Raw genomic sequence first — 57,671 nt, 5'->3', positions numbered from 1 at the left:
AAACCAACTTTGGGGCAATTTTTTTAGCATTAATTAATGGTAAACCTATACAATTAAACTTAAAACAATATCTCAACTATTTTCTCGAATTTCGTGAAGAAACAATTAGAAAAAGAACTAATTATTATCTTAAAAACACACTTGAAAAACTAGAAATATTAGAAGGTTTATCTAAAGCGACGAAAGATATAAAAAAAGTTATCGAAACCATAGAAGAATCTGAAAATTCTGCAGAAGCCAAATCAAAATTAATTGAAAAGTTTTACTTGAGTGAGAAACAAGCAAGTTCAGTTTTGGATATGCCTCTAAAAAAATTAACAAATCTCGAAAAAAATCAGATAGATGATGATTTAGAAAAATTACAAGAGAAAAAAGATTATTTTCAAAAATTGTTAAATGAAAGAGAATTATTACTTAAATTACTTATAGAAGAATTATTAATACTAAAGAAAAAATATGACGTTAAAAGAAAAACAAAACTACTCAAGAATATAGATCAAAATGAAGAACTAGAAACAATTAATAATCAGATATTAGAAGACTTCGTAAATAAAAAAACTAAATTATATATTGATAATAGGCTTTACCTAAAAAAAATGATTTTAAATAATTATAAGAAATCATTTGAAGAAGTAAATAAAATTATAGATAATAAAAACATTCAAAAATTTATATTCAAAATAGAAAAAAATATAAAATTAATTGGAATTACTCTAACAGGAAAAGTATTTCATATTGATTGGGAGTCAAATATTAATAATGACTTTAAATTAGATAATAAAATCATTGGGAATATTAATCAAAATGAAATATTAAATTTTCATTCAATGAAAAAAGGAATTAAAAATTATTTATGTATCTTGAATTCTGATGGAAGATTTAAAAAAGTTTTATTTGATGAGAATATGTTTAAAAGTAATAGATCTTTTGCAATAACTAAGTTGAAAAATAATATTCAAATAATTGATTCATTTATTTCTAGTGAAGAAAACAATTTGATAATATTAACGTCAATTGGAAGACTATTTAAATTCAATTTATCAAATAAAAATTTAAACCCCACAACAAAACAATCTCAAGGATTAATGCTTGCAAAACCTTTACCAACTGAAAGGATTGTTTCTTGTTGTCAATATAAAAATGGAGACAATATTTATTTAATTTCAAAGCAAGGAAAAATATTTTGTATTAATAGTAATGAAATTTATTATGCAAATGAATACAATTTGGGGTATTTAAATGAAAGAACTCAACTTAAAAATGATTACTTTCTAAAAGTTTCACCAAGTAATCATTACCTGGATATTGAAACTAATAAAAATAAATCCGCAAGGTTAGATTTTGATAAATTAAATTTCACATCTAACAAAACAAATTTTTTAATTAACTTTTTAAATTTAGAAAAAGGAGAATATCTCGAAAATTGTTTTCGACTAGAAAACTTAATGCACTAGGATTTATATACATTTTCAACCCAATTTAAGTACTCTCGATTTACTGTTCCAGTTACATATTTCCCGGTAAAGCAACTCATTTCCAAATCTTTTATAGAAGTTCCTCCTATTATTGATTTACATAAATTTTCAACACTTTGATAAACGAGGTTATCAATTTCAAGTTGATCAGCAATTTCGCGAATTGTTCTATCATGAGCTATTAACTCATCTCTATTAGGCATATTAATTCCATAAACATGAGGAAAACGAACAGGAGGCGCCGCTGATGTAAAAAAAACTTTATTTGCTCCTGCATCTTTAGCCATCTGTACAATTTCTTTTGAAGTAGTACCTCTTACTATAGAGTCATCAACAATTAATACATTTTTATTTTTAAACTCTGTACTCATAGCATTTAATTTTTGTCTTACAGATTTCTTACGTTTCTGTTGACCTGGCATTATGAATGTTCTACCTACATATCTATTTTTAAAAAAACCTTCTCTATATTCTATCCCTAATTGTCTAGCAACTTGCATAGCCGCAGGTCGAGAAGAGTCTGGAATAGGCATTACAACATCTACATCACCCGATTTAATTGTTTCTTTTATTGTTTCAGACAAATAATCTCCCATTTTTAAACGAGCTTTATAAACCGATATTCCATTCATAATTGAATCTGGCCTAGCTAAATAAACATATTCAAAAGCACAGGGACATAATATTGGATTTTCAGAACATTGTTTAGAAAAAAACTCACCATTAAGATTTATAAAAATAGCTTCTCCAGGTTCTACATCTCTCACTACCTGATAATCATTATTCTCAAGAACTAAAGATTCGCTGGCAACCATCCACTCTTCCTTCTTTGTTTTTGATGAAAGTCTTTTTCCTATAACTAATGGTCTAATACCAAAAGGATCTCTGAATGCTAATAAACCATGCCCTGAAATTAGTGCAATAGATGCATATGAACCCTGAATTCTTTTATGTAAGGATTTGACAGCATCAAAAATAATATCAGGTTCTAATTCTTGATTATGAATTTGATCTTGCAATTCTGTCGCAAATACATTTAATAACATTTCAGTATCACTTGAAGAATTTGTATGCCGCTTATCAATATTAAATAGTTGTTTTTCTAAATCTCTAGTATTGGTCAAATTACCATTATGAATCAACACAATTCCATAGGGCGCGTTTACATAAAAAGGCTGGGCTTCCTCCACACTTTCTGCGGATCCTTTTGTTGCATATCTAACATGTCCTAAACCAATTTTACCAATTAGATTCCTCATATCTCTTGTTCTGTAAGCAGTATTAACCTGACCTTTAGCTTTATGAATATGAAAAATAGTGTTTTCCATTGTAGCTATACCTGTTGAGTCTTGACCTCTATGCTGAAGAAGCAAAAGACTATCGTAAATTTGTTGATTTACATCATCTGAAGAAACGATTCCAACTATTCCACACATAACTTAATTTCTTAAAAATTTTAATTGTTGAAGAATATTTTTCATATTTAAAAGTGACATGAGATACCATTATTAAATTTTTCGGTTAATTCCTCAACCCTAATATTGCAAATATTTCTATTTTGATTTTTTATATTAAGAGTCTGATTTGAAACATAGCCTATTTTTTTTATATATATACTTGATTGCGAATTTATTTGAATTTTTTTTAAATAATTAAGCCATTCTTTTTCTTTCGTTTTATCTACTGAAAAAATAATTCTTGAACCTCCTTCTGAAAATAGTAAATTATCATCTCTGTTTTGATCATCTTCCTGTAATTCAATTTTTGCACCCTTCGCTGACAAAATGCAGCACTCTGCTAAAGCAATAGCTAAGCCTCCATCACTTATGTCATGAGATGAAACTACAAAACTATTTAAAATCCCATTTCTTAAAAAACTCTGGCAAAACTTTTCATCCAACAAATGTATTTTTGGAGGTCGACCTGTAACTTCACCATGAAAATATTCCAAATAAGAACTAGCTGCAATTGTTTTTTCTGATTTGTGAGAACCAATTATCCAGATTTGATCATCAATATTTTTCCATTCACTACTTATGGCTTTTTCAACATTATCAATTTTTCCAACCATTCCAATAACAGGGGTAGGATTGATTGGATTAATTTTATTTTCTTTATTTTTTGATTCATTGTATAAAGAAACATTTCCTCCTGTGACAGGAGTTTCTAAAACTTTGCAGGCTTCAGAAATTCCATTGCATGATGATGAAAGTTGCCAATAGCCAATTTGATTTTCTGGAGAAGAAAAATTTAAATTATTTGTAATTGCTACTGGTTTCGCCCCAACACAACTAACATTTCTTGCTGATTCTGCAACTGCAGCGATCGCTCCTCTAAAAGGATCAAGAGCAACCCATCTACTATTACAGTCGACTGAAGCAGCAACACCAGCAAATACCTTACTTTTATTTTTTTGATTTTGCTCTCTTAATCTTATGACAGCTGCATCTGATACTCCAGGTTTAAAAACTGTATTTGCTTGAACTTGAGAATCATATTGTTTATAAATCCATTTTTTAGACGCAATTGATGGATTAGAAAGAAGTTTTAAAATAATTTGTGAATAAGTAAAACTTTTATTTTCCTTCAATGAAAATATTTTTTGCTCATTACTTTCTGGTAAATTATTTTCTTTCCACTCCCATTTCTTAAGCAAATAATCAGGTGGATTATTAATCACATTATGAACGTTTACAGGAGTATCATCAGACAAAGCAGAAGTAGGAATTTGAGCGACAATTTTACCTTGATGAGAAATAATTACCTCATTAGTTTCTATTACTTCTCCAATTACATTTGCATATAATCCCCATTTTTTAAACTTTTCAATAAGGTTATTAACTTTTTCTTCTTTTACAACCAATAACATTCTCTCTTGTGATTCAGATAATAAATACTGGTATGAAGACATATTATCTTCTCTAGAAGGAACTAAATCTAAATCAATAGATATACCTAAATTTCCATTTGCTGCCATTTCTGCACTACTGCAAGTTAAACCTGCTGCACCCATATCTTGAGCTGCAATTACATCTCCTGTTTTAAAAGAATCTAAACAGGCCTCTATGAGACTTTTCTCAATAAATGGATCACCAACTTGTACTGCAGGTCTATCATCTAATGAGCTACTAGTTAATTCTGAGCTTGCAAAACTAGCACCTCCAACACCATCCCTTCCAGTAGTATTGCCTACATATAGTACTGGAGATCCAATATTTTTAGCTCCAGAACAAACGATTTCATTAGTCTCTAAAAGTCCTAACGCCATAACATTAACTAATGGATTTCCAGAATAACTATCATCAAATTCGATTTCACCTCCCACGGTAGGGACACCTACACAATTTCCATAATGTGATATTCCCGATACAACTCCTCTAAGTAAATCAATATTAGACTGTTTATCAAGATTTCCAAATCTCAAAGAATTCAATACTGCTATTGGCCTTGCTCCCATTGTAAAAATATCTCTTAATATTCCTCCTACCCCTGTCGCAGCCCCTTGAAAAGGTTCTATAGCAGAAGGATGATTATGACTTTCTATTTTAAAAACAAGTTTTTGATTATTGCCAAAATCAACAACACCAGCATTTTCTCCCGGGCCAACTAAGATGTTTTTTCCTTTAGTCGGAAATTTAGATAATAAAGGTTTTGAATTCCTATAACAACAATGTTCTGACCACATTACACCAAACATCCCTAGTTCAGTTCTATTTGGTTTCCGCATTAACCTATTACAAATTTCTTCGTAATCATTAATTGTTAGATTTTCAATTTTAAGTGCTTCATTAAGATCATATAGATCATTTTTTTCTAAATTTATCATTCTTTAAATCCAAGGTTCATCTTCTTTTTTATCACTAAAAGATCTTGATGTTCTATCGTAATTATAAAAACTTTTTTGTTTATAATCTAAGTTTTGGTTTATATCTTCATCTTCTTCAAGCCATTCCTCTAATCTATTAGAAGCTATATTTTTCATATCATCGAATCTATCAAAAATTTTTTTTCCTTTTTGCAAAAATTCATTTTTAATACTTGATTTAATTAATGATAAATCATCTATAGAATTGCTTTCACAAAATACTAAGCCCGGTTGTTGATCATTAATATTTTCAATATTTAGTTTCCACCTACTTGAACCTGGAATTTTAGGATTAGATCTAGAAACTATATAATATTTAATTTTACCCGTTTTTATTTCAAAGAGAAAATCTGCAATTACTCCTATTTTTGAACCATTTGTATTTATCAAATTAGCTTCTATTAAAGTCGGAAACCTATTTAAAGTTGCTAAATCAGAAATTGCTGGATCACCATTGACATAAATTTCATTATCTATTATTTGACTAATTTGATTTAATCTCCAAACATTTCGTTTTAAATCAAAGTTTGAAGGACGAGAATACCATCCTAAAATTCGATGCACTGGAGGATGCATCCAAACATTTTCACCATTTCCGTAATTAAGAGCTAAATTACCCTTAACATTGCAATTAAGTAAATCACTTAATAAAATTTCTTTCGGTAGCTTCAAGTTAAGAACGAACCTGAACAGGCATGACTAAATAAGTAAATGAATTAAGATTATCTTCTGGTACAAAAACAGCTGGAGTAGTTGCAAGATTACACTTTAGAAGTACATTTTCAGAAGCAATGACTTTTAAACCCTCTAAAAGATATCTAACGTTAAATGCAATATCGAAATTCTCTCCAGAGTAAGAAACAGGTATTAATTCGTTTGCGTTTCCAATATCTTGTGCATCTGCACTTATTGAAGCTAAATCAGTATTATCTAATTTAATCTTAACAACACTACTCTGTTGATCAGCTAAAACTGCAATTCTTTCTAATGCATCAATTAATTTTTTAGTATTAAAATTAAAAATCTTAGAAAAAGTATCAGGAAGTAATTGTGAATAATTTGGATATTTACCTTCAAGGGTTCTTGTCGTGATTATTTGATTAGAAGAAATAAAAACTACCTGGCCTTTGTCATAGAAAAGCTTTATTGAATTTTCTGAGCTATTAAGAGATACTAGCTTTTCAATTTCTCTTAATGATCTTGTTGGAATAGTTACTGATAAATCATCTTCATTTGAAGTTAAACTATTATTATTTTCAAGATGTTCTTCATTACCAATTAACGCCACTGCCAATCTATGACCATCAGTAGAAGCAGACTCTAAATAATTTTTTTTAAAGGTAAAGTTGACACCTGTAAGTAATTGTTTTGAATCATCATTACTACTAGCAAAAATAGTAGTTTTTAAAGCTTTTAAAAAAGAACTAGGATCAATATTTAGAGAAGTACCGCTCTCTACAAATGGTAAATTTGGATAATCATCAGAAGGTATACCTATAAGGTTAAAAGAACCTCTATCACTTTTTATTAAAATATTATCTGAATTTTCTTCTACATTTATAGAAACAGGAGTTTCATAAGGCAATTTATTAACTATTTCAGATAATAGTTTTGAAGGTATAGTAATAGCTCCACTATTCTCAACAGTTCCATCGAATGAAGTTTGAATTCCTAAGTTAAGATCAAATCCTGTCAAACTAATTTTATTTGTTCCTTGGTCAGCTGTTAAAAGTATATTTGCAAGAATTGGATGAGTTGGTCGTGAAGCAACTGCTCTGCTAACTAATTGAATAGCGTTATTTAACTCATTTTGATTACAAATAATCTCCATTGGAATTTGGAACTTTTACACACAATATACTTTTTTCGTAAATTAAATTCAATAAGTCATTTTTTTTTATTCTAAATATAAATAAATATAAAAGATAAAAAATGTAGTAGTAGTAGTTATTGTTGAATTTGTGGAATTTATAAGTTAAAGCTTCTACTTACTGGGCTTTTGAATTTTTATATAAGTGGAAAAAAAATTATTTTTGTTAAATAAATTTAAAATTTTTAAAAAAAGAAAAAATTATCCAACAATTTAAATTTTTTTTTATATTTTTTTCAACAAATAATTATTATTTTTAGGTGATTTCCACAGACACTATTTTTTTTGGATTTTAATATCCTAATATTTCAGTAATATTTTTTAACGAAGGTTCAATATTTTTCCTAAAAATAGCATCGTTATTTTTAATAGCACAATCAGGATCTTTTAAACCATTTCCAGTAAGAACGCAAACTATTGTGGAGTCCTTCTGTATTCTATTTTTATTTTTAATCAATCCTGCTACTGAAGCTGCACTTGCAGGTTCGCAAAATATACCTTCTTTAGCCAGTATTTTATAAGCGTTGATTATTTCTTCGTCAGTAACGGACTGAAAGTCTCCTTTGCTTTCTTTTCTCACTATTTTTGCTTTTTCTCTATTAACAGGATTTCCAATTCTTATTGCTGTTGCAATTGTATTTGGATCTTCAACTATTATATTTTTCACCAATGGAGCAGAGCCTTCAGATTGAAAACCCATCATAATTGGTAATTTTAAATTCTTTTTTATTTTTGAATATTCGTTAAATCCCATCCAATAAGCAGTTATATTTCCCGCATTTCCCATTGGTATACAGAGCCAATCAGGTGAAAAACCTAGATCATCAATAATTTCAAAAGCTGCTGTTTTTTGGCCTTGTATTCGAAATGGGTTAACAGAGTTAACAAGTTCTACAGGATATTTTGAAGATAAATCTCTAACAATTTCAAGAGCCTTATCAAAGTTTCCATTAATAGATATTATTTCAGCTCCATACATCAAAGCTTGTGCAAGTTTTCCTTGTGCAACAAATCCCTCTGGAATTAAAACATAAGGTTTTAATCCTCCTCGAGAAGCGTATGCAGCAGCAGCAGCAGAAGTGTTTCCAGTGCTTGCACAAATTACTGCTTCACTGCCCTCTTCTTTTGCTTTGCTAATAGCCATTGTCATACCACGATCTTTAAAAGATCCTGTTGGATTAAGACCGTCATATTTTAAAAAAACCTTTGTTCCATTGCCAATTAAATTACTAAGCGAGTCACTCAAAATTAGCGGCGTATTTCCTTCATTAAGTGAAATAATGGGAGTTTTTTTAGTAACTGGAAGATATTGTTTGTAAGCTTCAATTAAACCTGGCCATCTTTTCTTTTTATAATTAATTCTTAATTTATTTTTGATTTTATTTAATAACACCATAACTTTTAATTTGTTTTAATTTTGTCTAGAGGAGAATTTGTAAAAAAGTCAAATAATTCTGAAATTGATTCTACTTTATTCATAACTTTGCTCAAAGCGTTCACATCTAAAATAACAGTTTTAGTTGGATATCCTTCAAAAAAATTTATAAGATTTATTTTCCCATTTCCCAACTTAATTCCCTGAACAATACTTGCTCTGAGCGCTAACATTCCTGTTTTTTCATCACTTGCTCTAGGCGGATGAATAATAGAGGAAAGTCTTCTTAAAAAAATATTACCTATTTCTGAATATACTAATTTGCTTGCAATTGTGATAGGGATTTCAAAATCTTTTTTTAATACTGATCTAATTTCATCATTAGGAGATCCAGTTGCTTTTAAAATTGTTTTTATATTTTTTGTTGAATTACCTTCTTCAGCAAATTTTTTTAAAGAATTTACTGTAATTGTTCTAGAAAATAAGCTGTATACAATTTTTATTTCTTCAGCAGCTTTAGCTTTTGATACATTAAAAATAAATTGAGAACTTATTAAAATAAAAATAATTTTAATTATTAATAATTTACTAAACTTCATTTAGATACTTGAGCCAGCTGCAATTTTTACAAGTCTTACCATCCCTTTTTCAGTAATTTTTTTTGCAATTTTTATACTCATTTCTTTTGTATAAGGCTCATTTATCAGGCGAGGAACTCTTTTTATAAAAATATCATTAGAGTAACCGGGTACTCTCCGTAAAATCTCTAAAAAGTTTCTTAATGGCTCTATGTACATTATCAGATCATTAAAGTTGTTATTTTCGTTAGTCATATTTAATTTAATTGAGTTTGGAAGGTAGTTATTTAAATTTTTCAATATTTTTAAACCAAGTTCATCTATTTGATTTGTTAAGCTTTCAACTATTTCATTTCTAAGGAATCCTCCTTTTGGTGAAAAGAGAAGATTTATTACTTCATCTAAAAGTTTTTCTAAATCAAGGTTTGTTTGCTTTGCAGCGTTAGAAAGTAGATCTTCTAAACGGTCCCATTTAAATTTTTTATTATCGAAAAGCATTTCTTTTAAACTTTCTCTTAATTGCGGATCTGGATCTTCCATCAATCTTCTAGCAAAATATGGATACGCTGCACCTAATATTTTGAAATTTGGGTCTACGCTTAAAGCAATTCCTTCTAATGTTAATAATGACCTAATTATAAGTGCATAATATGGTGGTAATTTGAAAGGAAATTTATACATAACACCAGACATATCGTCAGTGACGCTTTTGAAATCCATTTTTGAAACACCTTGTTCAACAGCATTAATAAAAACATCTTGAAATGCAGGAACTATAGGTTCTAAATTAACTTCTTCTGATAAAAACCCTAGTTTTACAAAGTCTTGAGATAACTTGTCAAAGTTTTTATTTACCAAATGAACAACTGCTTGGATTAAACCAGATCTAGAGTCCCTTGAAACTTCGCTCATCATTCCAAAGTCTAAATAACATAATCGCCCATCTTTTAAAGCTAATAAGTTACCCGGATGTGGGTCAGCGTGGAAAAAACCATGTTCTAAGAGTTGTTCTAAACTGCATTGGACACCAATATCAATCATTTTGTCAGGATCTATTCCTAATTTTTGTACATCTTCTAAATTAGTTAATTTTGCCCCATCAATCCATTCCATGGTTAAGACCCTTCTTGATGTAATTTGTTTATAAATTTTCGGCACAGCAATCATTTTATTATGTTTATGCATATTTCTAAATTTCTCAGCATTCTCAGCTTCATTTAAATAATCCATTTCTTCAAACACTCTTTTGCCTAATTCATCAATTAATGCAACCAGATCGCTTCTTATAAGACCAATATTGTTTTTAAGCCAATAAGCAATATTTCTAACTATGTAGAGATCTAAAGTAATTTGTTCTCTTAAACCGGGACGTTGAACTTTAACTGCAACAACTTCGTTATTTTTTAGTTTGGCTTTATGCACTTGTCCGAGAGAAGCGGCAGAAATTGGTTTTTTATCAATATGTAAAAAAATTTCATCTATTTTGGATCCTAAATCTTCCTCAATTAATTCCATAGCTTTATCTCCGTCAAAGCCTGGTAGTTGATCTTGTAATTCAGATAGCTCTTCCAGTAGAACTCCTGGAATAATATCTGGTCTTGTTGATAAAGCTTGTCCTGCCTTAACAAATGCTGGTCCAAGTTCTACTAATAAATTTGTTAATTCTTTTGCTCTAAATCTTGCAATAGCTTTATTCTTTAATCTACCAGTTAATTTATCCCACCCGACAGAAAATATATAAATAAAAATCGGTAATAATGTTTGCCAAAGCCTTTTTAAAAGTCTTTGTGGATTTTTTTTGTAAATTTTAGAAATTGTATCTGGATCGTACTCTAAAAGCCCAGAAACCTCTATAAAATCAGTAAAATCTTCTTTCATAACTTTATATATTTAAAACCTTTATTTTTTTGAAAAAGAAGTTAATTTCTTTATATGGAAGATTTATTATGCTCATACAATTAAAAATAGTAAATATTGCCTTAATAGAAATTATAGAAATTAATTTCGAAAAAGGTTTGAACATAATTACAGGTGATTCTGGTTCAGGAAAATCACTGATATTAGATTCCTTAAATGTTTTATTTGGTGGAACCAATATACCTTTAAAGCACTTAATCCGTCCAGGAAAAGATCATTGTACAGTTGAGGCAATATTTTCCACTTCTTTCCAAATTAATAACTGGTTAATTTGTAATGGGTTTAAAAGTAGTTTTTCAGTACTAAATATTAAGAGAATATCTTACAAAAAAAATAATAAAGTTTTATCTAAATATAGCCTTAACAATTCATCAATTAACAAAAAATTATTAGAAGAACTTGGACGGTTATTGATAGATTTTGCAGGACAATCAGATACTTTTATATTTGATACTCAAGAGAAAAGAAGATTAATTATTGATGATTTATGCTCGCAAGAAGTGAAAGATACTAGTGTGAATATTAAAAATATATGGGGAAAAATTCAGGTTTTAAAATGTTTAATGAATGAAAAAATAGAATCCTTTAAGAAGAATGAAGAAAATCACTTAATAACTAAAGAAATATTGAAAACTCTAGAGGAGGCTAATTTAGAGTCCAGTCAGGAAATCTTAGAATTAGAGTTACTAGAAAATAAACTTGTCAATAATCTCGAAATAAATAATTCAATTAAATCATCTTTAAATAACTTAAATAATTTCAGTCATGATGAACCATCAGTTGCGTCTTTGATAAATCAATCAATAAAAAATTTAAATAGAACAGCAGATTTTGATTTAAAAATTCAAAAATTTAGAGAAAATTTATTAGATATACAAATTCACGTTGAAGATTTAATTTTCGCTTTAAACTCATATATACAAGACATAGAGAATAATGAATCTAACCTTTCAGAAATACAAAAAAGATTATTTTTTTTAAAAAACTTGGAGAGAACTTTTTCATTGGATTTACCTAAATTAATTAAAAAGCGAGATCAATTAAGGACATATTTTCAAAAAATCGATAAAGATAAAGAGATTTCTAATATTGAAAATCAAATTAAAAACTTACAAAGTAATTTAAATTCTTTATTTCTCACTCAATCCACTGAAAGAAAAAAAATTGCTAAACAGTTACAAAATTCAGTAATTTCAATTTTAAGAGATTTAGGATTAGAAAATGCAAATTTTTTAATTCAAGTTTTAGAATGTAAGCCTTCTGGCGATGGAATTGATAATATAAATTTTTTGTTTTCAGCTAATCCTGATCAGAAGCTTGCTCCATTATCTAATGTTATTTCAGGTGGAGAAATGTCAAGATTCTTATTAGCCATTAAATCTAGTATTTCTACAAAGCCAAATACTTTCTTTTTAGATGAAATTGATAACGGTTTAAGTGGTAAATCTTTATTTTCTTTGGTTGAGCTAATAAAAAAAATTTCTCATGATCAACAAGTTTTATGTATTACACACCAGCCTTTCTTGGCTGCTGGAGGATTAGCTCATTTTAAAGTTAATAAAAACGTTATTGATGGGATAACTTATACTTCAATATCCAAACTAACAACAAAAAAACAAAGAAAACATGAATTAGTAGAACTTATTGGTGGAGGTTCTTCTGAATTAAATGAATATGCGTCTAAACTTCTTGATAAATTTGCTGCATAAAATAGAAAAAATTACACTATAATAGTCTTTTTAAATCAAAATTAGATTTAAACATGGCTATAAAAATTGATAATAATTTTGCAGAGGATAATTCAATTATTATTAGGGGAGCTCGTCAACATAATTTAAAAAATATTGACCTTTCTCTACCTAGGAATAAATTTATTGTTTTTACAGGAGTTAGTGGAAGTGGTAAAAGTTCTTTAGCCTTTGATACGATTTTTGCTGAAGGTCAAAGAAGATATGTAGAAAGTTTATCAGCATATGCTAGGCAATTTTTAGGTCAAGTAGATAAACCAGATGTTGACAATATTGAGGGCTTATCACCTGCTATTTCAATTGATCAAAAATCAACAAGTCATAATCCTCGATCAACAGTTGGAACAGTAACAGAGATACAAGATTATTTAAGATTGTTGTTTGGTCGTGCTGGTGAACCGCATTGTCATCATTGTGGAATTCCAATTGCGCCACAAACAATTGATGAAATGGTTGATCAAATTCTTTTATTGCCAGAGGGAACAAGGTACCAATTGTTGGCTCCTGTAGTAAGAGGAAAGAAAGGAACTCATACAAAATTAATAAATGGACTAGCTGCTGAGGGTTTCGCTAGAGTAAGAATTAACGGGGAGGTAAGAGAACTTGCAGATAGTATTGAATTAGATAAAAATCAAATTCATAATATTGAAGTTGTAGTTGATAGACTAATTGCAAGAGAAGGAATACAAGAAAGATTAAATGATTCTCTTCAAACTTGCCTCAAGAGAGGTGATGGTCTAGCAATAGTAGAAGTTGTTCCAAAAAAAGGAGAAAATTTACCACCTAATCTAGAGAGAGAAAAACTTTATTCAGAAAATTATGCATGTCCTGTACATGGTTCTATTGTTGAGGAGCTTTCTCCTAGGCTATTTTCCTTTAATAGCCCATATGGTGCGTGTCCAGACTGTCATGGGATAGGTTATTTAAAAAAATTTACTGCTGATAGAGTTATACCTGATCAATCATTACCTGTTTATGCTGCAATAGCGCCTTGGAGTGAAAAAGATAATACTTATTACTTCTCTTTACTTTATTCTGTAGGACAAGCTTATGGTTTTGAATTAAAAACTCCTTGGAAGGATTTAAGTGAATTGCAAAAAAAAGTTCTACTTTTGGGATCAGATAAACCAATATTAATTCAAGCTGACAGCCGTTTTAAAACTTCTAGTGGTTTTGAAAGACCTTTTGAGGGAATTTTACCAATATTAGAAAGGCAATTGAATGAAGCTAATGGAGAGTTGGCAAAACAAAAATTAGAAAAGTACCTAGAATTAGTTCCTTGTAAGACATGTTCTGGTAAAAGATTAAGGCCTGAGGCTTTGGCAGTTAAACTTGGCCCATATAATATTACTGATTTAACATCCATAAGCGTTTCTGAAACTTTAACGCACATAGAGCGCATGATGGGATTAGGCAAGATTAAGAAGGAAAATATATCTTTATCAGAAAAACAAAAACAGATAGGTGAATTGGTTTTAAAAGAAATTCGTTTACGTTTAAAGTTTTTAATTAATGTTGGTTTAGATTATTTAACTTTAGATAGACCAGCCATGACTTTGTCTGGCGGAGAAGCTCAGCGTATTAGATTGGCTACGCAAATAGGCGCAGGCCTTACTGGTGTTCTGTATGTATTAGATGAACCAAGTATTGGGTTGCATCAAAGAGATAATGACAGATTATTAGAAACATTAAAAAGCTTAAGAGACCTTGGTAATACTTTAGTTGTTGTTGAACATGACGAAGATACTATGAAATCTGCAGATTATTTAGTAGATATTGGTCCAGGTGCAGGCGTTTATGGCGGGGAAATTATTGCTAAGGGATCATATCAAGATGTCTTGAAATCAGAGAGGTCCCTTACTGGGGCCTATCTTAGTGGTAGGAAGTCGATTCCTACTCCAAAAGAACGTAGATCTTCTGTAAAAAAAAGTTTAATTTTAAATAGTTGTTCAAAAAATAATTTAAAGAATATTTCTGTAGAATTTCCATTGGGTAGACTAGTTTCTGTAACTGGTGTTAGTGGCAGTGGCAAAAGTACTTTGATAAATGAATTACTTCATCCTGCCTTGTGTCATTCTCTGGGATTAAAAGTCCCTTTTCCGCAGGGGGTTGAAGAGTTAAAGGGTATAAAGGCGATTGATAAAGTTATCGTTATTGATCAATCTCCAATAGGGAGAACACCAAGATCAAATCCTGCCACTTACACAGGTGCCTTTGATCCTATAAGGCAAATATTTACCGCCACAGTGGAAGCCAAAGCAAGGGGTTATCAGGCTGGCCAGTTTAGTTTTAATGTAAAAGGAGGAAGATGCGAAGCATGTAAAGGCCAAGGAGTTAATGTCATAGAAATGAATTTTTTGCCAGATGTGTATGTTCAATGTGAAGTATGCAAAGGAGCTCGCTTTAATAGGGAAACTCTTCAAGTTAAATATAAAGGTTTTAATATATCTGACGTCTTAGAGATGACTGTTGAACAAGCTGCAGAAACTTTTTCTGCTATACCTCAAGCTGCTGATAGGTTAACTACATTAGTAGATGTTGGATTAGGATATGTCAAATTAGGCCAACCTGCTCCTACATTATCTGGGGGAGAGGCTCAAAGAGTTAAATTAGCTACAGAATTATCTAAAAGAGCTACTGGAAAAACTCTTTATTTGATTGATGAACCAACTACAGGTTTAAGTTTTTATGATGTTCATAAATTAATGGATGTGATACAACGTTTGGTAGATAAAGGGAATTCTGTAATTGTTATAGAACATAACTTAGATGTAATTAGGTGTTCTGACTGGATTATTGATTTAGGACCTGATGGGGGAGATAAAGGTGGCGAAATTATCGCAGAAGGTATTCCTGAAGATGTAGCGAAACATCCCACAAGCTATACAGCAAAATATCTTAAAAAAGTACTTAAATAAAAAAAAATTGTTGTATTTCTTTTTATTTTTAATTATTTGATTAAAATTAAATTCTTCTTTTGAGGGGTATTATTTAAGTCTATATCTGGTCTTTATAGAACTTTTGCATTAAAAAAAATTTAAAATCGTAATGCTTTCTTAATATTTCCTTTGAAAATTCAGCTTATTTGTATTAAAGGCTGTTGACCGGAGGATTTACCGAATGAGGTTTAAATTTTTACATTTACATCTACATGGTCTTATACGGTCTAAAAATCTTGAATTAGGCAGGGATCCAGATACAGGAGGGCAAACACAATATGTTTTAGAGTTAGTTAAAAGTTTGGCTAATACTTCAGAAGTTGATCAAGTAGATTTAGTTACTCGTTTAATCAAAGACCCTAAAGTAGACAATGAATATTCACAAGAAGAAGAATTTGTAGAACCTGGAGTGAGAATCTTAAGATTTAAATTTGGACCTGAAAAATATTTAAGAAAGGAGTTGCTTTGGCCTTATCTAGACCAATTAACTGAAAGTCTTATCTCTTATTATGAAAAATATGAAAAGCCTAATTTTATTCATGCGCATTATGCAGATGCTGGATACGTAGGAGTTAAATTAAGTAAATCATTAAATGTTCCACTTATTTTTACTGGTCATTCTTTAGGAAGAGAAAAAAAGAGGAAATTGCTTGATACTGGTTTAACAACTAATCAAATAGAAAAGCTTTATTCCATAAGTAAAAGAATTGAGGCAGAAGAAATAGCTTTAAAGTCAGCAGATATTGTTGTTACAAGTACTAAACAAGAATCAGTTTATCAATATTCCCAATATTCTTCTTTTTCGCCTAAGAAAGCTAAAGTGATTCCCCCTGGTGTTGATCATAATAAGTTTCACCATATTCACTCGACAACAGAGACAGCTGAAATTGAAAATATTATGAAGCCTTTTCTTAAAGATTCTACTAAACCTCCATTATTAACTATTTCAAGAGCTGTACGCAGAAAAAATATCCCTTCTTTGATTGAGGCATACGGGAGATCTGAAAAATTAAAAAGAAAAACTAATTTAATTTTGATTTTGGGTTGTCGTGACAGTACTTCAAAACTTGATCCTCAACAAAAAGATGTATTCCATAATATTTTTGAAACTATTGATAAATATAATTTGTATGGAAAGGTAGCTTATCCAAAAAAGCATCTTCCAAGTCAGATACCTGCTTTATATAGGTGGGCAGCTAGCAGAGGGGGTGTATTTGTAAACCCAGCTTTAACAGAACCTTTTGGTTTAACCCTTCTTGAAGCTTCTTCATGCGGATTGCCAATTATATCAACAAATGATGGAGGACCTAAAGAAATTCGCTCAAAATGTGAAAATGGACTTTTAGTTGATGTAACTGATATTAATAAGTTGAAAATTATTATTGAACAAGGAATTTCTAATAATGAACAGTGGAAAGTATGGAGTAGAAATGGAATTGACGGAGTCAGTAGGCACTTTAGTTGGAATACTCACGTACGTAATTATTTATCAATACTCACAGAAGAGTTTTCAAGAATCCATAGCTATTCTTCATCAGATATTAGACAGAGTTGTTTAAAAGGAAGTTCTTCACTTATAAATCCCCATTGATCGAATACTTTAGGATCAGGATGAAGTATTAGTTGATTGTTATGAGTTTTCTTTAATTTGAAACCTTTCTTAGATAGTTTTTTCATTAATTTTGCAGTCTCTTCAAATCTTGATGCCATTGCATCAAGACTGGAGCAATCACTCGTTAATCCATTATCTTTCCATGTAAAAAAACTCATAATAAATTTTTATAGATTAATTTTTAAAACTATACCTAAAATGACAAGTAAAATGTTGATTTTCCAAAAATTTTCAACTATTTTTGTTTCTTTAACTCCTTTAAGCTCAAAATGATGATGTAGTGGTGCCATTAAAAATATACGTTTTCCATTATGAGATAATTTTTTTGTAATTTTAAAAAACCCTACTTGAATGATTACAGATAAAGACTCAATAATGAACAGTCCAGAGAAAATACATAAAGTAAATAAGCTATTTGTTAATAATGCTATAGATCCCATAATCGCACCAATACTCAATGATCCTGTATCACCCATAAATATCTTTGCAGGGTAACAATTATATTTGAGAAACCCTAAACAAATGCCCGACATTGAATAACACAAGATACTAAAGACAATAAGCTCCTGCTGTTCTTTAATTAATATTTCTGTTCCTAATCCATAAAAAATAATTGCACTACAACCACCAGTTAATCCATCCAGTCCATCAGATAAATTTACTGAATTGCTTAAGCCAACTAATACTAAAAAAGAGATGGGAAATATAAAAATATTAGTATCTATTCCCCAAGTTTCAGATACTGTAATCAATGGGTTAATTAACTCTTTTTCGTAAGCAATAAAAATAAAAATCATTGCAATAATACTTTGAAAGATGAATTTTTCGTTTGATTTTAATCCCGTATTTTCTTTGTTTTTTATGCTTATGTAGTCATCAAAAAAACCTATAATAAAAAATCCTAAAATACTAACTAATAAAAGAAATAATTTTATTGAATTAAGATGAATATTAATTATTAGAGTAAAAATTAAAAAAGGTATTATTAAAAAAATCCCTCCCATTGTTGGGGTATTTCTTTTTTTAAAGTGATTAGCAGGTCCTTCGTTTCTAATGTTTTGAAATAAATGAAATTTTTTGATTATTTTTAAACCATTTTTTGTCGTGAACAAAGAAATACAATAAAATAGGAGATAAACTCCTAAAAAAATAAAATTATTAAAAAGATAAGAAGTAACTGTTAGAGCAAATGTATTAAATATTAATAATGATTTAAAGTTAAACTGTTTAATCTTCCCAATCATCTTCGGAAGATACTTCTTCAATTTTATAATCTTCTTTTTCTCCCATGAGTGCTGAAAGTTCTTCTTCTTCTATAGTACTTATTTCTTGAGAATCCCCGTCTTTTTCAGCAATTAGCCTTCCTGAATTTTCAAGCCATGATAGTAGATCGGGTTCATCTCTTAATGGTAAAACAGGGGCTGGATCCTCTCTGTGGTAGCAAGTTAAGGCAGGATTAACTTCAGAAATATCTTTTAATCTAATTTTTAATTTATTTGAGTCCATTAAAGATTATGTACTATATATAAGATAATACATAATCATGCGCACGAAAAACTTTGTTTGATAAAGGAAATTTAAAATACTTTTTTATTTGGGCAATTTCATTCTTATTTGCAGGTTTATTTAAACTGATTGGATACTTGAATCCAAATGTTTTATTAATTAATAACTTTCTTCTATTAGCACTAGTTTTTGGTCCAGGTCTTTTAGTTACAATAATAATAGTTTTTAAAAAGTTTTCAAATTCTTAATTTCATCAAAATTTAAATTTATGGAGCAAATTTAAATGGAGCAGGTAAAAAAAGTTGTGCTAGCTTATTCTGGTGGTGTTGATACCAGCGTTTGTATTCCATATCTAAAAAATGAATATGGAATTTCAGAAGTTGTTACTTTTGTCGCAGATCTTGGACAAGGCGAAGATTTGGATCTTATTAGACAAAAAGCTTTAAAATCTGGAGCATCAAAATCAATTATTGGTGATTTAGTTAATAGTTTTATTGAAAAATATGCTTTTCCAGCTATCAGAGCGAATGCATTATATTTAGATAAATATCCTCTATCTACTGCTCTTGCAAGGCCTTTAATTGCAGAAAATCTTGTAAAAATTGCTAGAGAGATTAATGCTAAGGCAGTAGCTCATGGCTGTACTGGCAAGGGAAATGATCAAGTTCGATTTGATTTAGCTATTAATGCTTTAGGTCCTGATTTGGAAATAATTACTCCTGCAAGGGAATGGAATATGAGTAGGGAAGAGGCAATAGTGTATGGAGAAAAATTTGGTATTCCTGCACCAGTATCAAAAAAATCACCATATTCAATTGATGTTAATTTACTTGGTAGGAGTATTGAAGCAGGTATATTAGAAGATCCAATGAAAGAAGCTCCTGAAGATATTTTTGCAATGACATCATCTATTGATAATTCACCTAATTCTCCTCAAGATATAGAAATTATTTTTAAAAATGGCTATCCCGTTGGAATTAATGACGAATTTTTAACCCCTTTAGAGATTATTAAAAAAGCTAATGTTCTTGCAGGTGAGCATGGTTTTGGAAGAATCGATATGATTGAAGACCGAGTAGTAGGAATTAAAAGTAGAGAGATTTACGAAACACCTGGCCTCTTACTTTTAATAAAAGCTCACAAGGAATTAGAGAGCATCACATTAAACCCAGATGTTATTGACTTTAAGGGAATGGTAGAAAAAAAATGGGGACAATTGGTCTATCAAGGTTTTTGGTTTGGACCTCTTAAAGATAGTTTGGATGCATTTATTGCATCGACTCAAACTTCGGTCAATGGAAGAGTAAAGATTAGACTCTATAAGGGGAACGCAATAGTAATTGGACGAAATTCAGAAAATAATTCCCTTTACAGGGAGGATTTGGCGACTTATAGCCGAGACGATGTGTTTAAGCATTCTTTAGCAGAGGGTTTTATTTATATGTGGGGTATGTCTAATAAAATTTGGGCCGAGTTAAATTCAAAAACAAATGATTAGCATTTAAGATTCTGTACTTTCGTTGGTTGTAGAAATATCTCGTCCTGAAGTTGAAGCTTCAGGAGTTGTTATTGGTTGACTTTCTTTAGATTCTACTTTGACTTCTTGATTATCTTTGGTTTCTGGATTATCTTTGGTTTCTGGATTATCTTTGGTCTCTGTCTGAGATGTATTCTTGTTGGAAGGTTTTGGTGTTGGTAAAGGCCCTTCTTGTTTAACGGTCATGTATCTAATAACATCTTCACCAAGTCTCATTGCTTTTTCAATTTTAAAAATATGTTGTCCATCACCTTGATGACTCAATTGAACATAAACTCCTTCCCTATGCTTTGCTATTGGATAAGCTAATCTTCTTTTACCCCTCATTTGACTATCTAGGATGGTGCCGCCAAATTCTTCTAAAAGTTTATTGTATTTATTAATGTGAGTAGTGACTTCATCTTCCGCAATATCAGGGCGGAGAATGTACATAGTTTCGTAATAAGATTGTTGATCTTTCATAGTTTCAGACAAGGTCTTTGGCTCATGAATTCATGTTATGAGCGTCTGTTCATTACTTACCATACATTATGATGGGCAAATTCTTAAAAATTACCATTATTTTTTTTAAGGTATTGCTTTAGGGCGTCATTCATAACATGAAAAGGTACTTCTAAACCATCAGTCCAAAAGGATAATGATTGTATCCCTTGAGCAATAAGCATTTGCAAACCATCTATAGTCATGCAACCTCTATTGGAGCTAAATTTTAATAATTCAGTTGGAGCTGGGTTGTAGATTAAATCATAAACAATTGTTTTCTCATTAAGAGATTTCCAAAAAATTTCCCCATATGGTAATTCATTCGTTTCATTTGTAGCTGTTTTCATTCCTACTGGTGTTGTATTTACAATTAAATCTGCTTCTTTAATAACATTCTGAGTCCGATCGTCATTATTTAATAAACCCTGAATTTTAATTTGATTTTCAAAATTTTTTATTAATCCATCTAATGATGTTTTGTTTCGTGACACTACTGAAATTGTTGAAAAATTCAAATTTATTAATCCTTGTATCACTGATCTCGCTGCGCCACCAGAGCCTATTACAATCGAATTCTTGTTTGTTAAAAATAAATCTTTTAATGGATAAATAAAGCCTTCTACATCTGTATTAGTTGCAACCCATTCTCTTTCAGAGTTTAATTTAAGGGTATTAATCGCTTTCAGTTGGTTAGCAATAGGTGAAATTTCACTACAAAGATCAAATACTTTTTCCTTAAAAGGAATAGTAATATTTAATCCCTTGCAATTAATTTTTTTTAAAGAATTGAGAACTATTTTTAGATCTTCATTTCTACAAGGTATAGCAATATAAATTAAATCTAATCCTAAATATTGAAGGGCAGCATTTTGCATGATTGGCGACAAAGAATGGCTAATTGGATTGCCTATTAATGCAATAAAAGATGTTTTGCTAGTTATCATTTTTTAGAAATTTTTTTTAAAAAATTGTGATCTGTTCGGGAACCACACCTCGTCTTTGAGTAACAATAATGACGCCGATGACCGATTATGGAGAATATAAAATACAAGAATTCACGCATGGGTAAGGTCGTAGGCATTGATTTAGGAACAACTAATAGTTGTGTCGCTGTAATGGAAGGTGGTAAACCTACTGTAATAGCAAATGCTGAGGGTTTCAGAACTACTCCATCAGTTGTTGCATATACAAAGAATCAAGACCAGCTTGTTGGACAAATTGCTAAAAGACAAGCAGTAATGAATCCTGAAAACACTTTTTATTCTGCAAAGCGTTTTGTTGGTAGAAGAGTTGATGAAGTTAATGAAGAATCTAAAGAAGTTAGTTATTCTGTTGAAAAATCTGGCTCTAGTGTCAAATTAAAGTGTCCTATCTTGGATAAGCAGTTTTCTCCTGAAGAGGTAAGTTCTCAAGTTCTAAGAAAGTTAGCAGATGATGCTGGAAAATACCTTGGTGAAAAAGTTACACAGGCTGTAATTACAGTTCCAGCTTATTTTAATGATTCACAAAGACAGGCTACAAAAGATGCAGGAAAGATTGCAGGTTTAGAAGTTCTCAGGATCGTTAATGAGCCAACTGCTGCAGCTTTAGCATATGGTTTGGATAAAGAAAATGAAAAAATTCTTGTTTTTGATTTAGGGGGAGGAACATTTGATGTCTCAGTCATTGAAGCTGGAGATGGAGTTACTGAAGTTCTATCTACATCTGGAGATACACATTTAGGTGGGGATGATTTTGATAGATGTATCGTAGATCATTTAGCTAGTACTTTTAAATCAAATGAAGGAATTGATCTTAGACAGGATAAGCAAGCTTTACAAAGACTTACTGAAGCCGCAGAGAAAGCAAAAATTGAGCTTTCTAATGCTACGCAAAGTGAAATAAATCTACCTTTTATTACAGCGACACCTGAAGGTCCTAAACATCTGGATTTGAACTTAACTAGAGCTAAGTTCGAGGAATTAGCAGCTTCTTTAATTGATAGATGCAAGACCCCAGTTGAGAGAGCTATAAGTGATGCAAAAATTTCTACTAGTGAAATTGATGAAGTCGTAATGGTGGGAGGTTCATCTAGAATTCCTGCTGTTTTAGATTTAGTTAAAAAAATAATAGGTAAAGAACCAAATCAAACTGTTAATCCTGATGAGGTAGTAGCTGTTGGAGCTGCAATTCAAGGAGGAGTTTTAGCAGGAGAGGTTAAAGATATATTGTTGCTTGATGTTACTCCACTTTCTTTAGGTGTAGAGACATTAGGTGGAGTAATGACAAAAATGATAAATCGAAATACTACAGTACCTACGAAGAAATCTGAAACATATTCAACTGCTGTTGATGGACAAACGAATGTAGAAATACATGTTTTGCAGGGTGAAAGAGAAATGGCTTCTGATAACAAAAGTCTAGGAACTTTTAGATTAGATGGCATACCCTCAGCACCCAGAGGTGTTCCCCAAATTGAAGTTACATTTGATATTGATGCAAATGGCATCCTTAGTGTTACCGCTAAAGATAAGGGAAGTGGTAAAGAGCAAAGTATTTCAATCACTGGTGCATCTACTCTATCTGATAATGAGGTAGAAAAAATGGTAAAAGATGCGGAATCAAATGCATCTGCAGATAAAGAAAAAAGAGAAAAAATTGATTTAAAAAATCAATCTGAAACACTTGTATATCAAACAGAAAAACAACTAAGTGAGCTTGGAGATAAAATTGATGCAGAAGCAAAGTCCAAGGTTGAAGAAAAAAGTAATGCATTAAAAGAGGCAACATCAAAAGAAGATTATGAATCAATGAAAAAACTTCTTGAAGAACTTCAGCAAGAACTTTATTCAGTAGGTTCATCTGTTTATCAGCAACCCGGCAATCAGCCACCTTCACCAGGGGCACAGGACGGTTCTGATCAGAGTGATTCAAACGAAAAAGGTGGAGATGATGTAATTGATGCGGACTTTACTGAAACGAAAGATTAAAAAAGGTAATTTTTAATTTCATTAGCAACCCATTTAGAGCAAGCCGGAGCAAGTAAAATTCCATTTTTATAAAAACCTGTACAGATAATTAGTCCATCTTCAAGATTTCTCATTATTGGTGAAGGCTCACCTTCTGGTCTTGACCTTATTCCGTACCATTTTTTAGAAATCTTCCCTTTTATAAGCCAATTTGGTTTTTTATCGAGAAAATTTGTGAGTTTTTCGAATGTATTTTCTTCTGGTTTAGTACTATATTCGTCAGTTGATCCAATAATTAGTTTATTTTTTGATATTGGAATTATATTTTTGCCATCTATATTGAATTGTTTTGGTAGCGAAAATAAGTCAACTTCTGCATCATTTACAACAAGCTCTATAGCTTGACCTAAAACAGGTTTTAATTTGATGTTTTGAGATAAGTTATCTATTAAGTCAGCGGCTTTTAGAGAATTACACAAAATAATCATGTCAGACTTGATATTTACATTATTTCTTGTTGTAGAGATCCAATAATTGTTTGTTTTTCTGATTTTTATAATTTCTTCTTCTAAAAAATTTATTTTTTTATGTTTTAAATATTTATTTAATGTTTTAAGCAAAGAATTAGCATTTATTCTTCCATCTTTTAAGGAAATCATTCCTTTTATATTTTTTGTTTGGAAGGCTTTATTTATATTCTTGATAAATATTGAGTCTTTTTCTAAAATACGTAAGTTTTGATCATTATTTTCACAAATAAATTTCTCTAATTTTTTAAACTTTTCTTGATTAGTAGTTAATTGTAATAATGGTTTTTCGATATTTAATTTATAATTAAATTTTTGCAAGAATGTAATCCATTGTGGCCATAATTCAATGCTTTGTTTTCTGAGATCCCAACTCCTACCTCTTCTTTTTTGATACATATTACCCATCAGTAAGCCTAAAGCTGCATAACTACTATTTTCGAGTTGAGCTGGATCTATTATTGTTACTTGAAAACCTAACTCTGATAATTCTAAGGCGTTAAATTTTCCAATAATCCCTGATCCAATAATAACTATGTGTGCTTTTTGAAAATTTTCTTTTAAGCTTTTCATTGATATATTAGATGTACTTGCTTATTTGACTTAAATAGTTAAAGATTTTTTGGAACATCCTTCAATTATATTCAAAATTGTTTGTCCCGATCGTCCAGGTCTTGTAAGTTTACTTACAAGTTGGATTTCAAATTACGGTGGTAACATAAAACATTCTGATCATCATACAGATCAAGATGCGGGTTTGTTTCTTAGTCGAATTGAATGGAATAGTAACAATGCCTCTATTAATAGAGATGAGATTTATAAAGAATTTGAAAAAATTGCAGTTGAAGTAAATGGAAAATTTAACGTAAATTATTCTGATGAAATTCCAAATGTCGCTATTTTCGTGAGTAAACAAAATCATTGTTTGATTGATTTACTTTGGCGAGTAAGAAATGGAGAACTCAAAATGAATGTCCCGTTAATAATTTCAAATCACTCTCATCTTGAAAATATTGCAAATGACTTTAATGCAAAATTTGTCCATATTGATACTTTTAATATTGATAAATCTATTGTTGAAGATCAATTTTTAAATTTACTAAAAGAATATGAAATTGATCTTGTTGTATTAGCCAAATATATGCAAATTTTAAGTGACTCTTTTTTAAAAAAGTTTTCTTCAATAATAAATATTCACCATTCTTTCTTACCTGCATTTAAGGGAGGACAACCATATCATCGAGCATGGAAGAGAGGTGTTAAATTAATCGGTGCTACTGCTCACTATGTTACTGAAGATCTTGATGAAGGCCCGATAATCGAGCAATGCACAGTTAATGTAAGTCATAGGGATGAGGTTGATGATTTGATTAGAAAAGGAAGAGATATTGAAAGAATGGCTTTAGCAAGAGCAGTTCGATTACATCTGAATCATCAAGTATTTGTCTATAACAGTAAAACTGCTGTTTTTGATTAAAGATAGTTTCTTAGTCTTCTAACTCTATTTGTATTTGTCTTTCATAAATTGATTCTTCGTTAAAAGCTCTTGCTATCAGGAAACTGGCAATGCAGCTGATTAACACAGGTTTCATTATTAATAAATTTTTTGTTAAAGCAAAAGCTAAAAACATTGCTGTTATTGGTGTTCGCGAACATCCGGCTACGAAAGCTCCCATTCCCGCAAAAATGTATGTACTTGGTGCATGTCCTGTCGCAATTTCTACCCAGTTCCCCATTATTAGTCCTATTGCCCCTCCTAAAGTAAGCATTGGATAGAACAGTCCTCCAGGGGCTCCAGATGCTGCAGCTAAACCTGTCGTGATAAATAATACTAAAACTGCTAATAAAGCAATTCCAATACTTGTATTTTGTTCAGCTATTATTTTCTGTAATTCATCTAAATTATGAAATGTACTGGGTAAGCAGGAATAGATACTGCCTAAGATAAGTCCACAGATGCTTATTTTTAAAACAAATTTATTTTTATACCACTTTTTCCCGAGATTTTGCATAAATAAAACAAATCTGCTGTACAATTCTGCAAACATTCCAATAATTATTCCTAGTAAAACTAGGTAAATAAAATCTATTGGCAAGAAAAAAACTGATGGGTCATATTCTTTTTGGATTAAAAATCCGAGGTTGAAATCAAACCCTCCTGCTTTAGGATCTAAACCCAAGGCTTGAATAATATCAGCAGATGAATCTGCAATAAAAGTTGTGATTACTACTAGTAGCAAAATTACTGGTCTAGCAGAGTTTAATAACTCTTCTATTGCATAGATAAATCCTCCTAATGGGGCGCTAAATACTGCAGCTATTCCAGCACCACCACCTGCTGCTACTATTACTCTTCTGAAAGCTGTAGGAGCTTTAAGCAACTTGGCCATTTGCCAAGCTACTGATCCTCCCATTTGAACTGATGGACCTTCCGGGCCCAAAGGGAATCCACTACCAATAGCAATAATTCCTGATATGAGCTTTACTAATCCTACTTTTATATTCATTGGAACTTTTTTATGCCTTAGGAACCCCATGATTTGACTAACACCTGAACCTTTTGCAGCAGGTGCTATATTTTTGATCAAATATCCTGCAATTGCTCCTCCAAGTGCTCCAAAAATAGGTAAGACCGCAATAGATGGGAATTGGTCTAGTAATGCTAATCTCCAATTATTAATAAAGTAGATTCCAGTTTTAAAAAATATGCTTGTAATTGAAGCCCCTAAACCTGTTAATAAGAGAGAAAATACAACGACGAGAGATCTTTGTTTTAATAATTTTTTGATGGTACGAGAAGAATTATTACTTGTTTTTTGAATATTATCTTTTATGAGGTTTGGCATAGCCCATGATTACTTTGACAAGCTGAAATCGTTTATTTCATCAAATTGAAGATAACGATAAAGTTCCTCTGAATATGGATTAATTTTATTTTTAGTAATATCCTGATATTCTTCTATTTCAGGTATTTTCCCAAGTAGTGCGCAAACTGCTGCTAATTCTGCACTTCCTAAAAATACTTGCGCATTCTTGCCAAGTCTATTGTCAAAATTTCTAGTACTAGTAGAAAATACTACAGAACCCTCATCTACTCTAGCTTGATTTCCCATACATAAAGAACAGCCTGGCAACTCTAGTCTTGCACCACAGTCTTCGAATATTTTATAGTAGCCTTCAGATTTTAGAGTTTCTTCATCCATTTTTGTTGGTGGACAAATCCATAATTTAGCTTTTAAATTTTGTACTCCTTCAAGAACTTTTGCAGCTGCTCTGTAATGACCAATATTTGTCATACAAGAACCTATAAAAACCTCGTCAATATTTGTATTTGCAACATCCGTGATTTCTTTAACATTATCTGGATCATTAGGGCAAGCAACTATAGGTTGTGTTACTTTTGCTAAATCAATTTCAATAATTTCTTCATACTGAGCGTCTGAATCTGGTTGAACTAATGATGGTTTTTTTAGCCAATTTTTCATATCATTTATTCTTCTTGATATCGATTTTGAATCTTCATAATTGCTCTCGATCATTTTTTCTAACAGGCAAATATTGCTTCTTAAGTATTCTTGAACCGTTTCTTGGGATAAAAGTATTGTGCTACCAGCGCAGGAGCGTTCTGCAGTTGCATCAGTAAGTTCAAAAGCTTGTTCAAGTTTTAGGTTTGGTAATCCCTCAATTTCCAAAATTTTCCCGTTAAATATGTTTTTCTTATTTTCTTTCTCAACAGTTAAGAGTCCTTTTTTAATTGCAAAAAGAGGGATTGCATTTACTAAATCTCTAAGAGTAATTCCTGGTAATAATTCTCCCTTAAATTTAACCAGCACAGATTCCGGCATATTTAATGGCATTGATCCTATTGCAGCGGCAAAGGCAACAATGCCTGAGCCTCCAGGAAATGAAATGCCAAGAGGAAATCTTGTATGACTATCTCCACCTGTGCCAACAGTATCAGGAAGGAGCATTCTGTTAAGCCAGCTATGAATTATACCGTCTCCAGGCTTAAGAGCTACTCCACCTCTTTGAGATATAAAATCAGGTAATTCTTTATGAGTAACTAGATCTACTGGTTTAGGATATGCCGCTGTATGACAAAAACTTTGCATTACTAAATCTGCTGTAAATCCTAAACAAGCTAGTTCTTTTAGTTCATCTCTAGTCATTGGACCAGTGGTATCTTGACTGCCAACTGTGGTCATAATTGGCTCACAAGTTGTTCCCGGCCTAACTCCATCTAAACCGCATGCTTTGCCTACTATTTTTTGAGCTTGAGTAAAGCCGGCACGACTTTCGGTTGGATTTTGTGGTCTGGTAAATATTTCACTTGGTTGATAATTTAATTTGTTTCTAATTTTGTCCGTAAGAGATCTTCCAATCATTAGATTTATTCTGCCGCCAGCTTGAATTTCATCAGAAAGAGTTGATGGATACAAGTCGAATTTGCTTATTAATTCTTCAGTATTTGAATCTTTTTCAATTTTTTTAATAATGCCTTTATAAGGATATATTTTAATAACATCTCCTGTTTTCATATTGGATACGTCAGCTTCTATAGGCAAAGCTCCTGAATCTTGTGCAGTATTAAAGAAAATTGGGGCTATTTTGCTACCAATTATTATTCCACCTGTTTTTTTGTTTGGAACAAAAGCGATATCTTCTCCTATATGCCAAATGAGTGAATTAATAGCAGATTTTCTAGAACTACCTGTTCCAACAACATCTCCAACATAAGCTATCGGTAAATTTTGTTTCTTTAAATTATCTAGAATCTTTAGGCCATCAGGTTTTTTAAATTCCAACATAGCTAATGCATGCATTGGAATATCAGGGCGTGTTGTTGCATGTACAGCTGGAGATAAGTCGTCTGTGTTTGTCTCACCGTCAACTTTAAATACTAAACATATAATCTCTTTCTCCAGAACTTTTTTATTTGTAAACCATTCTGCATTTGCCCAACTATTTATTACCTCTTTTGCATAAATATTATTTTGAGATAATTCATAAATTTCATTAGCTGAGTCGTAAACAAGAATAATATTTTTTAAAACTTCTGCCGCTTTTTTTGCAAATAAACTATTTTCTCCTTTAAGTATTTCAACCAGGGAATTCACATTATATCCACCTATCATTGTTCCTAGTATTTCAATTGCCTTTTCGGGATTAATTGATTTGCAATATTTTTCGGCATTAACAATAGCCGTAAGCCAGCTTGCTTTTACATAAGCAGCCTCATCAACTCCTGGTGGTACTCTATTTATCAGTAAATCAAGTAAATAAGATGAATCGTAAGTACTATCTTGTTCCAATAATTTTGTAATACAATTTGTTTGCTCAGCATTTAAAGGTAAAGGAGGTATCCCTTTGGCTGCTCTTTCAGCTACGTGATCTGCATAATCTTTGATCAATGTTTCCAAATTTTTCATTAGTAAGGTTTAATCCCTAATCTATTGTTATTTTTAATATTGAAAAGGAGAGTATTCATAAATGCTTTTTTAAATATTCAAACATTTTAATTAATCAATGACGACATCATCAAATAATTCAGCTTTAGAAAAGACATCAGATTTACATGTTGTTGAAACACGTCCATTAATACCTCCAAGCAGTTTACATAATGATATACCTTTAAATCACGCCTCTGCTAATACAGTATCTAAAACAAGAAGATCGATACAAAATATTTTGCATAATAATGATCAGAAGCTTTTAGTCATTGTGGGTCCATGTTCAATTCATGATCTTGAGGCGGCAAAGGAATATTCAAAATATATTAAAAATTTCCGAGAAATTTATAAAGATAAATTAGAAATAATCATGAGAGTATATTTTGAAAAACCAAGAACAACTATTGGTTGGAAGGGTTTGATAAATGATCCTCATTTAGATGATTCTTATGATATTAATACTGGTTTAAGAAGGGCGAGAAGTTTGCTTTCGTATTTAGCAACTATTGGAATACCTTCTGCTACAGAATTACTAGATCCAATTGTTCCTCAATACATTGCCGATTTAATAAGTTGGACTGCCATAGGTGCGCGGACTACAGAAAGTCAAACTCATAGAGAAATGGCATCAGGATTATCAATGCCTATAGGCTTTAAAAATGGAACGGATGGTTCCTTTGCTACTGCAATTAATGCAATGGAGTCAGCTTCAAAATCCCATCATTTCTTAGGTGTAAATGAAAATGGAATGGCTTCTATAGTTAATACTACAGGAAATCCAGATGGACATATAGTTTTAAGGGGAGGTTCAAAAGGCCCTAATTTCGAAAGTGAACACGTTAAAAGAATTTCAGATGAATTGAGGCAATGTAATCTTCCTCACAAAGTGATGATTGATTGTAGTCATGGAAATTCCAATAAAGACTTCCGAAAACAGTCTAAAGTGCTAAACAACATAGCTTCTCAAATAAGTAATGGTGAAAAAAATATTTTGGGAGTTATGCTTGAAAGTCATTTGAAGGAAGGTAATCAAAAACTTGTCAAAAAAGAAGATCTCCAGTTTGGCAGAAGTATTACAGATGCTTGCATAGATATAGAAACAACAAAAGAATTACTCGCTATTTTATACAATTCACTTAGCTAGTTATAAAAAAATTAAAAAATAATGCTGAAGATATTGGAACAATGAAATTATCTATCCCTAAAAAACTAAATTGTTCCAGAACAGTTGCAAAGAAAGCTATCGTAAAATAATTTAAATTAAAATTATTTTCTTGGGCATATCCTATTGAGCAAACTACTATAAAGCTTGTTAAAAACATTGTCGCAGTGCCAAATAATGATTTTTTTTGTTTAAAAAAAATCCAACTCTTTGAGTTGAAGCTCTTTCCTATTAACCCTGCTAATCCATCACCAAAAGTCATAATAAAAAATCCAGTAATTAATGCATATGGATTTTTATCCCAGAAAAGATAAATCAAAATAAATAAACTTAGACAATAAAATAATGTTCCATAACTCTTTCTCTCAACATCTTCAATTGTTGGAAATAATTTATAGGTGTAATTGATTAAAACCATTAATGAGACAATTCCTGTAAAAATAAGCGCTGAATTTTGATTAATTTTTAGAAATTGTGTAATTGGTATTAATGGTCCTACTCCAATATGTATTATTTTTCTTACGGTTTCTCTGCTATCTTCATTATATTTTTTAAAGACTATTGATATAAGAAAAATTAAAAATAAATATAATAAAATTACAGTAAATTTTATCAATTGTATTAAGCTGCTTTTTGATGAGTTGTCATTACTCTAAGTTTTAATATTGCTTTAGCTTCTAGTTGTCTTACTCTTTCTCTTGAAACATTAATTTGTCTTCCTATTTCTGCGAGTGTTAATGGTTCTGCACCATCTAGGCCAAATCTGAGCTTCATAATTTTTTGCTCTCTTTCATTTAATTGAGAAAGCCAAGTTCCTAAATGCTCTTTTTGAATAGTTCTATCCATACCTTCCATAGGCTCTTCACAGTTTGGATCAGGTATTAGTTCACCTAAAGTACTTCTGTCTTCTTCACCTCTTGCATGAGCATCTAGGGAGGCGCAAGGTGCACTTTGCGAAATTAAATCCTCTAAATCTTTTTGATCAATTCCCATCTCATTTGCCATTTCTAATCTGGTAGGTTGTCTACCAAATTTATGGGACAATTCTCTAGAGACTCTTCTCATTTTGGAAAGTTTTTCACTTATGTGAATAGGTAAGCGGATAGTTCTTGCACTGTTATCAATAGCTCTTGTCATACCTTGCCTAATCCACCAGTAGGCATAAGTTGAGAATTTATATCCCATAGCAGGATCAAATTTATCTACAGCCCTTTCAAGGCCAATAGCACCTTCCTGGACAAGGTCTAATAATTCAAGGCCTTGGTTTTGATATTTTTTTGCAACGGAGACAACTAGTCTTAGATTAGCTGCCATCATTCTATCTCTGGCTCTTTTGCCAATCTTAATTTGATACAGATTTCGTTGAGTTCTATCAGTTTCAGGAGTTTGCAGCAACTTTTTCATGGTTTGAACATGATGAGCCAACTCTATTTCCTCAGCTGGAGTTAGAAGAGGTACTCTACCAATGCTACTTAAGTAATAGCCAATAGAATCTGAAGCAAGTCTTCCAGATTTTTTTTGGCTTTGTTTTGCAGTTAGACTGGATTTTGATTTACGAGACTTGCCCGCAGTGTTTGGTAATCTTGGCTCCTCAAAATTATTATCTGAAGAGCTTTTTGCAGATTCCAGAGGGATCCCCATCACCCTGGCCTCCTAAATAATGGATTTTTTAAAAAACTAGCACTGAAATTGAAATAAAAACTACTTTTACGTTGAAACTTTAAAGACAAAAAAAGATATTTTTGTTCTAATTTCTTGAGAACAGTTGCTATAAAAGGTTTTTAGAAAAATAAAAAAAATTTTAAAATATTAAGAAATTTTTTAAATGTTGTAAAAATCAATATTAATTTTATTTTTTTATGAGGTCAATTTGCGAACGATTATCTGATGAATCTAATTTCAATTTCGAATAAGAACCATCTTCCTTCATTATCCAAGCAAAGTAATCATCTTTAATGTAGGTTTGCAAAAGTGAGTATATTTTAGATTTCAATTCATAATCCTCTATCGGAGTAACAGCTTCTATTCGTCTATCAAGATTTCTTCTCATCCAATCTGCACTTCCAATATAAACCTCATTATCACCGTTATTACAAAACCAAAAAATTCTTGAGTGTTCAAGAAAATGGCCAATAATGCTGATGACTTTAATATTTTCACTTAAATTTTTTCTTTGGGGATATAAGCAACAAATACCTCTTACTATAAGACTAATTTTTACACCTGAATCAGAAGCTAAATAAAGCAGTTTAATTATTTCAGGGTCTACTAAAGAATTCATTTTTGCAATTATTTCAGCTTTTTTACCTTCCACTGCATTATTAATTTCTCTCCTTATTAGAAAAATAAATTTTTCTCTCATCGATGAGGGAGAAATTAACAATTTTTGATAACTTTTTTGTTTAGAAAACCCTGATAAGTAATTAAATAACTCAAGTAAATCTGATGCAATATCAGGATCTGTTGAAAGTAACCCTAAATCTGTATAAAATCTTGAAGTATTAGAGTTATAGTTACCAGTTCCAATATGAAAATAATTTCTTAATCGTCCTTTTTCTTTTCTAACTATTAAAGCTATTTTTGTATGTGTCTTAAATCCTATTATTCCATAAACAACATGAACACCAGCTTGTTCAAGTTGCTTTGCCCACTGAATATTATTGTCTTCATCAAATCTTGCTTTTAGTTCAACAAGAGTCATTACTTCTTTTCCATTCTCTGCAGCTCTCATTAAAGCTGCGATAATAGGAGAATCTTTTGAAACTCGATATAATGTAATTTTTATAGCCATTACGAGTGGATCGTCAGCTGCTCTATTTATAAATTCTTCAACGGAAGTTTTAAATAAGTCGTAAGGATGATGAAGCAGAATATTTTTTTTCCTAAGTATCTTAAAAATATAATTCAGATTTTTGTCTGAAGACAAATCTAAATTTTTTAATTGTGGGTGAGTTTTCCCAATTAGCAGATTTTCTTTTAAATCATTTCTATTAATTTTTGTCAGCTGATTTAAATCGTCAAGGCCTAAAAAACTTTTGCAAAAGTATATGTATTCTTCTTGTATTGAGATACTTTCAATTAGTAGTTTAAGAATATTTTCTGGGATATTAGATTCAACTTCTAATCTAACTACGTCTCCACCTAATCTTCTCTTTTGCAAACTTTGTTCAACTGCTAGAAGAAGATCATCAGCTTCAAGTTCTTTTAATTCTAAATCTGCATCCCTGGTCACTCTAAAAAAAGAGTAATTAATACATTCCATTCCGTTAAATAAATTTTTTATATTATTCCCAATTAAATCTTCAACGCTTACGAAACAATGTGTACTTTCATCACCATATTGAATAATTTCATTGGGAATTTGTATAAATCTATTTATATTTTTTGTTGGTATTTTTACTCTTACAAACTGATTTTTAGAATTTTCCCCATCTCTTATTAAAGCTGCTAAATTTAGACTTAAATTACTTATAAAAGGAAATGGATGTGCGGGATCAACAACTAATGGAGTTAATAAAGGGAAAATAGATGTAGTAAAGAAGTTATTACACCAATTTCTTTGATTTTCACTTAGGTCCTTATATTTTTTTAAAATTACACCTTTTTCTTTTAATTCATTATTTAATTCATTATTTACATAGTTTTCTTGAAGAGTTGTTAATTTTTTGATTTCATTGTTGATTTTTATTAATTGCTCTTTAGGGGTAAGTCCGTCAATACTCTTTTTAGTAATTTCTGCTTCAACTTGAGCCTTTAATGAAGCTACTCTTACCATAAAAAACTCATCAAGATTATTACTAAAAATTGAACAAAATTTTACTTTATCTAGGATTTTGTACTCCTTTTCCATGCCAGTTAGTAGTACCCTTTTATTGAATTCAATCCAACTTAATTCTCTATTAATAAAAACATCAGCCTGGCTTTTCATTAAAAAACTTTTGATTTTTGATTTTTAAAAGAATTTTTATTTTTACCCTCTGCAATAAGATATATCATGAAAAGTAAGATAACGGAACCAGCTATAAAAGGAGATTTAGGACCAAAACTATCATAAACCCTTCCAGCCATTGCTATTCCTAAAACTCCTCCAAGACTCTGTAGACCCTGAAGGTTACTCAAAATTGATCCTTGTTTATTAACGTCTAATTTCTTTGATATTAGTGCTCTTAAGGTGGGAGTAATTAACCCTGCCCCAACGGCTAAAAATGAAACAGCTGAATAAATAGTAAGTGTTGCATTTTCTTTTGGAGCAGTTATTAAAAGCGCACATGCCACAAGAATGAAGCCTGATCCGATAAGTGTTAATCGCATTTCGCCAAATTGTTTTACCAGAGGCCCTATTAGTCCTCCTTGAACGATAATTGCAATTATTCCTACTACAACAAGAGTTCCACTTGATGCTTTGGTCGTCCAGTTTAGTGATTCTTGAAGAAAAAATATAAGGATATTGGTCAGTCCAGTAAAAGCAATAAAGTAAATAAAAAAAGCTAATGATAATTTTTTAATCTTTTCTTCTTTGAAAACTGCAAATAAAGCTTTTAAAGGGTTTTTTAAAGTAGTTTTTGATTTATTTTTTTCACTATTAGGCTTGGTTTCTGGTAAGTAAAAAAATACAAGGAGAAAATTTATTATTGGAATGATTGAGGCTATCAAAACTGGGATAATAAAATTATTATTTGTATTTCTTGCAAAAATTACAACAAATATATTACCTAAGAAAAAACTTAAACCAAAAGCTACACCAATAAGACCAAATGTTTTTGCTCTTTTTTCAGGGCTTGAAATATCTGCAAGAATTGTTGTTGCAGTAGCTGCAGTTCCCCCACTTAAACCGTCAATTAGTCTCGCTAAAAATAATAAAAATAACGGGATAGTGGCTATTGAATTTGACCAATTAAAAAGAACTGTAAAAGATAATATTGATATTCCTATTACTGAACCAGTAATACAAAAAAGAGTGACAGGTCTTCTTCCATATCTATCACTCATAAGTCCTATAAAAGGAGAAGCTGTAAATTGAGCTAATTGGTAAGTGCATGATAATAAACCATATGTACTTGCTTTAGAGTCAAAAAGTAAAACAAAAGAGGGTAAAATGGGTAACAGTATACTTTCACTTAAACGATCATTTAGAAGAGTAATAAACGCACTTAGGAGAGTAAATTTTTTATTTGGTTTTAATAAACTTTCTTTCACAATATTTACCTTCATTGCGATTAACTTTTACTACCATACTTGTTAATGGAGATTATTGTGCCTGGCATTGTTTATTTAGTTGGAGCAGGTCCTGGTGACCCTGAGCTTTTGACTCTTAAAGCTTTACGCCTAATAAAATATTGTGATGCATTAGTTCATGATGCTTTAATTCCGGATGAAATAACAAAAGAGGCAGGAAAAAATACAGAAATTTTCCATGTTGGCAAAAGAGCTGGGAAGTGTTCTGTACCTCAGGCTGAAACTAATGCTCTTATTTTAAAATTGGCAAAAGAAGGCAAAAATGTTGTAAGGCTTAAAGGGGGAGATCCATTCGTTTTTTCTAGAGGTGGCGAAGAGGTATCGATTTTAGAAAAAAATGGAATTTCAGTTGAAATCGTTCCTGGTATTACTTCTGGGATAGCTGCCCCTACATATTTTGGTATTCCATTAACCCATAGAGATGCTGCGAGTTCTGTAACTTTCGTCACTGGTCATGAGCGTGTAGATAAAGAAAAAAAGACAGTCAATTGGAGAGATTTAGCTAAATCATCAGATAGCTTAGTAATTTTTATGGGTATAAAAAATATTGAATTTATTGTTGAAGAATTAATTCTAGGTGGTTTAGATAAGAATACAAAATGCGCTGTTATTCAAGAAGCTACTTTAAAAAATCAAAAATGTCTAATAGAGAAATTAGATAATCTTCCAGATAAAATAAAAGAGAAAGAGTTTTTAGCCCCATCAATTATCATTATTGGAAAAATTGTTGAATTTAAGGTTAATAACAATATAACTAAAGTATCTGATGTCTATTTACCAGATATTAATAAAGTTCAACTATATAATAAATCCCAAAAGTAAATTGGATCGAATTTAGTTTTAAGCTTTAGATCATTAACTTGATTAATTTGTCTGCAAGATAAGCTATTAATTGCAACTATTATGTCATCATTTTGAAATTCTGGAGGAATTAATTCTTCTTTTACAATTTTCAATTTTAAGGCTTTAGAAACCATAATCCCCTCTAAACAACCGCTCTCTTTTCTAGGAGTTATCCATTGATTATTTCTTTTAATAAGAAGATTAAATGTACTTCCACAACAAATTTCACCTGACGTATTCAAAAGGATAGAATCATCAAATGATTTTTTATTAGCTTCTGTCAGAACTTGTATTGCCTGATTATATGAGAATGTTTTACATTTACTTATAAGACTGAATTCATTTATTTTTTCCGTTTGACTAATGCAAACGCTTATCGGATTAAAATTAGGTTTGATTCTATAGAACTCAAGCCATAAATTATCCAAATCTTTTGTCTCTGAAGTGCTATTAATTGTTACTGCTCGACCTTCATTAGTTCCTCGACTATAGTTAATTCTTACTGAAGCAAATTGATCATTTTTAAGAGATAACTTTCTAATTCCATCTTGAATAAGTTGTCTCAAAGTTAATTTATTTATTTTGAGATTAATATTTAAAATCTTGCTACTTTTTTCTAACCTTTTCAGATGTTCATCAAAAAGTATAGGTTTGTTTTCTTTTATCAAAATGGTTTCAAATATACCATCAGCAAATTTTAATGCTCTATTATTAGCAGCAATAAATATTCTATCAATATCCAACCATTGATCCTTTTGCCAGCCTAATGTTTCAATCATTTTAGTGAATCAATTAACGGTAAAATTTTCCACTTCAGTTCATTAGTTTCCTCTTCAAGGTTTGAGTCAATAACTATTCCGCAACCAGCATATATATTGATTTTTTTGCCTTTAATTAAAAATGATCTTATTAGTATATTGCTGTCAAACTCGCCATTCCAGTCAAGCTTCAAAAATGAGCCACAGTACGGTCCGCGTTCAAATTCTTCTAATTCAAAAAGTCTCTGGCATGATCTTAATTTAGGTGCTCCAGTTATGGAGCCACCAGGCCAACAAGCTTTTAGTAAATCAATCCAGTTCTTGTCTTTTTTTAATTTACCTCTGATTACTGAAGTTAGATGATGAACTTTTAGGAAACTTTCAAGTTTTAATATTTCTGGCACTATAATACTTCCTCTTTCGCAAACTTTACTTAAATCATTTCTTATTAGGTCAACAATCATAATATTTTCAGCTCTATCTTTTTCGTTTGTTATTAAATCGATAGCATTAAGTGCGTCTTGATTTAAATCCTTATCTCTGGATCTAGTTCCTTTGATAGGCCTTGATTCTACAAAATTTTTATTATCTATTTTTATAAATCTTTCTGGCGATGTAGATAATACAGCCTCTTTATAATTATCATTATTTATTATTATTCCTCCAAAGGGAGCTCTTAATTTCCTTCTTATTTTCAAATAAATATCTAGAGGATTATAGTTTTTGGAAGATTCAATTTCGCATTTAGTTGTTAGGTTTGCTTGAAATATATCCCCTAGAGAAATTAATTTTTTCAATTTCAGAATATTTTTCTGAAATTTTTCAGCCATTTCGTCTAAATTTATTTTTGAAAAATCAAAATTCAAATTTGTTTTAATAATATTTTCTTCTTCAATATTTTTTATATTGTTGATTATATTTTTATAATTTATCAGTTCAGATGAGTTTGTGCCTTCGATAATTATTTCTTTTTTTATTAGATTACATTTAATAATTGGATCATATGATCCAATCCATAAAGTTGCCATATTAGATTTTCGCCATGGGTTTTTGGGTTCTATGTAAACTCCAGCTTCATAACTTAACCATCCGATCCAAAATCCTTTTTCAATATTTTTTAAATTATTAAATGGATTATTAGTTTTGTCTAAGTTATTGATATCTCTTGATTGGATTATTTTTTTAGGTTGAATTCCTATTATTGACCATTCTCCATTTTCTTTGCCATCACTGTCTAGCCAAGCTAATCCTTTATCTCCGAATTTTTTTGTTAGATGGTGCGTAATCAGTGCTGGATCCATCCATTTTTCTAGAATTAATTTTTTTATTTTCATTTTTTATTATTGTTATTAAGCCATTTATCATAAGCGGCATTTCTAATTCTGCAGCTATCACACTTACCGCATGGTTTTGAATTACCCGAATAACAACTCCATGTTTTATCTAAAGGGACATGATTATCAAAAGCTAATTTAATAATTTCCTCTTTATTTAAATCTAATAGTGGTGTCCAAAGTTTTATTGGATTATTTTCTCTTCCTCTTTTATTAGCTAAATCTGCTAATTCTTGAAATTTTTTAATGTAGTCAGGTCTGCAATCTGGATAACCAGAATAATCTAATGCATTAACTCCTAATCCTATAAAATCAGCATCTATTGCTTCGGCATAACTTAGTGCAACGGAAATAAATATAGTATTTCTCCCAGGAACATAAGTATTAGGAATTTTATTAGTTTGTACTCCTTCTATAGGAATATTTTTTTGAATATCAGTTAATGACGAGCCTCCCCATAAAGATAAGTCAAGCTTAATGATTTTAAATTCTTCGATATCAAAGTGTTTTGCAATTATCGATGCAGAATTTAATTCTTTTTTATGACGTTGACCATAGTCAAATGAAAGGCCAAAAATTTTAGCTTCGGATTTTTTTGCGATACCAGTAACTGTAGACGAATCTAAACCTCCAGATAATAAAACTACTATCGATTTATTTTTGAGATTCATATGATTTCAATTAATTTTTAAGTATTTGTGAGTTTGAAGGCTCAATTTCCAATCTGGATTATTTTTTACAAAATCAATAGCAAGAGAAAACCCATTCGCATTGTTCCATGCTGGCTGTAAATAAAAAAGTTTATCTTCTTTGTTTAACCCATCTTTGCTTTTAGAGTGTTGATATTGTTTTAAAGTTTCTTTTTTTATTTGAATAGCAAATTCAATATCCTCTATTTCATTTATGATTATTTTGATTTCATTACAGTGTTTTAAGAAATAATTTTTTGGAGGTGAGTGTCTTTTAGGAGATAAAGTAATCCAGTCATAGCTTCCTGATATCGAATTAACTCCACTTGTCTCAATATGAATCTTCATTGGATTTTGTTCTTCCCCCATCGTCATTTTTTTTATGGCTTTGCAAAAATTATCCAAGTTATGTTGTAAAGGTTCTCCACCTGTAATAACGCAAAAAGATGCTCCTTTTGCTCTGGCAATTTTTATGTGATCTATTATTTTTTCAATTGATATAGAAGGGTGTTTTTTCTCGTCCCATGAATTCTTCGTATCGCACCACCAACATCCAACTTTACATCCGGCTAATCTTACAAAACAAGCACTTTTCCCAGCGTGATAACCTTCACCTTGTAATGAATGAAATTGTTCGACTAAGGGTAAAAAATTTGTCATTTTCATTCAAAAAAATAAAGAATATTAATTTGATTGAGTTAACTTATCTTGAGAGGCTTTTATTAAACCTTTAAATAAAGGATGAGGTTTTCCAGGTCGTGATAAAAATTCAGGATGATATTGACATGCTAAGAAGTATGGATGATTTTCTAATTCAATTAACTCAACTAATCTGCCATCTGGTGATGTACCACTAATTTTGTATCCAGAATCTAAAAAACTTTGTTTGTAGTAATTATTAAATTCGTATCTATGTCGATGTCTCTCATAAATAACATCTTCAGCATATAAGTTTTTACCAGTTGTATTTTTTGTCAATCTACATGGGTAAACTCCAAGTCTCATCGTTCCACCTAAATCAACTATATCTTCTTGTTCTGGTAATAAATGTATCACTGGATTGGGAGTGTTTGGGTCTAGTTCTGAACTAGATGCATCCGGAAGATTAGCTACATTCCTAGCCCATTCTATAACTGCACATTGCATACCAAGGCATAAACCTAAAAATGGAATTTTATTTTCTCTTGCGAATTTTATTGCCGAAATTTTTCCATTTACTCCTCTATTGCCAAATCCCCCTGGTACGACAATCGCATCAACTTCATTTAAGTAAGTTTCTGCTGAATTTTTTTCTATCATTTCAGCACTTACCCAATGTAAATCTAATAAAGCCTTTTGTTCAATGCATGCATGTCTTAAAGCTTCAACAACGGATAAATATGCATCTCCAAGTTCAATGTATTTACCTACGAGAGCAACTTTGATTGGAGCTCCAGGATTTCTTAGATTGTGTATTAGTTGTTCCCAATTTTTCAAATCACATTTTTTATCTTCAAGTTCTAAATACTTCAGGGTTTCTTTGCATAACCCTTCTTTTTTTAAAGAAAGAGGTACAGAATAAATACTGTCTGCATCTAAAGCTTCAATCACAGAGTTGATACTAACCCCGCAAAAACCACTAAGCTTCTTTTTAAGAGCTGCATTGATAGATTTATCACTGCGGCATACAAGTAAATCTGGCTGAATTCCAATTGATCTTAATTCTTTCACTGAATGTTGTGTTGGTTTAGTTTTTATTTCGCCAGAGGTTTTGATGTAAGGAAGTAATGTTACGTGTATGTATGCAACATCGTTCTTATTGACATCATTTTTGAATTCTCTTATTGCCTCTAAAAAAGGTAGAGATTCAATATCACCAACTGTCCCACCAATTTCAGTAATAATTATATCTGCATTACTGTTGGAGGCTACTCTATGAATTCTCTCCCTTATTTCTCCCGTTATGTGAGGTATTACTTGTACAGTTCCACCGTTATAACTACCTCTTCTTTCTTTATTGATAACTGCTTGATAAATAGATCCCGTAGTCACACTATTTAACCTAGTCATTGCAGTATCAGTAAATCTTTCGTAGTGACCTAAATCTAAATCTGTTTCAGCCCCATCTTCAGTCACAAATACTTCTCCATGTTGGAAAGGGCTCATTGTTCCTGGATCAACATTTAGATATGGATCTAGTTTTAATATTGAAACACTATATCCTCTAGACTTTAATAATCTTCCTAAGCTTGCAGCTACAATTCCTTTACCAATGCTAGAAACTACTCCTCCGGTGACAAATACAAATTTTGACATTAAATATTTTTAATTAAGCACAGCCTCCTTATATTTTATTTAAACAAAAAACTTTTAGAACATCCATATATATTCTTATTCATCAATTGTTATTTCAATATCTAATTCTTTTAATTGTGATTCAGAGACATTTGAAGGTGCATTTGTGAGAAGACATTTTGCTTGTTGATTTTTTGGAAAAGCAATGGTTTCTCTGATTGAATCTGCACCAATGATCAGCATGGTAATACGATCCAATCCAAACGCTATTCCACCATGAGGGGGAGCACCCATTTCTAGTGCTTCTATTAAAAATCCAAATTTTTCATCAATCTCTTTATCAGTAAGTCCTACCGTTCTCAAAACTTCTCTTTGTAAGTTCGCTTCATGAATACGTAAAGAGCCACCCCCTAACTCCAATCCATTAAGAACTAAGTCATAAGCATTTGCTGTAGAGCTCTCAATTTCTTTTTTCAAGTTTTCATAATCTTTAAATTTTATATTTTTTGGAGAACAAAAAGGATGATGTAAAGCTTCATATCTATTTTCCTCTTCATTTCTCTCAAACATAGGGAAGTCTGTTACCCATAAGAAATTCCATTTACTTTTATCAATGAGATTTAAGTCCTTTGCGATATATTGTCTAACCCTATCTAATGACTGATTGACAATTTGTTTATCTCCAGCTCCTAAGAGGATTAAGTCTCCATCTTTTGCTTCCGTGATTTTTAAAATATCAGCTATATGCTTTTCACTTAAATTATTTTTAATTGCCCCAATAGTCTCAAGCTCATCTCCTTTGACCCTTATAAAGGCCAAACCACCAGCTCCGGCATCTTGAGCCACTTGGAAGATATCGCCTCCTGGTTTAATTCTTACGTTGCTAATACTTGAATTACCTCCTTTGACTGTTATGGATTTTATATAACCTCCAGACTTAATTGCCTTGGTGAAAATATTAAATCCAATATCACCTAATACTCCTCCTAAATCTTTTAATAACATTTGATATCTTGTATCTGGTCTATCAGTTCCGTAATTATCCATTGCTGTCTGCCATGACATTCTTGGAAAAGCATTATTAAAATTAATATTTAACACTTCTTTCCATATTTTTTTTATGAGACTTTCATTAAAAGAAATTATTTCTTCTTCATTAATAAAGCTCATCTCTATATCTAATTGTGTAAACTCTGGCTGTCTATCTGCCCTTAAGTCTTCATCACGGAAGCATTTTGCGATTTGATAATACTTATCTAAGCCCCCAACCATTAAAAGTTGTTTAAATAACTGTGGAGATTGGGGTAGAGCAAAAAATGCTCCATTTGAAAGACGCGCAGGAACAAGAAAATCGCGAGCGCCTTCTGGTGTTGATTTTGTAAGTAGTGGGGTCTCTACTTCAGTAAATCCAAAATTATCAAGAAATTCTCTAGCAACTTTAATAATCTTGTGTCTTGTTTTTAAATTTTCTAGTAATTTACCCCTTCTTAAATCAAGGTATCTATATTTTAATCTTAGTTCTTCTTTTGTATTTTCATAATCATGTATAGACACTGGAAAAGGTAGGTTTTTTTTAATTTGGTTGAGAATTTGCAAATCTTTAACCTTAAGCTCTAACTCTCCAGTACTTAAATTTTTATTTATTGAATCTTTTGGTCTTTCATTAATAATTCCGCTAACCATTATTACCGTCTCATTTCTTAGAGTTTCTGCCTGTTTAAATAGATTTGCTCCATCATCGGGGTTAATTGTTATTTGTAAGAATCCACTATGGTCTCTTAAATCAATAAAAATTACACCACCATGATCTCTTCTTCTATCTACCCATCCGCATAGATTAACTAATTTACCAATATCTGTATTATTGAGTTCTTCACAAATTTTGTTTCTCATCTAAGTATGATTTATTTATCAATAACTTATAATAATTCTTTGAGGGCAAATTTAGTTAATAATTCTTTTTATAAAACGCTCTTTTTGTTATAACCCCTTTAAATTTTTTACCTCTTATTAATATTTGAACTTCATTATTTATTAAGGCATGCGAAGTATGGATGTATGCAAAAGCTATAGCTTTTTGTTTAGTTGGAGACCAACTGCCGCTAGTGATAGTTCCAATATTCTCTCCATCTTTTATTACTGCGCAACCTTTTCTCCCTATTGCTTTACCTTCTATAGAGAGACCAACTAACTTTTTTTGAATACCTAATCTTGACTGCTCTTCAAGAAATCTTCTTCCAAAGAATTCGTGATTATTTTCTAGATGTACTAGCCATCCTAACCCTGCTTCATATGGAGAAGTTTCTTCATTTATGTCTTGGCCATAAAGATGCATGCCTGCTTCTAATCTCAGAGTATCTCTAGCTCCTAACCCACAAGGCGCAACATTTTTGGAAATTAAGAAATCCCATAAATTAATTGCTGCTTTTTTAGATAAAAGTATTTCTAAACCATTTTCCCCTGTATATCCCGTCTTTGAAAAGAAAATTTTTTCTTTAGGCGAAATATGTTCAAAAATTTTATATTCGCATCCAAAGTTAGGGATATGTGAGATAGAAGATTCAATCCATTCTTCAAATAAATTGAATGAGTTTCTTCCCTGTAGTGCTAAAAGTACTTTGTCTTTTTTAAAGTTTGTTATCGAAATTTCATATTTAGTTAAATTATTTTTTATCCACTGAAAATCCTCTTCATATCTACTCGCATTAACTATTAACAATAATTCTGATATGTTATTTTCTTGTATACCAAGGTCATAAATTATTAAGTCATCTATTATTCCTCCTTTATCATTGAGCATTACTGTATAAAGACCCTGACCTTCAGAAAAGAAGTATAAATTAGTAGGAAAAAGTTTTTGAATATAATCCTTTGGATTGATTCCCTTAACAGATATCACACCCATGTGAGAAATATCAAATAATCCTGCTGAAGATCTGACTGATTCATGCTCTTTAATTAATCCTGAAAATGATATTGGCATTTCCCAACCTGCAAAATTCACTAATTTTGCATTTGATTCAGCATATTTTGAATAAAGAGGACTTTTTCGCAAATCCATGAAATATTTAGTTTTTATTTAGTATTTTTACACTGTAGTTTAGAAATTTTTTATTGCATATTTTCTAATGACAAAATTAAGCTTCTAAGTACTTTGGCTGCAACTATGCTACTTACTCCGCTTTTATCAATTTCTGGAGACAATTCCACAATATCTGAAGCCACAATTCTAAAGTCTTTTAAAGTTTTCAGTATTTCTTCAAAGTCATTCCAAAAAAATCCTCCTGGTTCTGGAGTGCCCGTCCCAGCTAATAAACTTGGATCAAACCAGTCTAAATCTATTGTTAGATAGATTGGAGACTTAGCGTATGGTAGAAGAGCTTGTTTTAGCTCATGTGCATTTCCGCCTGGACAAAAATTAACTAATTGGTTGTTGTCATGCATTATTTCAAATTCTTCTTTAGTGCCACTTCTTATCCCTACTTGCAAAATTTTCTTTTCAGGTAGCACTTCTAAGCATCTTTTCATAGTACAAGCATGACTATGTTCATTTCCCATATATGATTCTCTTAAATCTGCATGAGCATCAAGTTGTACCAATATCAAATCTGGATATTTTTTTACTAATGCTTCAATAGCACCTCTTGTAATAGAGTGTTCGCCTCCAAGCATGATAGGACTAAGGCGTTTACTAATTAAATAATTTGTTGCTGATTTAACCCATTCAATAACGGACTTTGAGTCATTTTTATCAATTAGTATTGATCCAAAATCAACATACATAATATCTTCTAAGTCTTTTTTTATTTTTGGACAATATGTTTCTAAACAAGAACTGACTTGTCTTATTGCTTCTGGACCAAATCTTGCTCCTGGTTTAAACGAACATGTCCCGTCATAATTAGCTCCAAATATACCAATTGAGCAATTCTCAGGACTTCTTTTTGCTCCCATGTAAATTGCATTTTCGTTATCAAATAAATTTTTTGTCATCTTATAAATCTAGTTCTTTTACAATTTTATTTGGCATCATTTTAAATGCTGCATTTTGAAAATTTAAATTCCAAATTTCACATCCTTTTTCTATTTTTAGGGCTTCCACATAATTTATTTTTGATAAATTTATATCTTCTGAAGAAGCGAATGTCCAGCTCCAAATACCGCTTGGATATATAGGCACAAAGGAATACATAGTTTTAGATACTTTAAATATATTTTTTAGGGTTTTCAAAATATTTATGTGAATATTTTTGAAGGATTCAGGAGATTCGCTTTGCGTTGCTAATATCCCCTTTGGTGTAAGTATTCTTTTACATTCTTCATAAAAAGAATCTGAAAATAATAAATTCGAAAATTCTGAGGGATCTGAACAATCTATAAGTATAACGTCGTAAAAATTATCTCTTGTTTTTTTAACCCATTGAACACCATCATCAACATGTATTTTTAATCTTTTGTCATTCCATGCTTCGCCTCCAATTTTTTTTAGGAATTTTTTAGATATTTTGATTACCTCCTCATCAATTTCTATTAGATCAATTTTTGATATTTGAGAATATTTAACGCATTCTCTTAAAGTACCACCGTCCCCACCGCCAATAATTAGTACATTAGATATTTCATCAATGCTACTTAGTGCAGGATGTACAAGACACTCATGATAATATTTCTCGTCTTTTAATGATGTCATCCAGCAACCATCTAGCATTAAAGCTCTGCCATAGTATTCATTTTCAATAACAATAATTTCTTGATATTTTGAGGTTTTTTTAATTAGAATTTTCCCATTCAAGCCAAATCTTGAGCCTTGATGATATTCATCTATCCATGTTTTAATATTTGTCATTTGCTTTTAGGAAATTTTCCCGCCAGTTTTTGTTTGGCTATTTGCCAAAGCCGTTGAAAGTCTTTGGGAGATTGTTTTTTAATATTATCTCCTGCATGCTCTTCGACGATAGAAAATCTGTCTAAAAATTTTTTATTAGTTTTTTGAAGAGCTGATTCAGGATTTATTTTTAAAAAGTTTGAGATATTAAGAAGGGTGAAGTAAATATCCCCAAATTCATTTTGTATATCTGAATCATTTTTACTCTTAATTGCTTCTTTTAATTCATTAATTTCTTCTTCTAACTTTTCAAAAATTTGATCGGTACTTTCCCATTTAAAGCCATATTTTTTAACAACATTTGTAATTTTATCTGTTGCTATCGTTGGAGGTAAATTTTTAATTTGTAAATTTAAATTTCTACTAATTGATGATTCCATATGCGGTGCTTCTTTTTCTGAATTTTTAATACTTTCCCAAATCTGTTGTGATTTTTTAAATGATACTTTTTCTTTTTTGTTAAAAATATATGGATGTCTATTAATAATTTTCTTATTTAGATTTTTTATAACATCATTTAGTGCAAATTCTTTTTCTTCGAAACCAATTTCGGCATGAAGCATAACTTGTAATAAAAGATCTCCTAACTCTTCACATATGTTATCTGCATTTTTTTCATATATCGCATCTATAAATTCATTAATTTCTTCATACAAAAATGGGATCAACGAAATATGAGACTGTATTTTCTGCCATGGGCAGCCCCAAGTTTTATCTTTTAATGCTTTGATATTAGATATTAAAATTTTAAAACTATTTATAGTCTCTAAATCGGAATTGTTTTCCAATTTATATCTATTGTTTAAGGACATAGGATATATCTTAGTAATTAAATTTTGCCTCAATCATGAAATATTTAAATACTTAGTATAAATTTTTCAACTTCATCTATTAGAATGAATTATTATAAGGGCGATTAGCTCAGCGGTAGAGCGCCTGCCTTACAAGCAGGATGTCCCTGGTTCGAACCCTGGATCGCCCATTTATTATTTTTCTAATGACTGAGATCGTCAATCTTTCAATCAGTCAAAGCGCTGCTTCAGAATTATCTAGGCAAGCTTCTTTTGGAGGTTCTCCAGGAGAAATGTCGATTGATTTGGTAGAGGATAAAAATTGTTCAGAAGGATGGATGCATATTAAATTAAGGCCAGGAAGATGTAATGGATCTCCAATTTCAAGAACTGAAGGAGTAACTTTATATGCAGATGTGAAAAAGTTTAATTTACTGAAAGATTTAAAATTAGATTATTACGGTGATTTGAGCGGCGGTGGATTTCTTATTTCAACACCAAAAAATGCAAAACGTTGTTCTTGTGGTTCTGGCTTCAAACTTTTGTAGAGTGGATGTGTCTTTTTTTGCAAACTAATATTATTTTCATTATTTGTCTCCTCTCAAGATAAAATAAACAAAAAGTTTATTGAAATAAAATTTGCCCATGACAGAGATAAATGATCAATTATCTTTAGAGAATTATTCACCTTGTGAAGTAGAGAAAAAGTGGCAAGAAAAATGGGAAAGTCTAAAGGCGTTTAGTCCTAACCCGGAGGATGATGGGGAGCCTTTTTGTGTAGTTATTCCGCCACCAAATGTAACTGGATCTTTGCATATGGGGCATGCATTTAATACTTCTTTGATAGATGTTGTAGTACGTTTTCAAAGGCTTTTAGGTAAGAATGTTTTGTGTTTGCCAGGAACTGATCATGCTTCAATAGCTGTTCAAACTATTCTTGAAAAACAATTAAAAAGTGAAGGCAAAACAAGTGAGGATATTGGAAGAGATGAATTTCTTAAAAGAGCATGGAACTGGAAAGAACAAAGTGGTGGAAGAATAGTTTCTCAGTTAAAAAGGATAGGATATTCAGTTGACTGGACTAGAGAGAGATTTACTCTTGATCAAAAATTAAATGAAGCAGTTATTGAGGCTTTTAATATTCTCTATAAAAAGAATTTAATTTATAGAGGCGAATATTTGGTTAATTGGTGCCCTGAATCTCAATCGGCCGTAAGTGATCTTGAAGTTGAAATGCAAGAAGTAAATGGTCATTTATGGCATTTTAAATACCCTTTAATTTCTGAAAGTGGTGAGCAGTTAGAGAAGTACTTAGAAGTTGCAACAACAAGACCAGAAACTCTTTTGGGTGATACTGCTGTGGCAGTTAATCCTGATGATGATAGATATAAAGAATTTATTGGTTTCAAAGTAAAAGTCCCTTTCGTTGATAGAGAAATACCTATTATCGCTGATTCACATGTTGATAAAGATTTTGGTACAGGTTGTGTGAAGGTTACTCCAGCCCATGATCCAAATGATTTTGCAATAGGAAAAAGGCATAATTTAAAACAGATTAATGTAATGAACAAAGATGGAACTTTAAATATTAATGCAGGTATTTTTCAAAACTTAGATAGATATAAGGCTAGAAAAAAAATTATCAAAGAACTGGATAACTTAGGCCTTTTGACAAAGATAGAGGATTATAAACATACTGTTCCTTTTTCTGATAGAGGTAAGGTGCCAATTGAACCTTTATTGTCAACACAATGGTTTTTGAATATGGATGATATATCGCAAGGATGTCTTAATGCAATTGAATCTAAAAAACCATTGTTTATTCCTCCACGGTGGGAGAAAGTCTATAAGGATTGGTTAGAGAATATTAATGATTGGTGTATCAGTCGACAATTATGGTGGGGGCACCAAATACCAGCATGGTATGTATTAGATGAGTCTCAAGACTCGATAGAACAAAATACTCCATATATCGTTGCAAGAAATGAAGAAGATGCCTTAATCGAAGCTAATAAAAAGTTTGGATTAAATATTAAATTGGTTCGTGATAAAGATGTTTTGGATACATGGTTTTCAAGTGGTTTATGGCCTTTCTCAACCCTTGGTTGGCCCAATACAAATCATCCGGATTTTAAAAAATGGTATCCAAATAATGTTCTTGTTACTGGTTTCGATATTATTTTCTTCTGGGTGGCCAGAATGACAATGATGGGTAATACTTTTACGAATAATATTCCTTTTATGGATGTTTATATTCATGGTCTAGTTCGAGATGAAAACAATAAAAAAATGAGTAAAAGTTCAGGTAATGGCATTGATCCAATACTATTAATTGATAAATATGGTTCTGATGCTCTACGATTTGCTTTAATTCGAGAAGTTGCAGGCGCTGGACAAGATATCCGGCTTGATTTTGATAGGAAAAAAGATACATCTTCAACTGTTGAAGCTTCAAGAAATTTTGCGAATAAATTATGGAATGCAACTAAATTTGTCTTAATTAATAAAACTTCTAACAATAATTACTCGCTTAATGAGAGTGATGAAGCTTCTTTAGAGTTATGTGATAAGTGGATTTTATCGAAATTGAATCAGGTAAATATAAAAGTCGCTGCTTTGTTGAAAGAATATAAATTGGGAGAATCTGCGAAACTTCTATATGAATTTGCATGGAATGATTTTTGTGACTGGTATGTAGAATTTGCTAAACAAAGGTTTAATAATAAAGAGACAAAAAATAGACAAATATCTGAAAAAGTTTTAATAAAAGTGCTCAATGATATTTTGGTAATGATTCATCCTTTTATGCCGCACATTACTGAGGAACTTTGGCATGCACTGCTATTGAAACCAGATAATGCATTATTATCTCTTCAAAAATGGCCAATTCACGAAAATAAATTTGTTGATAATAAGCTTGATAATTCCTTTCAGCAACTCTTTGAAATTATTAGGTTGATTAGAAATTTAAGAGCTGAATTAGGTCTTAAGCCATCAGAAAAAGGTCCTGTATATTTAATTTCAGACAATAATGAATTGATTGATTTTTTAAAAACTTTAGTTGACGATATTCAAACCTTAACTAAATCTTCTGAAGTATTTATTTTTAAAACTAATGCTGTTGATAAAAAAGAGTTCTCTAAATCTTTTTCTGGGATAATTAGTGGTTTAGAGGTTTACTTACCTTTTCAGGATTTTGTAAATATAGATGCATTAAAGGATAGGTTAACCAAGGATTTAAAAAAAGTGACTATTGAATTAGAAAATTTAAATAAGAGATTATCTAATAAAAATTTCGTTGATAAGGCTCCAAAAAATATTGTCGATGAATGCAGATTTAAATTAAATGAGGGTACGTTGCAAAAGGAGACAATTACTAAAAAACTCGAACTATTGAATTAAGAATGAATATAGTCCTAGAAAATATTTATAATTTGTCTTTTTTTAATACTGGAATTGGCATCTTATCGTTTGTTTGTATTTATATTTTAATTGTTTTATTAATACTTCCAGCTTCTTGGTTATCTTTATTATCAGGTTTTTTATATGGCTCATATTTAGGATCAATTATCGTTTTCATTTCCGCTTCCATTGGGGCATCAGCAGCATTTTTTTTATCAAAAACTTTTTTTGCAAAAAAGCTAAAAAACCTTTTCAGCCGTTATCCAAAATTAAGTATTATGGAAAAAATTGTAGAAAAAGGGGGATTTAAATTAATTTTTTTAGCGAGATTATCTCCGATATTTCCCTTCAGTATTCTAAATTATTTTTATGGTTTGAATAATATTAAATTTAGAGATTTCTTTCTTGGCCTTCTTGGAATTATTCCAGGAACTTTTCTTTATTGCTCAATAGGTAGTTTGGCAAAAAGTCTCCAGGAGTTAAAAAATGTGCAATCCCCAAATAATTTATATATGACTCTCATTGGTGTTGTCTCAACTTCTTTAGTTGTATATTTTTTAGCTAAATACTCTAAAGAATATTTTGAAAATTCCTAAGAATTTAATCTTTAATATTCCAATCTTTTATAGATGCAATTAAGATAAACCAAAATAATCTAACTTTACCCAACAAAGTTTTATTGGTTTCTAATTCAATATATTTTGCTTGTCCACAGGGTGTTTTTATGTAGTTGAAAACTTTTTTCTTTGTCATAAAATTGCAAAAAATACTGATAATTATTCTTATATTTTACAGCTAAGATTTTAAGTTTTTTAATAAAAACCACATTTTTATTGACTACTTTATTCAAGAGCACTTTTTAAAATTTAAATTTTTTCTCCAGATTTAAATCCTCTAAAGCATTTGAATCTAGGAAACCTAAGACTAAAAGCCACTGCATCCTTTGATTTTGTTTTAGCATCAGCTCTGATTTCTACAAGTTGACCAACGAGATGATTACGTTTTGACCAGTATTCTTCACGTTGTATATCACTAAATCCGCTTCCGCAACTAAGACTGTATTCATACCCATCATCCTCTCCTTCTACTAGGATTGCTCCCAGCCTACCTTTATTACGACCTGTACCTTCCTCAACCGATACAACTTTTAAAGTGACTTCAATGAAAGGTTTAGCTTTTAACCAACTGTGTGTTCTTTTACATTCATAGATAGCATCAGGGTCTTTAATCATTACTCCTTCATATCCACCCTCCACGGCAGATTTATTAAGTTGAACAAATCTTTTCTGTCCCTCAATAGTGTCGAGATCTACATTTTCCCATTCAAGTGATTGTATATGTTTTAGATGCATAGAATGTTTTGCTACCCATTCTTTTACTAATAAACTTCTTCTAGTTTGACTAGTATTCCACCTTCCTTTTTGAAAGTTTTCAAGGGGACATAAGTCAAATAGGTGGAGAACTGCGTCTTTGGTTTGTTTACCATCTTTTCTATGGACCTGTTTCATTAAATCTTGAAAGTTAGAGCTCATTACTTCACCATCGAGTACTAAGTCATAAGGTGCTGGGTCTTCTTTTAAGACGTTTTCTATTTCTGAGATAATATGACCAAAATTATGAAATTGTTTCCCATTGCGAGAAAACATTTCTACTTTATTTCGTCTAATAATAGTTAAGACGCGTACACCATCTAATTTGATTTCAATTTGCTTTTTTCCTATCATTTTTTTTTCATGATTTGCACTGTCATGAGCTAGAGGACAAGAAAAAATAGGTATACAATATTTCGGAAATTTATTTGCTATCTTGTTTATTGTTTTTTCAGATACACCACATCTAAGATCTTTAATTAAAATTCGTCTATAAAATCCATTCCACTCTTCTTTTGTTGCAGATTCCATAGCCTCAAGAATTGCATCGCGAGCAGCGTGACCAGTAAGTTCTCTTTGAATAAGCTTATTGGCTAATTTTCTAAAATCCTCCCATAAAAAATTTTGACTTTTTTCGGACTCTTTCTCAGGAACAATTTTTACACCAAAAGTTACCAATGGATCAAGTGCCATACGGATTCCTTCAAAAAAATCATCTAAACCTTCTTCCATCGCTTTTGAGATGATTTTTTCTTTATCTAATCTACTTGGGTGTAATTCTAATTGATGTATTATTTCTTCTTTAAACAATTCTTTTTGCCTCACAAGAAATGATTAATTCACTTTAGCTATTCTGTCAATTTTCCAATCATTGTCAGTTTTTGCGAAAGTAAAATCTAATGGGAGCTCATCTTGTTTGTCTTCTGACTTTAAATTCAAGGTTATTATGATTTGATCTTCTTGGACTCTAGGTCTTCCTGATTTTAAATTTCTATATTTATTGAGGTTTAAACTTGCTAAAAATTTAAGAAAGTCTTGTCGCTTAACATGAGTTTTATAAGTTTTTGTAGTTAAACCATAAGCTGCATCAATCCTGCCAGCAGCTATTTGATCAAAAAACTTTCTTACTAATGGATTAATTCCTCTGGCGCTTATAACTAATTTGACTGCATTAAAAGTCCAAAACGAAACTAGTACTGCTCCGCCAACTAATAACGCTTTAATTCCGATATCTTTTACTAGTGTTGCATCCATGTTGATTTGAGTTTTTTATTACTTTAAGAAAAGAAATCGTTTTTGATGGCTTTTTTTGTCAAAATAATACTAACTTTAATCCAAAATGTCTGTAATTCCTCTTTTACCTTTATTTCATAGATTTAATAACCAATATTTTGAAAATTCTTTAGTGGTTGATAATCAACCTTTAGTAAAAGTTAGATGGAGTGACAATAGATTAAAAACTACTGCTGGCTTTTATAAAAGAAAACGAATTAATGGTTTTGTGGATTCTGAAATTATCTTATCGAAACCTATTTTGAGTAAATTATCTATTTGTGAAATAAACAGTACTTTATGTCATGAAATGATTCATGCATGGGTAGATAGGATATTAAAAAAAAATGAGATACATGGCCCAAATTTCTTAGCAAAAATGAATGAAATTAATGAGAAACAGAATAACTTTCAAATTTCTGTGAGGCACTCATTTCCTATTGAAAGGAGAGAATTAAAATACATAGGAACTTGTCAAAATTGTGGTGAGAAATTTTTCTACAGGAAAAGAATAAAGAATATTGCATGTAAAAAATGTTGTGTAAATTTTTTTAATGGATTATGGAATAAAAAATGTTTAATTTTGTTTGATTAAAAATATAAGATGTGTTTTTGTTTCTATATTTGGAATTATTTAATTTTTTAATGTAATTTATATTTTAAAAAGCATAATAATTTATGGATTCAAGGAGAATTAGAAATCTTAGAAATAGTTTTGATAGAAATATTGTTGATAAACAAGTTGATAAAATTTTTGAAACTGGAAGACAATTCGTTGATGGGGTATCTGGGGCTAGGCCAGGTCAAAGAAGGAACTCAGATTTTCAAAGAATAACAAGTAAGAGTGTTAAAAAAGTAGGAAAATGGGTATCAGAAAAAGTGGATTTATTTTTAGATGAAGATAATGATGATTGGAATGATGATAATTTTTACGATGATACTAGCGATATTAAGTCATTTACTAGAGAATCCAATTCTTATGAATCTACTAAACCTTATTCAAAAAGGCCTTTAGAAGCAATATCTTTAAGGCAACAAAAAAATTTACAGACAACTGAGCAAAAAAAATTACCTTATGGGAAAGAGAATCAAAACGAAGATTGGCCAGATGAAACGGATTTCAAAGTTGAAAGATGGCAAAGAGATTCAGAAAAAGAGAATAATTTATCAAGAATTCAATTAAACCAACAAGGTCAATCAAAATCAAGAAATCTTCCCAGATCAAGAAGAAGAAGAGTATAATTTTGTAAATTCTGTAATTCCTGAGTAACCTAATAAACTTTCTAAATGTGGATTGAAGACTTCTCTTATAATTGTTAGGGGTTTTTTGTCTCGAAAAAATCTATAATTTCTAGACCAGAATGGTCCTTTAAAACAAAATTGATCTTCTAACCAATTTGAATTTACAAGAGAAATTCGGTCAACTTCTCTAAACAATTCTGATCTGTCTTGTGTCAAATTCTTCCATATTGGCTCTTCTTTGGCTTTTAAATTTTCATTTACTTGTTCTGCATTCCACCAACTTTCAGCCCATGCTAGATTTTTATTATTGTTTTTAATCCATACTTGTCTTCTAATTAAGGGACCATTCAACTGATTTAATTCTTTAGGACCTTCTTGAATGTATAGAGGATCTATTTGCATTGCAATTAATTTAATTTTTGTCTCTTGATTAGTTAAAAGCTGTAGATGTCTAGTTGGACTTCCATCTCCAAGCAGCATTAATTTCCATGAACCAGATATTTCTGGGAGTGAATTTTTCACTAAAAAAGTAGAAGCTTTTTCTTCCCATAAAATTTTTGGTGACTTAAAAAGTTTATTATTCAGTGATCTGAACTATTGCTTTTAAGATGATAACTTTTTTTCGACAAAAATATTTGCCTTTTCTTTTTTTATTTCTCTTATTTTTAGCCAAACAAGTAATGCAGTTAAATCAGCTTTGCTTACTCCCGGAATTTTTGAAGCATCACCAAAATTTTTTGGCTTTATCTTATTCAAATTTTCTCTAGCTTCTAAAGATAATGTATCTATCTTTGCATAATTTATTTCTTTAGGCAGAGATTTACAGCTTTGGCGATTTATTTGTTCAATGTTGTTTTTTTGTCTTTTAAGATAACCCTCATATTTAATATCTATTTCGACACCTTGCTGTATTGAAGAAGCTATATTTTTTTCAGTTAAATTATAGTTGATTAAATCTGAATAATGAAAGTTTGGTCTTTTTAAGAGTTCTTTCAAAGTTGTTGAGCCTTTGATTTTTGATCCCGTGGCTATTTCTATTTTTCTTGCTATTTCATCCGTGTTTTTTAAACGAGTGTTTTTTAATCTTAATTTCTCTTCTTCAAGGAGTTTCATTTTTTCTTGATAGACCGACCATCTTTTCTCATCAATTAGCCCTATTTCATAACCTAATGGGGTTAATCGCCTATCTGCATTATCTCCTCTAAGGGTCAACCTGTATTCACTCCTACTAGTAAGAACTCTATATGGTTCTTTGAGATCTTTGGTAATTAAATCATTGATCATTGTTCCTATATAGCTGCTTTCTCTTGTGAAGATTATTGGATCTTTTTTGTTTAGTTTTCTTGTTGCATTGACTCCGGCAACTAATCCTTGTGCTGCTGCTTCTTCATAACCAGTTGTTCCATTAATTTGTCCAGCGCTAAATAAATATTCAATTTCTTTCGTTTCGAGTGATGTTTGGAGTTGTGTTGCAGGTATATAGTCATACTCGACAGCATAAGCTGGTCGCAACATTTTACATTCATTTAATCCAGGTAAGGTTCTCAAAAGTTCTAATTGAATATTTTCAGGTAAACCTGTAGAGAATCCTTGAACATATATTTCAGGGGTATTAATTCCTTCTGGTTCTAAGAAAATTTGATGTGATTCTTTATCAGCGAATTTAACGATTTTATCTTCAATTGATGGACAATATCTTGGCCCCTTACTATCAATAAAACCGCCGTAAATAGGAGTTAAATGTAAATTGTCTCGAATTAGTTGATGTGTTTTGGCAGTTGTTCTCGTGATATGACAACTAACTTGGGGCATATTATTTTTGATATCTGGATCGAACGAAAAATATTTATCTGCTGCAGTACTTGGTTGAATATCTAATTCATCAAAAATGATACTTCTTTTATCAACTCTTGCTGGAGTTCCTGTTTTTAAACGTTCTGTTTTGATACCAATTTCGTGCAAATTTTGAGTAAGACCTTTTGCTGCTTGTTCGCCCGATCTACCAGCTGACATTGATTTATTTCCTATCCATATTCTTCCTTCTAAGAACGTACCAGCCGTTATGATAACTGATCTTGCTGAATAATAACTACCAAAGAAAGTCTTTACACCCTTTATTCTTTTTTTTATGATTTTTTTTGAGTTCAATCCAATTTCTTCAGTTTTTGCAATATCCAGTTCAGTAATCATTGCCTCTTTTAAAAATAAATTATCTGTATTTTGTAGTATTTCAATCATCTTTTTTGAGTATTCTCTTTTATCTGTTTGAGCTCTTAATGCCCATACAGCTGGTCCTCTACTTGCATTTAATATTCTTTTTTGTATCGCTGTTTCATCAGCTAATTTACCAATAATTCCACCTAATGCATCAACTTCATGTACCAACTGACTTTTCGCGGGTCCGCCAACTGCAGGGTTGCATGGTTGCCAGGCAATCCTATCTAAATTAATTGTAAATAAGGCTGTAGAAAATCCTAATTTTGCTGTTGTTATAGCTGCTTCACATCCTGCATGTCCTCCTCCAATAACGATGATGTCAAAAGATTCATTTGTTGAGTGAAGATCTTGCATTTTAGGATAGATT

49 protein-coding genes and 1 tRNA gene (2 of these 50 cut by a window edge) are annotated in these 57,671 nt (G+C 30.8%); 15 read left to right on the top strand and 35 right to left on the bottom strand.

Annotated elements, in window-relative coordinates; genetic code table 11:
• Positions 1–1,454 carry the 3' portion of a DNA gyrase/topoisomerase IV subunit A gene (locus EU91_RS00120; protein WP_032525226.1) on the top strand. It extends 988 nt beyond the left edge of the window, so only the last 1,454 of its 2,442 coding nucleotides appear in the window; its start codon lies beyond the left edge, outside the window; it ends in the stop codon at positions 1,452–1,454.
• On the opposite strand, the gene purF is transcribed toward EU91_RS00120, so the two are convergent.
• The 7 genes from purF to EU91_RS00155 form a co-directional block, all read right to left on the bottom strand.
• Positions 1,451–2,911: an amidophosphoribosyltransferase gene (gene purF, locus EU91_RS00125; RefSeq protein ID WP_032525225.1), complete on the bottom strand. Its 1,461-nt coding sequence runs from the start codon at positions 2,909–2,911 to the stop codon at positions 1,451–1,453. The two genes, EU91_RS00120 and purF, sit on opposite strands and share 4 nt — an antisense overlap.
• A 47-nt stretch (positions 2,912–2,958) precedes the next feature.
• A complete protein-coding gene (gene purL / locus EU91_RS00130) occupies positions 2,959–5,301 on the bottom strand; it encodes a phosphoribosylformylglycinamidine synthase subunit PurL (RefSeq protein WP_032525224.1) in 2,343 nt (780 codons plus the stop codon).
• A gap of 3 nt (positions 5,302–5,304) precedes the next feature.
• Entirely contained in the window at positions 5,305–6,012 is a 708-nt protein-coding gene (locus tag EU91_RS00135; protein WP_032525223.1) for a PRC-barrel domain-containing protein, read from the bottom strand.
• Position 6,013: 1 nt separating this feature from the next.
• Entirely contained in the window at positions 6,014–7,171 is a 1,158-nt protein-coding gene (gene dnaN / locus EU91_RS00140) for a DNA polymerase III subunit beta (RefSeq protein ID WP_032525222.1), read from the bottom strand.
• A 331-nt stretch (positions 7,172–7,502) separates the two neighbouring features.
• A complete protein-coding gene (gene thrC, locus EU91_RS00145) occupies positions 7,503–8,606 on the bottom strand; it encodes a threonine synthase (protein WP_032525221.1) in 1,104 nt (367 codons plus the stop codon).
• Positions 8,607–8,611: 5 nt separating this feature from the next.
• A complete protein-coding gene (locus tag EU91_RS00150; RefSeq protein ID WP_032525220.1) occupies positions 8,612–9,184 on the bottom strand; it encodes an alpha/beta hydrolase in 573 nt (190 codons plus the stop codon).
• On the bottom strand, positions 9,185–11,041 hold the full coding sequence (locus tag EU91_RS00155; RefSeq protein WP_032525219.1) for an ABC1 kinase family protein: 1,857 nt from the start codon (positions 11,039–11,041) through the stop codon (positions 9,185–9,187).
• A 68-nt stretch (positions 11,042–11,109) separates the two neighbouring features.
• Here EU91_RS00155 and EU91_RS00160 point away from each other — a divergent pair, with 68 nt between their 5' ends.
• The 3 genes from EU91_RS00160 to EU91_RS00170 all read left to right on the top strand — a co-directional run bounded on the left by EU91_RS00160 (position 11,110) and on the right by EU91_RS00170 (position 17,358).
• A complete protein-coding gene (locus EU91_RS00160) occupies positions 11,110–12,789 on the top strand; it encodes an AAA family ATPase (RefSeq protein WP_032525268.1) in 1,680 nt (559 codons plus the stop codon).
• Positions 12,790–12,842: 53 nt separating this feature from the next.
• Positions 12,843–15,746, top strand: coding sequence for an excinuclease ABC subunit UvrA (uvrA, locus tag EU91_RS00165; RefSeq protein ID WP_032525218.1), 2,904 nt, complete (start codon positions 12,843–12,845; stop codon positions 15,744–15,746).
• A 202-nt stretch (positions 15,747–15,948) separates the two neighbouring features.
• Positions 15,949–17,358, top strand: a complete 1,410-nt coding sequence (locus tag EU91_RS00170) for a glycosyltransferase (protein ID WP_032525217.1) — start codon at positions 15,949–15,951, stop codon at positions 17,356–17,358.
• Here the strand turns inward: EU91_RS00170 and EU91_RS0108915 are convergent.
• Genes EU91_RS0108915 through EU91_RS0108910 form a run of 3 tightly spaced genes read right to left on the bottom strand, consistent with a single transcriptional unit; the run spans position 17,292 to position 18,885 of the window.
• Positions 17,292–17,537 carry a hypothetical protein gene (locus EU91_RS0108915; protein ID WP_032525216.1) on the bottom strand — a complete coding sequence of 82 codons (246 nt, stop codon included), beginning with the start codon at positions 17,535–17,537 and terminating at the stop codon, positions 17,292–17,294. The two genes, EU91_RS00170 and EU91_RS0108915, sit on opposite strands and share 67 nt — an antisense overlap.
• Positions 17,538–17,546: 9 nt before the next feature.
• Positions 17,547–18,623, bottom strand: a complete 1,077-nt coding sequence (gene mraY, locus EU91_RS00175) for a phospho-N-acetylmuramoyl-pentapeptide-transferase (protein WP_032525215.1) — start codon at positions 18,621–18,623, stop codon at positions 17,547–17,549.
• A complete protein-coding gene (locus tag EU91_RS0108910; protein ID WP_032525214.1) occupies positions 18,607–18,885 on the bottom strand; it encodes a DUF3134 family protein in 279 nt (92 codons plus the stop codon). The genes mraY and EU91_RS0108910 overlap by 17 nt, the downstream gene beginning before the upstream one ends.
• Positions 18,886–19,168: 283 nt before the next feature.
• Between EU91_RS0108910 and EU91_RS00180 the strand changes: the two genes are divergently transcribed.
• Positions 19,169–20,383, top strand: a complete 1,215-nt coding sequence (locus EU91_RS00180; protein ID WP_032525212.1) for an argininosuccinate synthase — start codon at positions 19,169–19,171, stop codon at positions 20,381–20,383.
• A gap of 3 nt (positions 20,384–20,386) precedes the next feature.
• Here the strand turns inward: EU91_RS00180 and rpsF are convergent, their stop codons facing one another.
• Together rpsF and EU91_RS00185 are read right to left on the bottom strand one after the other, a co-directional pair.
• A complete protein-coding gene (gene rpsF / locus EU91_RS0108900; protein ID WP_032525211.1) occupies positions 20,387–20,884 on the bottom strand; it encodes a 30S ribosomal protein S6 in 498 nt (165 codons plus the stop codon).
• An 83-nt stretch (positions 20,885–20,967) separates the two neighbouring features.
• Positions 20,968–21,849, bottom strand: coding sequence for a shikimate dehydrogenase (locus EU91_RS00185; protein WP_032525210.1), 882 nt, complete (start codon positions 21,847–21,849; stop codon positions 20,968–20,970).
• 117 nt (positions 21,850–21,966) lie between these two features.
• On the opposite strand from EU91_RS00185, the gene dnaK reads away from it, so the two are divergent.
• Positions 21,967–23,874 (top strand): molecular chaperone DnaK, encoded by a 1,908-nt coding sequence (gene dnaK, locus EU91_RS00190; protein ID WP_032525209.1) that lies wholly within the window; start codon positions 21,967–21,969, stop codon positions 23,872–23,874.
• On the opposite strand, the gene EU91_RS00195 is transcribed toward dnaK, so the two are convergent.
• The gene (locus EU91_RS00195; RefSeq protein ID WP_032525208.1) at positions 23,871–24,953 is read right to left on the bottom strand and encodes an FAD-dependent oxidoreductase; all 1,083 of its coding nucleotides are present in this window, start codon (positions 24,951–24,953) and stop codon (positions 23,871–23,873) included. The two genes, dnaK and EU91_RS00195, sit on opposite strands and share 4 nt — an antisense overlap.
• 49 nt (positions 24,954–25,002) lie before the next feature.
• On the opposite strand from EU91_RS00195, the gene purU reads away from it, so the two are divergent.
• Positions 25,003–25,857 (top strand): formyltetrahydrofolate deformylase, encoded by an 855-nt coding sequence (purU, locus tag EU91_RS00200; RefSeq protein ID WP_032525207.1) that lies wholly within the window; start codon positions 25,003–25,005, stop codon positions 25,855–25,857.
• 10 nt (positions 25,858–25,867) lie between these two features.
• On the opposite strand, the gene EU91_RS00205 is transcribed toward purU, so the two are convergent.
• Together EU91_RS00205 and acnB are read right to left on the bottom strand one after the other, a co-directional pair.
• Complete coding sequence (locus EU91_RS00205) at positions 25,868–27,226, bottom strand: ClC family H(+)/Cl(-) exchange transporter (RefSeq protein ID WP_032525206.1); 1,359 nt, start codon at positions 27,224–27,226, stop codon at positions 25,868–25,870.
• 9 nt (positions 27,227–27,235) lie between these two features.
• Positions 27,236–29,809 carry a bifunctional aconitate hydratase 2/2-methylisocitrate dehydratase gene (acnB, locus tag EU91_RS00210; protein WP_082303043.1) on the bottom strand — a complete coding sequence of 858 codons (2,574 nt, stop codon included), beginning with the start codon at positions 29,807–29,809 and terminating at the stop codon, positions 27,236–27,238.
• Between the two features lie 97 nt (positions 29,810–29,906).
• Between acnB and EU91_RS00215 the strand changes: the two genes are divergently transcribed.
• Positions 29,907–30,974: a 3-deoxy-7-phosphoheptulonate synthase gene (locus EU91_RS00215; protein WP_032525204.1), complete on the top strand. Its 1,068-nt coding sequence runs from the start codon at positions 29,907–29,909 to the stop codon at positions 30,972–30,974.
• Here EU91_RS00215 and EU91_RS00220 read toward each other — a convergent pair.
• From EU91_RS00220 to EU91_RS00235, 4 genes are all read right to left on the bottom strand, one after another.
• The gene (locus EU91_RS00220) at positions 30,967–31,608 is read right to left on the bottom strand and encodes a diacylglycerol/polyprenol kinase family protein (protein WP_032525203.1); all 642 of its coding nucleotides are present in this window, start codon (positions 31,606–31,608) and stop codon (positions 30,967–30,969) included. The genes EU91_RS00215 and EU91_RS00220 overlap by 8 nt on opposite strands.
• 5 nt (positions 31,609–31,613) lie before the next feature.
• Positions 31,614–32,633 (bottom strand): RpoD/SigA family RNA polymerase sigma factor, encoded by a 1,020-nt coding sequence (locus EU91_RS00225; protein WP_032525202.1) that lies wholly within the window; start codon positions 32,631–32,633, stop codon positions 31,614–31,616.
• Positions 32,634–32,841: 208 nt separating this feature from the next.
• Positions 32,842–34,920, bottom strand: coding sequence for a polyphosphate kinase 1 (gene ppk1, locus EU91_RS00230; RefSeq protein WP_032525201.1), 2,079 nt, complete (start codon positions 34,918–34,920; stop codon positions 32,842–32,844).
• Positions 34,920–36,188, bottom strand: a complete 1,269-nt coding sequence (locus EU91_RS00235) for an MFS transporter (RefSeq protein WP_032525200.1) — start codon at positions 36,186–36,188, stop codon at positions 34,920–34,922. Before EU91_RS00235 ends, ppk1 begins: the two co-directional genes overlap by 1 nt.
• A 57-nt stretch (positions 36,189–36,245) precedes the next feature.
• Here EU91_RS00235 and cobA point away from each other — a divergent pair, with 57 nt between their 5' ends.
• Entirely contained in the window at positions 36,246–37,049 is an 804-nt protein-coding gene (gene cobA / locus EU91_RS00240) for a uroporphyrinogen-III C-methyltransferase (RefSeq protein ID WP_032525266.1), read from the top strand.
• Here cobA and EU91_RS00245 read toward each other — a convergent pair.
• The 10 genes from EU91_RS00245 to mazG all read right to left on the bottom strand — a co-directional run bounded on the left by EU91_RS00245 (position 37,022) and on the right by mazG (position 47,822).
• Positions 37,022–37,849: an aminotransferase class IV gene (locus EU91_RS00245; RefSeq protein ID WP_032525199.1), complete on the bottom strand. Its 828-nt coding sequence runs from the start codon at positions 37,847–37,849 to the stop codon at positions 37,022–37,024. The genes cobA and EU91_RS00245 overlap by 28 nt on opposite strands.
• A complete protein-coding gene (locus EU91_RS00250; RefSeq protein ID WP_032525198.1) occupies positions 37,846–39,162 on the bottom strand; it encodes an anthranilate synthase component I family protein in 1,317 nt (438 codons plus the stop codon). The genes EU91_RS00245 and EU91_RS00250 overlap by 4 nt, the downstream gene beginning before the upstream one ends.
• Positions 39,159–39,833 carry a 7-cyano-7-deazaguanine synthase QueC gene (gene queC, locus EU91_RS00255; RefSeq protein ID WP_032525197.1) on the bottom strand — a complete coding sequence of 225 codons (675 nt, stop codon included), beginning with the start codon at positions 39,831–39,833 and terminating at the stop codon, positions 39,159–39,161. The genes EU91_RS00250 and queC overlap by 4 nt, the downstream gene beginning before the upstream one ends.
• Positions 39,834–39,839: 6 nt before the next feature.
• The gene (locus tag EU91_RS00260; RefSeq protein ID WP_032525196.1) at positions 39,840–40,511 is read right to left on the bottom strand and encodes a 7-carboxy-7-deazaguanine synthase QueE; all 672 of its coding nucleotides are present in this window, start codon (positions 40,509–40,511) and stop codon (positions 39,840–39,842) included.
• Between the two features lie 24 nt (positions 40,512–40,535).
• Positions 40,536–42,146, bottom strand: a complete 1,611-nt coding sequence (locus EU91_RS00265; protein ID WP_032525195.1) for a CTP synthase — start codon at positions 42,144–42,146, stop codon at positions 40,536–40,538.
• A gap of 75 nt (positions 42,147–42,221) precedes the next feature.
• Entirely contained in the window at positions 42,222–44,018 is a 1,797-nt protein-coding gene (aspS, locus tag EU91_RS00270; RefSeq protein ID WP_032525194.1) for an aspartate--tRNA ligase, read from the bottom strand.
• Positions 44,019–44,073: 55 nt separating this feature from the next.
• A complete protein-coding gene (gene gcvT, locus EU91_RS00275; RefSeq protein ID WP_032525193.1) occupies positions 44,074–45,186 on the bottom strand; it encodes a glycine cleavage system aminomethyltransferase GcvT in 1,113 nt (370 codons plus the stop codon).
• Positions 45,187–45,236: 50 nt separating this feature from the next.
• Complete coding sequence (gene speB, locus EU91_RS00280; RefSeq protein WP_032525192.1) at positions 45,237–46,118, bottom strand: agmatinase; 882 nt, start codon at positions 46,116–46,118, stop codon at positions 45,237–45,239.
• A 1-nt stretch (position 46,119) separates the two neighbouring features.
• Entirely contained in the window at positions 46,120–46,971 is an 852-nt protein-coding gene (gene speE / locus EU91_RS00285) for a polyamine aminopropyltransferase (protein WP_032525191.1), read from the bottom strand.
• Positions 46,968–47,822, bottom strand: coding sequence for a nucleoside triphosphate pyrophosphohydrolase (gene mazG, locus EU91_RS00290; RefSeq protein ID WP_032525190.1), 855 nt, complete (start codon positions 47,820–47,822; stop codon positions 46,968–46,970). The genes speE and mazG overlap by 4 nt, the downstream gene beginning before the upstream one ends.
• A 98-nt stretch (positions 47,823–47,920) precedes the next feature.
• Here mazG and EU91_RS00295 point away from each other — a divergent pair.
• The 4 genes from EU91_RS00295 (at position 47,921) to EU91_RS00310 (ending at position 51,799) form a co-directional block, all read left to right on the top strand.
• Positions 47,921–47,992, top strand: a tRNA-Val gene (locus EU91_RS00295).
• Complete coding sequence (locus EU91_RS09105) at positions 47,963–48,349, top strand: AIR synthase (RefSeq protein ID WP_072012910.1); 387 nt, start codon at positions 47,963–47,965, stop codon at positions 48,347–48,349. The genes EU91_RS00295 and EU91_RS09105 overlap by 30 nt, the downstream gene beginning before the upstream one ends.
• A gap of 97 nt (positions 48,350–48,446) precedes the next feature.
• On the top strand, positions 48,447–51,203 hold the full coding sequence (locus tag EU91_RS00305) for a valine--tRNA ligase (protein WP_032525188.1): 2,757 nt from the start codon (positions 48,447–48,449) through the stop codon (positions 51,201–51,203).
• Between the two features lie 2 nt (positions 51,204–51,205).
• On the top strand, positions 51,206–51,799 hold the full coding sequence (locus tag EU91_RS00310; RefSeq protein ID WP_032525187.1) for a TVP38/TMEM64 family protein: 594 nt from the start codon (positions 51,206–51,208) through the stop codon (positions 51,797–51,799).
• A gap of 4 nt (positions 51,800–51,803) precedes the next feature.
• Here the strand turns inward: EU91_RS00310 and EU91_RS09565 are convergent, their stop codons facing one another.
• From EU91_RS09565 to EU91_RS00320, 3 genes are all read right to left on the bottom strand, one after another.
• On the bottom strand, positions 51,804–51,956 hold the full coding sequence (locus EU91_RS09565; RefSeq protein ID WP_193741648.1) for a hypothetical protein: 153 nt from the start codon (positions 51,954–51,956) through the stop codon (positions 51,804–51,806).
• A gap of 113 nt (positions 51,957–52,069) precedes the next feature.
• Positions 52,070–53,383 (bottom strand): RNA ligase family protein, encoded by a 1,314-nt coding sequence (locus EU91_RS00315; RefSeq protein WP_032525265.1) that lies wholly within the window; start codon positions 53,381–53,383, stop codon positions 52,070–52,072.
• Between the two features lie 24 nt (positions 53,384–53,407).
• Positions 53,408–53,827, bottom strand: coding sequence for a hypothetical protein (locus EU91_RS00320; RefSeq protein ID WP_011819289.1), 420 nt, complete (start codon positions 53,825–53,827; stop codon positions 53,408–53,410).
• A gap of 85 nt (positions 53,828–53,912) precedes the next feature.
• On the opposite strand from EU91_RS00320, the gene EU91_RS00325 reads away from it, so the two are divergent.
• Together EU91_RS00325 and EU91_RS00330 are read left to right on the top strand one after the other, a co-directional pair.
• Positions 53,913–54,440, top strand: a complete 528-nt coding sequence (locus EU91_RS00325) for a SprT family zinc-dependent metalloprotease (RefSeq protein WP_032525186.1) — start codon at positions 53,913–53,915, stop codon at positions 54,438–54,440.
• Positions 54,441–54,523: 83 nt separating this feature from the next.
• A complete protein-coding gene (locus EU91_RS00330; RefSeq protein ID WP_032525185.1) occupies positions 54,524–55,087 on the top strand; it encodes a hypothetical protein in 564 nt (187 codons plus the stop codon).
• Here EU91_RS00330 and EU91_RS00335 read toward each other — a convergent pair.
• The 3 genes in view from EU91_RS00335 to dnaB are tightly spaced (at most 48 nt apart) and all read right to left on the bottom strand, a layout consistent with a single transcriptional unit that may run on beyond the window.
• The gene (locus EU91_RS00335) at positions 55,067–55,642 is read right to left on the bottom strand and encodes a chorismate lyase (protein ID WP_193741651.1); all 576 of its coding nucleotides are present in this window, start codon (positions 55,640–55,642) and stop codon (positions 55,067–55,069) included. The genes EU91_RS00330 and EU91_RS00335 overlap by 21 nt on opposite strands.
• Positions 55,643–55,690: 48 nt before the next feature.
• Complete coding sequence (gene mnmG / locus EU91_RS00340; RefSeq protein WP_032525184.1) at positions 55,691–57,658, bottom strand: tRNA uridine-5-carboxymethylaminomethyl(34) synthesis enzyme MnmG; 1,968 nt, start codon at positions 57,656–57,658, stop codon at positions 55,691–55,693.
• A gap of 12 nt (positions 57,659–57,670) precedes the next feature.
• Position 57,671: a 1-nt sliver of a replicative DNA helicase gene (gene dnaB, locus EU91_RS00345; RefSeq protein WP_032525183.1), read on the bottom strand. The gene runs 1,382 nt beyond the window's last position; just 1 of its 1,383 coding nucleotides falls inside the window; its start codon lies beyond the right edge, outside the window; the stop codon is cut by the window's right edge — 1 of its three bases falls inside, at position 57,671.

The organism is Prochlorococcus marinus str. GP2 (assembly GCF_000759885.1).
GTDB lineage: Bacteria > Cyanobacteriota > Cyanobacteriia > PCC-6307 > Cyanobiaceae > Prochlorococcus_A > Prochlorococcus_A marinus_J.
Note: the sequence above shows the minus strand (reverse complement) of the source record. Positions and strands in the feature narration are given on the sequence as shown.

Excerpts from the sequence above, each read along its gene's own strand:
- dnaK (WP_032525209.1), top strand. The coding sequence starts at position 21,967 with ATGGGTAAGGTCGTAGGCATTGATTTAGGAACAACTAATAGTTGTGTC.
- mraY (WP_032525215.1), bottom strand. The coding sequence starts at position 18,623 with ATGATTGGGAAGATTAAACAGTTTAACTTTAAATCATTATTAATATTT.
- EU91_RS00305 (WP_032525188.1), top strand. The coding sequence starts at position 48,447 with ATGACAGAGATAAATGATCAATTATCTTTAGAGAATTATTCACCTTGT.
- EU91_RS00310 (WP_032525187.1), top strand. The coding sequence starts at position 51,206 with ATGAATATAGTCCTAGAAAATATTTATAATTTGTCTTTTTTTAATACT.
- EU91_RS0108915 (WP_032525216.1), bottom strand. The coding sequence starts at position 17,537 with ATGAGTTTTTTTACATGGAAAGATAATGGATTAACGAGTGATTGCTCC.
- EU91_RS00260 (WP_032525196.1), bottom strand. The coding sequence starts at position 40,511 with ATGACAAATTTTTTACCCTTAGTCGAACAATTTCATTCATTACAAGGT.
- rpsF (WP_032525211.1), bottom strand. The coding sequence starts at position 20,884 with ATGAAAGATCAACAATCTTATTACGAAACTATGTACATTCTCCGCCCT.
- ppk1 (WP_032525201.1), bottom strand. The coding sequence starts at position 34,920 with ATGAAAAGCCAGGCTGATGTTTTTATTAATAGAGAATTAAGTTGGATT.
- EU91_RS00325 (WP_032525186.1), top strand. The coding sequence starts at position 53,913 with ATGTCTGTAATTCCTCTTTTACCTTTATTTCATAGATTTAATAACCAA.
- EU91_RS00250 (WP_032525198.1), bottom strand. The coding sequence starts at position 39,162 with ATGAAAATAAAAAAATTAATTCTAGAAAAATGGATGGATCCAGCACTG.
- purF (WP_032525225.1), bottom strand. The coding sequence starts at position 2,911 with ATGTGTGGAATAGTTGGAATCGTTTCTTCAGATGATGTAAATCAACAA.
- speE (WP_032525191.1), bottom strand. The coding sequence starts at position 46,971 with ATGACAAATATTAAAACATGGATAGATGAATATCATCAAGGCTCAAGA.
- EU91_RS00155 (WP_032525219.1), bottom strand. The coding sequence starts at position 11,041 with ATGAAAGAAGATTTTACTGATTTTATAGAGGTTTCTGGGCTTTTAGAG.
- EU91_RS00150 (WP_032525220.1), bottom strand. The coding sequence starts at position 9,184 with ATGAAGTTTAGTAAATTATTAATAATTAAAATTATTTTTATTTTAATA.
- EU91_RS00225 (WP_032525202.1), bottom strand. The coding sequence starts at position 32,633 with ATGGGGATCCCTCTGGAATCTGCAAAAAGCTCTTCAGATAATAATTTT.
- acnB (WP_082303043.1), bottom strand. The coding sequence starts at position 29,809 with ATGAAAAATTTGGAAACATTGATCAAAGATTATGCAGATCACGTAGCT.
- purL (WP_032525224.1), bottom strand. The coding sequence starts at position 5,301 with ATGATAAATTTAGAAAAAAATGATCTATATGATCTTAATGAAGCACTT.
- EU91_RS00330 (WP_032525185.1), top strand. The coding sequence starts at position 54,524 with ATGGATTCAAGGAGAATTAGAAATCTTAGAAATAGTTTTGATAGAAAT.
- mazG (WP_032525190.1), bottom strand. The coding sequence starts at position 47,822 with ATGTCCTTAAACAATAGATATAAATTGGAAAACAATTCCGATTTAGAG.
- dnaN (WP_032525222.1), bottom strand. The coding sequence starts at position 7,171 with ATGGAGATTATTTGTAATCAAAATGAGTTAAATAACGCTATTCAATTA.
- speB (WP_032525192.1), bottom strand. The coding sequence starts at position 46,118 with ATGACAAAAAATTTATTTGATAACGAAAATGCAATTTACATGGGAGCA.
- EU91_RS00160 (WP_032525268.1), top strand. The coding sequence starts at position 11,110 with ATGCTCATACAATTAAAAATAGTAAATATTGCCTTAATAGAAATTATA.
- EU91_RS00320 (WP_011819289.1), bottom strand. The coding sequence starts at position 53,827 with ATGGATGCAACACTAGTAAAAGATATCGGAATTAAAGCGTTATTAGTT.
- EU91_RS00185 (WP_032525210.1), bottom strand. The coding sequence starts at position 21,849 with ATGATAACTAGCAAAACATCTTTTATTGCATTAATAGGCAATCCAATT.
- EU91_RS09105 (WP_072012910.1), top strand. The coding sequence starts at position 47,963 with ATGTCCCTGGTTCGAACCCTGGATCGCCCATTTATTATTTTTCTAATG.
- EU91_RS00265 (WP_032525195.1), bottom strand. The coding sequence starts at position 42,146 with ATGTCAAAATTTGTATTTGTCACCGGAGGAGTAGTTTCTAGCATTGGT.
- gcvT (WP_032525193.1), bottom strand. The coding sequence starts at position 45,186 with ATGGATTTGCGAAAAAGTCCTCTTTATTCAAAATATGCTGAATCAAAT.
- EU91_RS00180 (WP_032525212.1), top strand. The coding sequence starts at position 19,169 with ATGGAGCAGGTAAAAAAAGTTGTGCTAGCTTATTCTGGTGGTGTTGAT.
- EU91_RS00195 (WP_032525208.1), bottom strand. The coding sequence starts at position 24,953 with ATGAAAAGCTTAAAAGAAAATTTTCAAAAAGCACACATAGTTATTATT.
- EU91_RS00170 (WP_032525217.1), top strand. The coding sequence starts at position 15,949 with ATGAGGTTTAAATTTTTACATTTACATCTACATGGTCTTATACGGTCT.
- EU91_RS00205 (WP_032525206.1), bottom strand. The coding sequence starts at position 27,226 with ATGCCAAACCTCATAAAAGATAATATTCAAAAAACAAGTAATAATTCT.
- EU91_RS00215 (WP_032525204.1), top strand. The coding sequence starts at position 29,907 with ATGACGACATCATCAAATAATTCAGCTTTAGAAAAGACATCAGATTTA.
- EU91_RS0108910 (WP_032525214.1), bottom strand. The coding sequence starts at position 18,885 with ATGGACTCAAATAAATTAAAAATTAGATTAAAAGATATTTCTGAAGTT.
- queC (WP_032525197.1), bottom strand. The coding sequence starts at position 39,833 with ATGAATCTCAAAAATAAATCGATAGTAGTTTTATTATCTGGAGGTTTA.
- EU91_RS00245 (WP_032525199.1), bottom strand. The coding sequence starts at position 37,849 with ATGATTGAAACATTAGGCTGGCAAAAGGATCAATGGTTGGATATTGAT.
- thrC (WP_032525221.1), bottom strand. The coding sequence starts at position 8,606 with ATGGTGTTATTAAATAAAATCAAAAATAAATTAAGAATTAATTATAAA.
- uvrA (WP_032525218.1), top strand. The coding sequence starts at position 12,843 with ATGGCTATAAAAATTGATAATAATTTTGCAGAGGATAATTCAATTATT.
- mnmG (WP_032525184.1), bottom strand. The coding sequence starts at position 57,658 with ATGCAAGATCTTCACTCAACAAATGAATCTTTTGACATCATCGTTATT.
- EU91_RS09565 (WP_193741648.1), bottom strand. The coding sequence starts at position 51,956 with ATGACAAAGAAAAAAGTTTTCAACTACATAAAAACACCCTGTGGACAA.
- aspS (WP_032525194.1), bottom strand. The coding sequence starts at position 44,018 with ATGAGAAACAAAATTTGTGAAGAACTCAATAATACAGATATTGGTAAA.